The 53,651-nt window shown below is 67.9% G+C and carries 58 protein-coding genes and 1 pseudogene (2 of these 59 running past the window's edge); 27 read left to right on the plus strand and 32 right to left on the minus strand.

The window, feature by feature from the left end:
* Nucleotides 1-1,159, plus strand: the 3' portion of a protein-coding gene (locus tag GQS65_RS03530; RefSeq protein WP_158203294.1) for an FAD-binding oxidoreductase. It extends 254 nt beyond the left edge of the window; the window shows 1,159 of its 1,413 coding nt (coding positions 255-1,413); its start codon lies beyond the left edge, outside the window; its stop codon occupies nt 1,157-1,159.
* A 48-nt stretch (nt 1,160-1,207) separates the two neighbouring features.
* Here the strand turns inward: GQS65_RS03530 and GQS65_RS03535 are convergent, their stop codons facing one another.
* From GQS65_RS03535 to GQS65_RS03555, 5 genes are all read right to left on the minus strand, one after another.
* The gene (locus tag GQS65_RS03535; protein WP_233265012.1) at nt 1,208-2,524 is read right to left on the minus strand and encodes a sulfatase; all 1,317 of its coding nucleotides are present in this window, start codon (nt 2,522-2,524) and stop codon (nt 1,208-1,210) included.
* 167 nt (nt 2,525-2,691) lie between these two features.
* Nucleotides 2,692-4,398 (minus strand): thiamine pyrophosphate-binding protein, encoded by a 1,707-nt coding sequence (locus GQS65_RS03540; RefSeq protein WP_158203295.1) that lies wholly within the window; start codon nt 4,396-4,398, stop codon nt 2,692-2,694.
* A 228-nt stretch (nt 4,399-4,626) separates the two neighbouring features.
* Complete coding sequence (locus tag GQS65_RS03545) at nt 4,627-5,634, minus strand: TIGR04024 family LLM class F420-dependent oxidoreductase (RefSeq protein ID WP_158203296.1); 1,008 nt, start codon at nt 5,632-5,634, stop codon at nt 4,627-4,629.
* Nucleotides 5,631-6,416: an SDR family NAD(P)-dependent oxidoreductase gene (locus GQS65_RS03550; RefSeq protein WP_158203297.1), complete on the minus strand. Its 786-nt coding sequence runs from the start codon at nt 6,414-6,416 to the stop codon at nt 5,631-5,633. The genes GQS65_RS03545 and GQS65_RS03550 overlap by 4 nt, the downstream gene beginning before the upstream one ends.
* 100 nt (nt 6,417-6,516) lie before the next feature.
* Complete coding sequence (locus GQS65_RS03555; RefSeq protein WP_158203298.1) at nt 6,517-8,121, minus strand: hypothetical protein; 1,605 nt, start codon at nt 8,119-8,121, stop codon at nt 6,517-6,519.
* A 124-nt stretch (nt 8,122-8,245) separates the two neighbouring features.
* Here GQS65_RS03555 and GQS65_RS03560 point away from each other — a divergent pair, with 124 nt between their 5' ends.
* The 3 genes from GQS65_RS03560 (at nt 8,246) to GQS65_RS03570 (ending at nt 10,899) form a co-directional block, all read left to right on the plus strand.
* Nucleotides 8,246-9,211 carry an MBL fold metallo-hydrolase gene (locus GQS65_RS03560; protein ID WP_158203299.1) on the plus strand — a complete coding sequence of 322 codons (966 nt, stop codon included), beginning with the start codon at nt 8,246-8,248 and terminating at the stop codon, nt 9,209-9,211.
* A gap of 30 nt (nt 9,212-9,241) precedes the next feature.
* Nucleotides 9,242-10,012: an HAD family hydrolase gene (locus GQS65_RS03565; protein WP_158203300.1), complete on the plus strand. Its 771-nt coding sequence runs from the start codon at nt 9,242-9,244 to the stop codon at nt 10,010-10,012.
* Between the two features lie 110 nt (nt 10,013-10,122).
* Nucleotides 10,123-10,899 (plus strand): SDR family NAD(P)-dependent oxidoreductase, encoded by a 777-nt coding sequence (locus GQS65_RS03570; RefSeq protein WP_158203301.1) that lies wholly within the window; start codon nt 10,123-10,125, stop codon nt 10,897-10,899.
* A gap of 6 nt (nt 10,900-10,905) precedes the next feature.
* Here the strand turns inward: GQS65_RS03570 and GQS65_RS03575 are convergent, their stop codons facing one another.
* Nucleotides 10,906-11,646 (minus strand): hypothetical protein, encoded by a 741-nt coding sequence (locus GQS65_RS03575; protein WP_158203302.1) that lies wholly within the window; start codon nt 11,644-11,646, stop codon nt 10,906-10,908.
* Between the two features lie 126 nt (nt 11,647-11,772).
* Here GQS65_RS03575 and GQS65_RS03580 point away from each other — a divergent pair, with 126 nt between their 5' ends.
* Both GQS65_RS03580 and GQS65_RS03585 read left to right on the plus strand, forming a co-directional pair.
* Nucleotides 11,773-12,687, plus strand: a complete 915-nt coding sequence (locus tag GQS65_RS03580) for an EamA family transporter (protein WP_368279796.1) — start codon at nt 11,773-11,775, stop codon at nt 12,685-12,687.
* A gap of 93 nt (nt 12,688-12,780) precedes the next feature.
* A complete protein-coding gene (locus GQS65_RS03585; RefSeq protein WP_158203303.1) occupies nt 12,781-13,962 on the plus strand; it encodes an alpha-hydroxy-acid oxidizing protein in 1,182 nt (393 codons plus the stop codon).
* Between the two features lie 30 nt (nt 13,963-13,992).
* Here the strand turns inward: GQS65_RS03585 and GQS65_RS03590 are convergent, their stop codons facing one another.
* On the minus strand, nt 13,993-14,988 hold the full coding sequence (locus tag GQS65_RS03590; protein WP_158203304.1) for an LLM class flavin-dependent oxidoreductase: 996 nt from the start codon (nt 14,986-14,988) through the stop codon (nt 13,993-13,995).
* Nucleotides 14,985-16,148 carry a CaiB/BaiF CoA transferase family protein gene (locus tag GQS65_RS03595; protein ID WP_158203305.1) on the minus strand — a complete coding sequence of 388 codons (1,164 nt, stop codon included), beginning with the start codon at nt 16,146-16,148 and terminating at the stop codon, nt 14,985-14,987. The genes GQS65_RS03590 and GQS65_RS03595 overlap by 4 nt, the downstream gene beginning before the upstream one ends.
* Before the next feature lie 116 nt (nt 16,149-16,264).
* Between GQS65_RS03595 and GQS65_RS03600 the strand changes: the two genes are divergently transcribed.
* The 4 genes from GQS65_RS03600 (at nt 16,265) to GQS65_RS03615 (ending at nt 20,219) form a co-directional block, all read left to right on the plus strand.
* Entirely contained in the window at nt 16,265-17,881 is a 1,617-nt protein-coding gene (locus GQS65_RS03600) for a long-chain fatty acid--CoA ligase (RefSeq protein ID WP_368279801.1), read from the plus strand.
* 318 nt (nt 17,882-18,199) lie between these two features.
* The gene (locus GQS65_RS03605) at nt 18,200-19,423 is read left to right on the plus strand and encodes an acyl-CoA dehydrogenase family protein (RefSeq protein WP_158203307.1); all 1,224 of its coding nucleotides are present in this window, start codon (nt 18,200-18,202) and stop codon (nt 19,421-19,423) included.
* A 114-nt stretch (nt 19,424-19,537) separates the two neighbouring features.
* Nucleotides 19,538-20,020, plus strand: a complete 483-nt coding sequence (locus tag GQS65_RS03610; protein ID WP_158203308.1) for a hypothetical protein — start codon at nt 19,538-19,540, stop codon at nt 20,018-20,020.
* 46 nt (nt 20,021-20,066) lie between these two features.
* Nucleotides 20,067-20,219, plus strand: coding sequence for a hypothetical protein (locus GQS65_RS03615; RefSeq protein WP_158203309.1), 153 nt, complete (start codon nt 20,067-20,069; stop codon nt 20,217-20,219).
* A gap of 63 nt (nt 20,220-20,282) precedes the next feature.
* Here the strand turns inward: GQS65_RS03615 and GQS65_RS03620 are convergent, their stop codons facing one another.
* The gene (locus tag GQS65_RS03620; RefSeq protein ID WP_158203310.1) at nt 20,283-21,035 is read right to left on the minus strand and encodes an SDR family NAD(P)-dependent oxidoreductase; all 753 of its coding nucleotides are present in this window, start codon (nt 21,033-21,035) and stop codon (nt 20,283-20,285) included.
* A gap of 62 nt (nt 21,036-21,097) precedes the next feature.
* The gene (locus GQS65_RS03625) at nt 21,098-21,586 is read right to left on the minus strand and encodes a redoxin domain-containing protein (RefSeq protein WP_158203311.1); all 489 of its coding nucleotides are present in this window, start codon (nt 21,584-21,586) and stop codon (nt 21,098-21,100) included.
* A gap of 75 nt (nt 21,587-21,661) precedes the next feature.
* On the opposite strand from GQS65_RS03625, the gene GQS65_RS03630 reads away from it, so the two are divergent.
* Nucleotides 21,662-21,904: a glutaredoxin family protein gene (locus GQS65_RS03630; protein ID WP_158203312.1), complete on the plus strand. Its 243-nt coding sequence runs from the start codon at nt 21,662-21,664 to the stop codon at nt 21,902-21,904.
* 89 nt (nt 21,905-21,993) lie between these two features.
* Nucleotides 21,994-22,152 (plus strand): DUF7563 family protein, encoded by a 159-nt coding sequence (locus GQS65_RS21330; RefSeq protein ID WP_199268395.1) that lies wholly within the window; start codon nt 21,994-21,996, stop codon nt 22,150-22,152.
* A gap of 30 nt (nt 22,153-22,182) precedes the next feature.
* Here GQS65_RS21330 and GQS65_RS03635 read toward each other — a convergent pair whose 3' ends face one another.
* From GQS65_RS03635 to GQS65_RS03650, 4 genes are all read right to left on the minus strand, one after another.
* On the minus strand, nt 22,183-22,584 hold the full coding sequence (locus GQS65_RS03635; RefSeq protein WP_158203313.1) for a cupin domain-containing protein: 402 nt from the start codon (nt 22,582-22,584) through the stop codon (nt 22,183-22,185).
* A gap of 86 nt (nt 22,585-22,670) precedes the next feature.
* Nucleotides 22,671-23,420 carry an NAD-dependent deacylase gene (locus GQS65_RS03640; RefSeq protein WP_158203314.1) on the minus strand — a complete coding sequence of 250 codons (750 nt, stop codon included), beginning with the start codon at nt 23,418-23,420 and terminating at the stop codon, nt 22,671-22,673.
* Nucleotides 23,421-23,481: 61 nt separating this feature from the next.
* A complete protein-coding gene (locus GQS65_RS03645) occupies nt 23,482-23,697 on the minus strand; it encodes a hypothetical protein (protein ID WP_158203315.1) in 216 nt (71 codons plus the stop codon).
* 312 nt (nt 23,698-24,009) lie between these two features.
* On the minus strand, nt 24,010-25,218 hold the full coding sequence (locus GQS65_RS03650; RefSeq protein ID WP_158203316.1) for an acyl-CoA dehydrogenase family protein: 1,209 nt from the start codon (nt 25,216-25,218) through the stop codon (nt 24,010-24,012).
* A gap of 130 nt (nt 25,219-25,348) precedes the next feature.
* On the opposite strand from GQS65_RS03650, the gene GQS65_RS03655 reads away from it, so the two are divergent.
* Nucleotides 25,349-26,143, plus strand: coding sequence for an aldo/keto reductase (locus GQS65_RS03655; protein WP_158203317.1), 795 nt, complete (start codon nt 25,349-25,351; stop codon nt 26,141-26,143).
* An 85-nt stretch (nt 26,144-26,228) separates the two neighbouring features.
* Nucleotides 26,229-27,293: a phosphotransferase family protein gene (locus GQS65_RS03660; RefSeq protein ID WP_158203318.1), complete on the plus strand. Its 1,065-nt coding sequence runs from the start codon at nt 26,229-26,231 to the stop codon at nt 27,291-27,293.
* A gap of 25 nt (nt 27,294-27,318) precedes the next feature.
* Here GQS65_RS03660 and GQS65_RS03665 read toward each other — a convergent pair whose 3' ends face one another.
* On the minus strand, nt 27,319-27,549 hold the full coding sequence (locus GQS65_RS03665; RefSeq protein WP_158203319.1) for a hypothetical protein: 231 nt from the start codon (nt 27,547-27,549) through the stop codon (nt 27,319-27,321).
* Nucleotides 27,550-27,720: 171 nt separating this feature from the next.
* Between GQS65_RS03665 and GQS65_RS03670 the strand changes: the two genes are divergently transcribed.
* The 3 genes from GQS65_RS03670 to GQS65_RS03680 all read left to right on the plus strand — a co-directional run bounded on the left by GQS65_RS03670 (nt 27,721) and on the right by GQS65_RS03680 (nt 30,284).
* A complete protein-coding gene (locus GQS65_RS03670) occupies nt 27,721-27,951 on the plus strand; it encodes a hypothetical protein (RefSeq protein ID WP_158203320.1) in 231 nt (76 codons plus the stop codon).
* Nucleotides 27,952-28,020: 69 nt separating this feature from the next.
* On the plus strand, nt 28,021-29,667 hold the full coding sequence (locus GQS65_RS03675) for a rhomboid family intramembrane serine protease (protein ID WP_158203321.1): 1,647 nt from the start codon (nt 28,021-28,023) through the stop codon (nt 29,665-29,667).
* Nucleotides 29,668-29,717: 50 nt separating this feature from the next.
* Complete coding sequence (locus tag GQS65_RS03680) at nt 29,718-30,284, plus strand: NUDIX hydrolase N-terminal domain-containing protein (protein ID WP_158203322.1); 567 nt, start codon at nt 29,718-29,720, stop codon at nt 30,282-30,284.
* A gap of 18 nt (nt 30,285-30,302) precedes the next feature.
* Here the strand turns inward: GQS65_RS03680 and GQS65_RS03685 are convergent, their stop codons facing one another.
* Together GQS65_RS03685 and GQS65_RS03690 are read right to left on the minus strand one after the other, a co-directional pair.
* Nucleotides 30,303-31,157 carry an SDR family oxidoreductase gene (locus tag GQS65_RS03685; RefSeq protein ID WP_158203323.1) on the minus strand — a complete coding sequence of 285 codons (855 nt, stop codon included), beginning with the start codon at nt 31,155-31,157 and terminating at the stop codon, nt 30,303-30,305.
* Between the two features lie 57 nt (nt 31,158-31,214).
* On the minus strand, nt 31,215-31,826 hold the full coding sequence (locus GQS65_RS03690; RefSeq protein ID WP_368279798.1) for an METTL5 family protein: 612 nt from the start codon (nt 31,824-31,826) through the stop codon (nt 31,215-31,217).
* A 126-nt stretch (nt 31,827-31,952) separates the two neighbouring features.
* Here GQS65_RS03690 and GQS65_RS21335 point away from each other — a divergent pair, with 126 nt between their 5' ends.
* On the plus strand, nt 31,953-32,120 hold the full coding sequence (locus GQS65_RS21335; RefSeq protein WP_199268396.1) for a hypothetical protein: 168 nt from the start codon (nt 31,953-31,955) through the stop codon (nt 32,118-32,120).
* A gap of 14 nt (nt 32,121-32,134) precedes the next feature.
* Here GQS65_RS21335 and GQS65_RS03695 read toward each other — a convergent pair whose 3' ends face one another.
* The 3 genes from GQS65_RS03695 to GQS65_RS03705 all read right to left on the minus strand — a co-directional run bounded on the left by GQS65_RS03695 (nt 32,135) and on the right by GQS65_RS03705 (nt 35,011).
* Nucleotides 32,135-33,262 (minus strand): cell division protein FtsA, encoded by a 1,128-nt coding sequence (locus GQS65_RS03695; RefSeq protein ID WP_158203325.1) that lies wholly within the window; start codon nt 33,260-33,262, stop codon nt 32,135-32,137.
* A gap of 143 nt (nt 33,263-33,405) precedes the next feature.
* Nucleotides 33,406-34,320, minus strand: coding sequence for a DUF7139 domain-containing protein (locus GQS65_RS03700; RefSeq protein WP_158203326.1), 915 nt, complete (start codon nt 34,318-34,320; stop codon nt 33,406-33,408).
* A 61-nt stretch (nt 34,321-34,381) separates the two neighbouring features.
* Nucleotides 34,382-35,011, minus strand: a complete 630-nt coding sequence (locus GQS65_RS03705; protein WP_158203327.1) for a protein sorting system archaetidylserine decarboxylase — start codon at nt 35,009-35,011, stop codon at nt 34,382-34,384.
* A gap of 97 nt (nt 35,012-35,108) precedes the next feature.
* On the opposite strand from GQS65_RS03705, the gene GQS65_RS03710 reads away from it, so the two are divergent.
* Nucleotides 35,109-36,062: an alpha/beta hydrolase gene (locus tag GQS65_RS03710; RefSeq protein ID WP_158203328.1), complete on the plus strand. Its 954-nt coding sequence runs from the start codon at nt 35,109-35,111 to the stop codon at nt 36,060-36,062.
* Between the two features lie 41 nt (nt 36,063-36,103).
* Entirely contained in the window at nt 36,104-37,072 is a 969-nt protein-coding gene (locus GQS65_RS03715) for a hypothetical protein (protein WP_158203329.1), read from the plus strand.
* 15 nt (nt 37,073-37,087) lie between these two features.
* Here GQS65_RS03715 and dph2 read toward each other — a convergent pair whose 3' ends face one another.
* Together dph2 and GQS65_RS03725 are read right to left on the minus strand one after the other, a co-directional pair.
* A complete protein-coding gene (gene dph2 / locus GQS65_RS03720) occupies nt 37,088-38,143 on the minus strand; it encodes a diphthamide biosynthesis enzyme Dph2 (protein ID WP_158203330.1) in 1,056 nt (351 codons plus the stop codon).
* A 99-nt stretch (nt 38,144-38,242) separates the two neighbouring features.
* A complete protein-coding gene (locus GQS65_RS03725) occupies nt 38,243-38,539 on the minus strand; it encodes a DUF7130 family rubredoxin-like protein (RefSeq protein WP_158203331.1) in 297 nt (98 codons plus the stop codon).
* Nucleotides 38,540-38,803: 264 nt separating this feature from the next.
* Here GQS65_RS03725 and GQS65_RS03730 point away from each other — a divergent pair, with 264 nt between their 5' ends.
* Nucleotides 38,804-39,208 (plus strand): YlbF family regulator, encoded by a 405-nt coding sequence (locus GQS65_RS03730; protein WP_158203332.1) that lies wholly within the window; start codon nt 38,804-38,806, stop codon nt 39,206-39,208.
* Nucleotides 39,209-39,530: 322 nt separating this feature from the next.
* On the opposite strand, the gene GQS65_RS03735 is transcribed toward GQS65_RS03730, so the two are convergent.
* Nucleotides 39,531-39,950 carry a hypothetical protein gene (locus GQS65_RS03735; RefSeq protein WP_158203333.1) on the minus strand — a complete coding sequence of 140 codons (420 nt, stop codon included), beginning with the start codon at nt 39,948-39,950 and terminating at the stop codon, nt 39,531-39,533.
* A gap of 190 nt (nt 39,951-40,140) precedes the next feature.
* Here GQS65_RS03735 and GQS65_RS03740 point away from each other — a divergent pair, with 190 nt between their 5' ends.
* The 3 genes from GQS65_RS03740 (at nt 40,141) to GQS65_RS03750 (ending at nt 43,721) form a co-directional block, all read left to right on the plus strand.
* Nucleotides 40,141-40,977 carry an MBL fold metallo-hydrolase gene (locus GQS65_RS03740; protein ID WP_158203334.1) on the plus strand — a complete coding sequence of 279 codons (837 nt, stop codon included), beginning with the start codon at nt 40,141-40,143 and terminating at the stop codon, nt 40,975-40,977.
* 80 nt (nt 40,978-41,057) lie between these two features.
* Nucleotides 41,058-42,794 carry a hypothetical protein gene (locus GQS65_RS03745; protein ID WP_158203335.1) on the plus strand — a complete coding sequence of 579 codons (1,737 nt, stop codon included), beginning with the start codon at nt 41,058-41,060 and terminating at the stop codon, nt 42,792-42,794.
* A gap of 54 nt (nt 42,795-42,848) precedes the next feature.
* On the plus strand, nt 42,849-43,721 hold the full coding sequence (locus GQS65_RS03750) for a hypothetical protein (RefSeq protein ID WP_158203336.1): 873 nt from the start codon (nt 42,849-42,851) through the stop codon (nt 43,719-43,721).
* 203 nt (nt 43,722-43,924) lie between these two features.
* On the opposite strand, the gene GQS65_RS03755 is transcribed toward GQS65_RS03750, so the two are convergent.
* Nucleotides 43,925-44,791 carry a 3-hydroxyacyl-CoA dehydrogenase family protein gene (locus GQS65_RS03755; protein WP_158203337.1) on the minus strand — a complete coding sequence of 289 codons (867 nt, stop codon included), beginning with the start codon at nt 44,789-44,791 and terminating at the stop codon, nt 43,925-43,927.
* A 248-nt stretch (nt 44,792-45,039) separates the two neighbouring features.
* On the opposite strand from GQS65_RS03755, the gene GQS65_RS03760 reads away from it, so the two are divergent.
* A complete protein-coding gene (locus tag GQS65_RS03760; protein WP_158203364.1) occupies nt 45,040-46,044 on the plus strand; it encodes an alcohol dehydrogenase in 1,005 nt (334 codons plus the stop codon).
* Between the two features lie 31 nt (nt 46,045-46,075).
* Here the strand turns inward: GQS65_RS03760 and GQS65_RS21340 are convergent, their stop codons facing one another.
* The 5 genes and pseudogenes from GQS65_RS21340 to kynU form a co-directional block, all read right to left on the minus strand.
* Complete coding sequence (locus tag GQS65_RS21340) at nt 46,076-46,222, minus strand: DUF7557 family protein (RefSeq protein WP_199268397.1); 147 nt, start codon at nt 46,220-46,222, stop codon at nt 46,076-46,078.
* An 84-nt stretch (nt 46,223-46,306) separates the two neighbouring features.
* Nucleotides 46,307-46,765, minus strand: coding sequence for a hypothetical protein (locus GQS65_RS03765; RefSeq protein ID WP_158203338.1), 459 nt, complete (start codon nt 46,763-46,765; stop codon nt 46,307-46,309).
* A 386-nt stretch (nt 46,766-47,151) separates the two neighbouring features.
* Nucleotides 47,152-48,171, minus strand: coding sequence for a tyrosine-type recombinase/integrase (locus tag GQS65_RS03770; RefSeq protein WP_158203339.1), 1,020 nt, complete (start codon nt 48,169-48,171; stop codon nt 47,152-47,154).
* 562 nt (nt 48,172-48,733) lie between these two features.
* Nucleotides 48,734-49,108: pseudogene (locus GQS65_RS03775) on the minus strand (DUF5805 domain-containing protein); the annotation flags it as partial.
* Nucleotides 49,109-49,740: 632 nt separating this feature from the next.
* Nucleotides 49,741-51,045 (minus strand): kynureninase, encoded by a 1,305-nt coding sequence (kynU, locus tag GQS65_RS03780; protein WP_158203340.1) that lies wholly within the window; start codon nt 51,043-51,045, stop codon nt 49,741-49,743.
* 90 nt (nt 51,046-51,135) lie between these two features.
* Here kynU and GQS65_RS03785 point away from each other — a divergent pair, with 90 nt between their 5' ends.
* Nucleotides 51,136-52,077 carry an alpha/beta hydrolase gene (locus tag GQS65_RS03785; protein WP_158203341.1) on the plus strand — a complete coding sequence of 314 codons (942 nt, stop codon included), beginning with the start codon at nt 51,136-51,138 and terminating at the stop codon, nt 52,075-52,077.
* A gap of 48 nt (nt 52,078-52,125) precedes the next feature.
* Here GQS65_RS03785 and GQS65_RS03790 read toward each other — a convergent pair whose 3' ends face one another.
* The 3 genes from GQS65_RS03790 to GQS65_RS03800 form a co-directional block, all read right to left on the minus strand.
* Nucleotides 52,126-52,368 (minus strand): hypothetical protein, encoded by a 243-nt coding sequence (locus tag GQS65_RS03790; protein ID WP_158203342.1) that lies wholly within the window; start codon nt 52,366-52,368, stop codon nt 52,126-52,128.
* Between the two features lie 32 nt (nt 52,369-52,400).
* Nucleotides 52,401-52,988 (minus strand): thymidine kinase, encoded by a 588-nt coding sequence (locus tag GQS65_RS03795; protein WP_158203343.1) that lies wholly within the window; start codon nt 52,986-52,988, stop codon nt 52,401-52,403.
* Between the two features lie 87 nt (nt 52,989-53,075).
* Nucleotides 53,076-53,291: a hypothetical protein gene (locus GQS65_RS03800; protein ID WP_158203344.1), complete on the minus strand. Its 216-nt coding sequence runs from the start codon at nt 53,289-53,291 to the stop codon at nt 53,076-53,078.
* Nucleotides 53,292-53,432: 141 nt separating this feature from the next.
* On the opposite strand from GQS65_RS03800, the gene GQS65_RS03805 reads away from it, so the two are divergent.
* On the plus strand, nt 53,433-53,651 hold the 5' portion of the coding sequence (locus GQS65_RS03805; protein ID WP_158203345.1) for a dolichyl-phosphate hexose transferase. It continues 465 nt past the right edge of the window; only the first 219 of its 684 coding nucleotides appear in the window; its start codon is at nt 53,433-53,435; its stop codon lies off the right edge, out of view.

Below are 53,651 nucleotides of genomic sequence, written 5' to 3' on the forward strand. Positions count from 1 at the left end.
CATCAGCATGGACCTCATGGCGATGAACGAGGTTCTGGAGGTTCGCCCGGACGACTTCCAGATCGACGTGCAACCGGGCGTCATGGGCACGGCAGTGGACGACGCCGTCGCGGAGTACGGCCTGTTCTTCCCGCCGCTCCCCTCCTCGGGGAACCTCTCGACCATCGGCGGGATGATAGCGAACAGCGCCAGCGGGATGCAGACCGTCAAGTACGGCGAGGTGGGCGACTGGGTGCTCGAACTCGAAGCCGTCCTCGCCGACGGGAGCGTGGTTCGCTCGGGGAGTCGCGCCATCAAGACCTCAAGCGGCTACGACCTGAGGTCCTTGCTCGTCGGCAGCGAGGGGACGCTGGCCGTCGTCACCGAGGCGACGCTCTCGCTTCGGGGGCGACCCCAGCAGATTCGGGGTGGCCGGGCCATCTTCCCGACGCTCGACGCCGCCGCGGACGCGGTGTTCGACGCCGTCCGCTCGGGTGTCGACGTCGCCAAGATAGAACTCATCGACGAGTTGAGCGCCGAGATGGCCAACGACTACCTCGGGAGCGACCTGCCCGACGCGCCGATGACGTTCCTGGAGTTCCACGCCAACCACGGCGTCGAGGACGAGATAGCCTTCTGCGAGAGCGTCTTCGAGGAACACGGCGTCGAACGCTTCGAGATGGCCGAGGAGGAGGAGATGGCCGACCTCTGGGCCGCCCGCCGGGAACTGGCGTTCGCCGCCCGCGCGTGGGACCCCGAGCAACAACCGCTCCACCCCGGCGACATCACGGTCCCCATCAGCGAGTACCCGGAGATGATTCGGTACGCGAAAAACCTGGAGGCGGAGTACGGCCTCCCGATTCCCTGCTTCGGCCACGCCGGTGACGGCAACCTCCACTACTCCGTGCTCGTCCCGGACGACCCCGAAGTTCGGGAGGTGGGCGAACAGGTCTACCGCGACATCGTCGAACGTGCTATCGAGGTCGGTGGCACCTGCACCGGCGAACACGGTATCGGGATGGGCAAACGCGAGTACATGAATCTGGAACACGGCGAAGCGAGCGTCGACGCGATGCGCCGCATCAAGCGGGCACTCGACCCCAACGACACGCTCAATCCGGGGAAGATGTTCCCCGAGACACTGGACGGGCGACGGGTCCGTCTCGACGCCGACGACTGACGGCGGTCGGGCCGGTTCCGCCGACGAGACGGGAGTCCCTTCGGCGACTCAGCGATAGCCGAGCGCCTTCAGACGGTCGTTCACGTCGTCGGGGACCGCCCGCGGCCCGTCGTCGCCCTCCCCGCCGCCGAGGGTCGCCGCGTGCTCGGTGGCGAGTTCCTCGAATCGGGTCCGGACCTCGGTGAGCGCCGGTTCGTCCGCGAGGTCGCGCTGTTCGCCCGCGTCGGCCTCCCTGTCGTACAACTCGACGTGTCCCGACTCCGTGTGGTGGATGTAGGTGAACCGGTCGTCACGGACGCTGACGAGGAGTTCGCCGTCGTCCAGTCGCCGCGGGATGGGTTGGCTGGTCACCGAGGGGCCGCGAACGGCGACGGAGACCACCGGGGCCGCGTCGAGCGACGACTCCCCGCGAACCGTCGGCAGGACGCTCTCGCCGTCGAAACCCTCCGTCGGGAGGTCGAACGCGTCACAGACCGTCGGTGGGACGGCGTCGAGACCGACAGGGTCTTCGACCGTTCGACCGTCGCTCGCTGTCCCCTCGCCGTCCGCTCGTCCGACGACGAACGGGACGTGGACGAGTTCGCGGTAGAGTTTGGGGTAGTGCGCGAGGTGGCCGTGTTCCTGGAACTCCTCGCCGTGGTCGCCGGCGACGAGGACGGTGGCGTCGCCACGCCCGGCCTCGCGGAGCGTCTCTACGACACGTCCGATGCTCGCGTCGACCTGGTGGGCCGCGCCGTGGTACAGCGTCCGCAGGTCGTCGAGCGCCCGGTCGTCGACCTCGCGGCCGAGACCGGCGTTGACGTGTGCGCGGAGCATCGTTCCGCTGCCCGTTCCGCCGGAGACCGCCCGGACGTGGCGCGGGGCGGGGAGGTACGGCGTGTGGGTGTCCATGTAGTGGAGCCAGCAGAACAGCGGCCCGTCGGCGGACCGGATGGCGTCGGCGGCGTGGTCTTCGAGCGCCTTCAGGTGGGAGGTGTCGACGGCGATTCGGTCGTCGTCGCCTCGGAGTTTCGCTACGGCACGACGACCGGGCGCGGCGAGGAGCTGGATCCAGCCGTTGACCGTCGGGTGAGCGGCGATCCAGCGCGGACCGCCGAGGAACGTCTCGAAAGTGTCGAACCCGCGGTCGTAGCCCCAGTGTTCGGTCAGAAACCCGTTGGCGGCGTTGAGACCGACCGTCTCGATACCGACGCTCTGGAGGCGTTCGGCGAGCGTCGGGGCCGCGGAGGGGCCGACCCGAGAGCCACCGGTGAACACGGGGTCCGACCCGAGGAGACTCGGGAACGAGAACGGCGTCCAGTTGCCACGAGCGTACGCACGAGAGAACGAGGTTCCGTCGGCAGCGAGTCGTTGCAGAGTCGGCATCGCGTGTTGTGCGTCCGCTCGAAGCGAGTCCACCGTTATCAGCACGAACGTTGCTGCCACTACCTACACGGACGCGGGGCGTCTCCTTATACTTACCATGCGTGCTCGGTAGCACCACGGGGCGCTCGGGGGTCCGTAGCGACCCCCGAGCCAGCACGCTCGGCGTCTCAGTCGTGGACGAGCACGTCCAGCACGTACGGGCCGGACGTCGAGAACGCCTCCTCGATGGCCGCGTCCAGTTCGTCGGGCGTCTCGGCCTGTCCCGCGCTCGCGCCGTGTGACCGGGCGTTCGCGGGGATGTCGACCGGCGGTTCGAAGTCCATCCCGACGAAGTCGTGGTCCTCGTCGCTCCCGCCGAACAGTGTGTTCGTGTTGTCCTTCAGGATGCGGTAGTTGCGGTTGTCCGGGATGACGACAGTCATATCGAGGCCGTGACGTGCGGCGGTGTACATCGCGTTCGGGTAGTAGAGGTACGACCCGTCGCCGATGTAGCCGATGACCTGTCGGGCGTCGCCACCCTCGGCCTCGCGTTCGCGCTCGGCGAACGCCGCGCCGATGGACGCGGGAAGCCCGTAGCCCAGTCCGCCGCCCTTGTTCGAGAGCATCCCCTCGGCGTCCATCTCCCAGCGCGTCAGCAGCGGGTACTTCGCCGTGATGCCCTCGTCGACGACGAACGCGTCGGGGGCGGCCGCTTCGAGCGCGTCGACGAGGTCCGCCTTCGACGGTCGGGTCTCGCCCTCCGGGGTCTCGTCGACGCCCATCGACTCGACGGTGGCGGCGAGTGACTCCTTCATCGCCCGGACCTTCTCCAGTCGGGCGTCGCGCTCGTCGGCCGCGAGTCGGTCACCCACGCGCTCGGCGAGTTCGGCCATCACCTCGCCGGGGTCACCGAGCACGGCGGCGTCGGCGTGCTGGCGTTTCGCCAACTCGTCGGCGTCGTCGCCGACGTGGAGACAGACCGCGTCCTCGCGGACCAGCGGCGAGTCGTGGCGAAGGAGGGTCGTGTTGGTCGAACAGCCGACGAACAACAGCGTGTCGGTGTTCATCAGCATCGACGCCAGCCCCTCGTTCGGGGGGATATACGAGAGGAACTGCTCGTGGCCGGTCGGGAAGTTCACCTCGCTGGCGAGAATCTCGCCGTGGACGCGCGCACCGGTCGCTTCGGCGAGGTCCATCGCGGCCGTGACCGCCTCGTAGCCCGAGCGTGCGACGCCGTCGCCGAGGACGAACACCGGGTCGTCGGCCTCACAGAGCAGGTCGGCGACCGACTCGACCTGCGCGGGGTCGCCACGCCCCGCCGTCGGAATCGGGCCGAGCGGTTCCGGGTCGGCGTCGACTTCGCTCATCATCACGTCCTGTGGCAACCCGAGGAAGACCGGACCGGTCGGTGGCGTCAGCGCGATGCGGAACGCTCGACGGAGCAGTCCGGGCAGTGCGTCCACGTCCGTCACCTCGGCGTCGAACTTCGTGAACTGCTGGACCATCGCTTGCAGGTCGCCGGTCAGGAGCGGTTCCTCGTGACGGAAGTCGAGTTCGTGGTTCCCCGCCGTCAACACGAGCGGTGCGCCGGTCCACTTCGAGCCGTAGAGGTTCCCCAGGCCGTGTGCGAGACCGGGCGTGATGTGGAGGTTGACCACTCCGGCGGGCATCACCGAGTCGTCGTGGTGGGAGTGGTAGCGTCGTGTCTGGGCGTATCCCGCCGCCGCGCCGACCGCCACGTCCTCGTGGAGTCCCAGCACGTACTCCAGCGAGGAGTCGGCCAGCGACTCCATCACGGCCAGTTCGGTCGTCCCTGGGTTCCCGAAGAGGTGGGTGACACCGTACTGTTCGAGCGCGTCGACGAACAGATCCGCCCCCGTGTACTGTTCACTCATATCCCGGTGTGTGAGTGGTGGCGTCAAATAGCTACGTGCGACCTGCCCCACCCGCCGGGTCGGCCGCCGACCCACCGCTCGCCATCGAGTTAATGTACGGAGAAAGACAGTAATTCCCGATTCAGGACCCGAATACGACTCCGGGACCCCGACAGAGGGAACGTCCGCGTGTCAGCCTCTCGATGGTTAGCGCTCACCTTCCGGGGCCGACGAGGTCGCGTCCGGGGCTCACTCGGGGGCGAGCGCTTCGATGGTCGTGTCGATCTCCTCGACCGTCGCGGCTCGCGGGAACGACACCGACACCGCGTCGACGCCGTCCATCGCCGCGAACCCGTCGAGACGCTCGCGGGCCTCTTCGGGCGTGCCAGCGACGGCCAGTTCGTCGAGCAGGTCGTCGTCGATAGCCGCCAGCGCCTCCTCCCGGTCGCCGTCGTTCCACTCGTCGTAGACGGTGTTGGCGACCTCCTGGTAGCCCTGTCGGGCGAGGTTGTCGCGGTAGAACGTCCCCATCCCGCCGACGTAGAACGCGCTGTGCTGGCGGACGATGTCGCGTGCCCGCTCGCGGTCCTCCAGCGCCGCGCAGGTCAACGAGAGCGTCACTCGGACGTCGTCCGGGTCGCGGTCACCCAGCGCTGCACCCCGTTCGAGATCCGCGAGACGGTCCGCGAGACCCTCCTCGGTCAGCATCAGGGCGTGCCAGCCGTCGGCGAACCGCCCCGCGAGTTCGACCGACTTCGGCCCCATCCCCGCCACGTCGATGGACGGTGCGGGGTCCGGAACCGCCGACCGGAGACGGAACCCCGAGAGGTCGACGTACTCGCCGTCGTAGCTCACCTCTTCGCCGGCGAGCACCTGCCGGACGACGTCGATGGTCTCGCGCGTGCGCCGGAGCGGGTTCCCGTACTCGACGCCGTGCCAGTTCTCGATGACGATGGGGCCGGACGGGCCGAGGCCGAGGCGGAACCGGCCGTCGGAGACCTCCTGTACCGTCGCCGCACTCATGCCGATGAGAGCCGGTGACCGCGAGTAGATGGGCGTGATGGAGGTGCCCAGACCGATATCGCTCGTCCGCTCGGCGATACTCGTCAGCACCATCATCGCGTTGCGCCCCCACGACTCGGGGAGCCACGCCCGGTCGTAGCCCAGCGACTCCGCCTGCTGGGCCTGTTCGACCAGCGCGTCGACGCTCGGCTGAGCGGCGACCGGGAGGAACACGTCCCGTGCGACGTCGGTCATGACTGCGGAGTCTCCTCCATGATGTCGGGGACGCCCGCCGCCGTGAGCGTCTCACCGACGATGTACGAGGAGGCGGGGGTGGCGAGGAACTGGACGATGTCGCTGATCTCCTCGCTCAGTCCGATGTTCCGGTCGACGCTGTCGCGCTCGATGTCGCCCGCACTGACGCCCATCTGCGTCTCGACACCGGGAGTAGCGACGAACCCCGGCGCGATGCAGTTCACCCGGATGTCGTGAGCGGCGTACTCGTACGCGAGCGTCTTCGTGAGGTTGACGACGCCCGCTTTCGCCGACCCGTAGTGGCTCATGTACGGCGACCCCTTCTGGCCGGCGACGCTGGCGAAGTTGACGATGGCTCCGCCCTCGTCCTGGTCCTGCATCTGCTGGCCGGCGACCTGACAGCAGTGGTAGGTCCCGTGGAGGTTGATGTCGACGATGGTCTTCCAGCCGTTCTCCGAGATGTCGTCGAAGCCGGCCATGAACGACGCGCCGGCGTTGTTGACCATCGTGTCGAGACTCCCGAACTCCTCGACGGTGGCCTCGACGAGCGCCTCCACGGCGTCGCGTTCACGGACGTCACAGGCGACGGCGATGGCCCGGCCGGCGGGGTTCTCGTCGTTGATCGACTCGGCGACGGCGTCGACCTTCTCCTGGTCCCGCGAGGAGACGACGACGTTCGCACCCTCCTCGACGAACCGGCGTGCGGTCACCTCGCCGATACCCTGTGACGAACCGGTGACGACGACGGTCTGGTCGGCGACGCTGAACTGCTCGGTGGTCATCGAGAATCGGCTCCTGGCATGTGTAGCCGTGACAACCGACGGCAGGGACTTTACTCCGACGGTCGGCGAAACGGGGGAGAACGAGCGGTCGGTCGGTGGTTCAGCTCCAGACGATGTCCGAGGTGAGCCCGCCGAACTCCTCGCGGTACTGGACGCTGGCGTTCTGTGCGTCCGCCGGTACGGCGAAGATGAGCACGCCGGAGGCCTCCTGCCCCGCGTCGGGGTTGTTCATGCCGCTGTAGAGCGAGACGTCCGGTTGCGTCGGGTTCGGGCCGGTGTACTGCTGGTAGTTCTGGTCGCCGACCTTCGCTCGGAAGGTGTCCGGCTGCGGCGTGTTGCCGCCCGCCGCCCCCGCCGTGACCGTGACGTCGATGAACAGGAACTTCCGACCCTCCGGCGGTTCGCGCTGCTTGGTCACCTGCTGTGAGGTGCCGCCTTCGGTCGATTCGGTCGCGGTGAACCCGTAGGTCCGCATGAACCGCGGGTTGCTGACCGTGACCGTGGAGTTGTCGATGGCCGCGGTCGAGTCGCCGAACGAGAGACGCTGGGAGCCACCGGTGATGCGGCGTCGGTGCTCGCTCGCCCCGAACGGGATGACCCGCCAGACGGTCTCCTGGGTGAACGGCCACGACTGCGTGAAGCTGAACGTCTTCGTCGCCCCGGACTCCACGTCGCCGGTCGGGTACGCCGCGGGCGACCAGCCGCGACCTTTCATGTTGAACTCCGCGAGACCGGTGAACGTACCGCCGGTCTGACCGACGTTGCGGACCGTGACGGTCCCCTCCAGTCGGCCGCGCTGAGGCCGGTCGGGCATGGTGAAGTCGACGAGCGCGAACTCGGCGAGTGCACGGGGCGGGAACGACCAGACCCGGTCGGGGCGGCCACCGCCGCCGGCCTTGAGCGACCAGCCGACGCCGATGCCCTGGTTCAGAATCGTCTCGCGGGGGATGCTGGCGAGCACCCACCCGTTGACCGTCTCGCCGGACTCGATGGGCGACCCGAGGAGCGGTTGCCCGTCGAGGCCCTCGATGGTGCCCAGGGGCTTGCCGTCGATGGTCGCGTGAATCTGCCCACCGTCGACGCTGAACTTCTCGGGGAGGATGCGCGTCGGCTGGGAACCGCTGTTCTTCATCTTCGCTCTGAAGACGCCGAGGACCGAGTTCCCGCCTCCGCCCGTGAACATGTCTTTGGTGTAGCCCGACTCGGCGACGTAGCGGTAGTAGACGCCCTCGCGGAACGAGACGTCGGTGAACGTCAGCTGAAGGTTGTTCCCGACGTCGACCATCTGGCCGGGTTCGACCGCTTCGGCGGTGACGGCCACCGACGCGGCGACCCCTGCCTCTTCGAGTTCGAACCGGTACTCACCGGCACCTCGAACGGGGACGTTGACTTCGACCTCGCCGGTCTGACCGGAGGGGATGTTGCCGATACTGATGTCCTGTGCGAAGTCCGAGTCACCGTCGACCGCCACGAGTCGGTCGGTGTAGGTACCGGTCTGCCCGCCGTAGTTGCGGGCGCTGACGGTCATCGACACCTCACTGTCGATAGCCGCTTCCTGGGGGGCGTTGATGAGGATGTTGTTGAACTGCGCCGGCCCATCGACCGTCTCCTGGGAGTCCGCTGGGGGGGCGGCGGTCTGGTTGCAGCCTGCGAGCAGGCCTGCTGCTGCGGTGCCACACACTGCGAGGTACCGTCGACGTTGCATAGGAGCATCATCTTCCCTTCTGGCAATAGTTAGTCGCATACAACCGCTCGGTAGTGGGTGATTTCCACCGCGTCGGAGACCACATCCCCCGACCTTTTCGCGGTGCGATTCGAGAGGACTGACGATGCACACCGGGCGCGTCCACCGTATCGAGAGTCCCGTCGACTGGCCACCGAGACACGTCGCGGCGTACCTCGCCGAGTTCGGCGACGCCCTCGTGCTCGTCGACGCCGGGATGCCGGACGCCGAGAGCGAGCGGGCACTCTCCAGGACGCTCGACGACCGCGGCTACGACCTCACGGACGTGACGCACCTCCTGCTCACGCACCCGCACGTCGACCACGTCGGGCAGGTCGAGACGGTCGTCGACGCCGCGGCTCCGCACGTCCTCGCGCCCGCGGGCGTCAGCGAGCGGTTCGCACGCGACCCCGACGCCCTCGCCGACACCGTCCGGACCACCGCGACGGAGGCGGGACTGGACGAGCGGAGAGTCGAGCACGCCGTCGAGATGGCCGTCGGGTCGCTCCGGCGCAACGGCGACCTCCTCCCGGTCGGGCACGTCGACACGTGGCTGGACCACGGCGACCGGTTCGACGTCGGTGACACGACGCTCGAAACCGTCCACACGCCGGGCCACCAGGCCGACCACTGCTGTTACCTCGCACGCGAGGACGAGGCGCTGTTCGCGGGCGACATGGCCATCGAACCGTTCCGTCCCGTGCTCCTCCACGCCGGCCTGGACCGGGCGGTCGACGATGCGGTCGGCGCGTTCTCGACCGCCCTGGACCGTCTCGACGCCCTCGACGTCGACCGTGTCTACCCCGGCCACGGCCCGGTCCACGACGCGTTCGCGGAGACGGTCGCACGCGACCGGGCGTCGGTCGACCGGCTGCTCGACCGCAGCGTCGAGAGCGTCGTCGACGGCGCGACGACGGCCGTCACGGTCGCGGAACGGCGTTCCGGCGACCGTGCCATCGAGTACATCGTCGCGGAGGTGGTCGCGGCGCTCCGACACCTCGACGCGACCGGCCGACTGGACAGCACCCTCGTCGACGGCGTCCGGGAGTACCACCCGGCGGACCACCAGTAGAGTCAACCCGGTTCCGCCCCCCGACTCGCCATGGACGACCTGGCGTACGAGGGCGTGTTCTTCGACATCGGAGGGGTGCTCCTCGACCTCTCGTCCGTTCGTGCGGGCCACGAGCGGTTCCTCACGCGATTCGCCGAGGAGAACGGTATCGAGGCCGTCGACGAGTTCGTCGCGGACTGGCGCGCGGCGCTCGGCCACTACTTCTCCAGTCGGGACGGGACGACGTTCCGACCGGCGCTCGACGGTTACCGACGTGCTATCGCCGTCGCGGTCGCCCTTCAGGAATCAACCGCTCTCGACCGTGAACCGGTCGTCAGTGGGGGGAAAGAGGTGCCTACCACGGTCCCCGACGAGGAGTGGCGACCGCTGTTCGACGCGGCGAGCGCCGAGACGCTCCGCCCCTCCCCCGGTACGGGGTCGACGGTCCGCGCCCTCGACGAGGCGGGGTGCTACCTCGGCATCGTCTCCGACATCGACACGTGGGAGGCCGAGCGGATGCTCTCGACGTTCGACGTTCGGGACTGCTTCGACCGTGTCACGACCAGCGAGTCCGTCGGGCGGACGAAACCCGACCCCGCGATGTTCGACGCCGCACTCGACGACGCCCCGGTCGCCCCCGAACGCTCGCTGTACGTCGGCGACCGGTACGACCACGACATGCGCGGCGGGAAACGCGCCGGCTTCACGACGGTGGCCCACGGTGGCACCGCCGCTGAAAACGCGGCCGAAGACCCCGACGAAGTGGTCGATTTCGTGGTTTCCGACCTCCGGGAACTGCTCGATATCGTCGGTGTCGTCTGAAGACGAGCGGCGACCGGCGAGTGGTGACCGGTGACCGATGGCCGGCGCCCTACACCGACTGCGGTGGGGCGCGTAGCTATTTGTGACCCCCCGCCGACGTGGTGGCTGTCATGGACTTCGGACTGAGCGACAAGACGGCGCTCGTCACCGGCGGCGGCGGCCGAATCGGGAGCGAAGACTGCGAGGTACTCGGCGCGGAGGGGGCGACGGTGGTCGCTCTCGACGTGAACCTCGACGCGGCACGGACCGCCATCGACACCGTCGAGGAGCAGGGCGGCGAGGGGTTCGCCGTCGAGTGTGACCTCACCGACCGCGAGGACGTCGCGGCGACGGTCGAGGCCATCGAGGAGCGGACCGGCGGCGTCGACGTCCTGGTCAACAACGCCGGGATGGTCGACGCCCGCGCCCGGATGCAGGACTACGACGACGACATCTGGGACCGCGACGTCGCCATCAACCTCACCGGCGCGTACAACGTCACCCGACAGGTGTTTCCGGGGATGTGTGACCGTGGCTGGGGTCGGGTCATCAACATGTCCTCGATGGCCGGGTGGCAGGGCGGGTTCGGACAGGCCTCCTACGCCGCGACGAAGGCGGCGCTCATCGGCTTCGGGAAGACGCTCGCGCTGGAGGGCGCACAGAACGGCGTCACTGCGAACGTCATCGCGCCCAACATCGTCGTCGACCAGTTCGCCGACATGAGCATCGAAGAGCTAGAGGAGTTCGACGAGCACTTCGCCCGTATCGCCAAGGCGACCCCGATGCGGAAACTCGGCCGGGAGCGGGACGTGGCGAACATGGTCGCGTACCTCGCCAGCGAGCAAGCGAACTACGTCACCGGACAGGTCGTCGGCGTGACGGGCGGTATCGACCTCTTCAGTTTCTGATCGGACTCAGGCGGGGGCGGTTCCCCACACGAGTTCGCCGTCGGGTGCGACGACGACGACGCCGACCGGTCCGTCACCCTCGACACCGTCGGTGGTCGTCCAGCGCGTCGAGAGGCGCGAACTCCCGCCGGCGGTGACCGTCACGTCGTAGCGGTCGGTCGACGAGTCCAACACGAGACCGGTCGTCGCCGCACCGGACTCCCCATCGAGACGGTACTCGTACACGGTCGACGCGTTCCCGGCACCACCGTCGGCCGGTGTGACCGTCACCGCGAGCGAGCGCCGGTCGTCACCGAAGTTGTAGACGCGGAACCGACGCTCGTTGTCGCTCCCGTCGTCGTGCGTCGAGACCCGGTCGATACGCGTCTCGTCGCTGGTCGACACCCGGTAGGCCACCGTGGTGTCGACGCGTTCCGTCGAACTCCCGTGGTGGACCGTGCCGCTACACGCGACGACGGCGTACCCGTCGTCACCGGTGAACCCGACCGTCGTCGCCGCACAGGTCACCTCGACGTCGGACGCGCCGTCGGCGGTCGCTTCACTGTAGATACGGTACGTCTCCGTCTGGTTGGCGTACGCCGCGACCGACTCGCTGTTCACGCTCGACGGTCGGTCCGGTTGCGATGGCGTGTGCGCCCGCTCCGTCGTCACCTGTGTCGTCGGTTCGGAACTCTCCACTGGTGACCCGACACATCCCGCGAGGAGGAGGAGAGAGGCCACCACGAGGGTAGGGATGAGGCTGCGCATACACGACCCGAGCGCCTCCGAACGTATCGTTATGCAGTCTATTACTGTCGAGGTGACTTCGTCTGGCTCGTGAACGTCACTGTCGCTAACGCGGCTGTTTTACGTCCCCTCTGCTCACTGAGAGGCGTGTCACGTCTCCGTGCGGTCGGTCTGTTCGTCCTACTCGCCTCGCTGTGGGGGCTGTCGTTTCCCGCTATCAGTGTCGGCCTCGCTTCACTCGACCCGCTGTTGTTCGCGGCGATTCGCTACGACATCGCCGCCGTGCTGTTGCTCGTCTTCTCGATGCTGACGCTCGACACCCACCGCTGGATTCCACGGACGCGAAACGACGTGGGCGCGGTGGCCTCCGGTGGCCTGTTTCTCGTCGCCGGAAACAGTCTGCTGTTCGTCGCTCAGCAGACCATCCCGAGCGGCGTCGCCGCCATCCTCTACAGCCTCATCCCGCTGCTCACGACGGGTTTCGCCGTCGTCGTCCTCCATGAGCGCCTCTCGGCCGTCCAGTTGCTCGGCATCGCCGTCGGCTTGCTCGGCGTCGCCATCGTCGCTCGCCCGGACCCGAACGCGCTGCTCGCCGCGGACGTGGTGGCGAAGGGGCTGGTGGTGGTCGCCGCCGCGAGCGTCGCCCTCGGCGGGGTGCTCGTCCAGCGGTTCGGCCCGACGCTCGCCGACGCGGGAACGACCGGGTGGGCGATGCTGTCGGGCGCACTCGTCCTCCACGGCGCGAGTCTGGTGACCGGCGAGGGACTCCCGGCGGCCGTGCCGAGCGAGGAGGTGCTGTTCGCGGTGAGCTACCTCGGCGTGCTGGCGACGGCGCTCGCCTTCCTCGTCTACTTCACGCTGCTGGGTGACTACGGGCCACTCCAGACCAACCTCGTCTCGTATCTCGTCCCCGTCGTCGCCACCGTCGCGGGCGCGGCGTTGCTCGGCGAGGCGGTCACCGCGGCCACCCTCGTCGGGTTCGCGGTCATCTTTCTCGGCTTCCTGCTCGTCCAGTTCCGGTCGATTCGAGCGTACGCCCGCGGCGAACCGACGAGCGGGTAGTCGTCGGACGCCCCTCCGGCGGTTCCGCCCGCCCCTCGACGACGTGCGTCGTGTCCACACACCGCTTATGTGGTATCGGTTCGACCGCCCGACATGGCCCCTTCCGACCCGTACGGTGAGAACCGACAGCGAGACATCTACGCGATGGGGATGCTGGCCGACCAGCCGCCGGAACTCCCCCTGCGCTACGAGGAACTGGAACGCGTCGCGCTGAGCGAGATGGACGACGACGCGGCGAACTACCTGGCGGGCGGTGCTGGCGGCGAGCGGACGATGGGGTCGAACACGTCGGCGTTCACGGACTGGAAACTGCTCCCACGGATGCTCCGTGACGTGAGCGAACGCGACCTCTCGGTCGAGATTCTCGGGGACACCTGGGACGTGCCGTTCTGTCTCGCCCCCATCGGCATCCAGACCATCGTACACGAGGACGGCGAGGTGGCGACGGCGCGGGCCGCCGCCGACCTCGACGTCCCGATGTGTCTCAGTTCGGTCGCCTCCGTCACGATGGAGGAGGTGAGCGAGGAACTCGACGAGACGACCAAGTGGTTCCAACTGTACGCCTCCAGCGACCCGGAGATAACCGAGAGTTTCGTCGAACGCGCCGAGGACGCGGGTTTCGACGCCATCGTCCTCACCGCCGACGTCCCCATCCTCGGCTGGCGTGAGCGGGACCTCCAGGGCGGCTATCTCCCGATGCTCGACGGCGAGGGGATGGCGAACTACTTCGCCGACCCCGTGTTCCGCGAGCGACTCGACGTGCCGCCCGAGGAGAACCCCGACGTGGCGACGCAGGCGTTCCTCGACGTGTTCGGCGACCCCTCGATGGACTGGGCCGACCTCGAAGACCTCGTCGAGTCGACGGACCTCCCGGTCGTCGTCAAGGGTATCCTCCACCCCGAAGACGCAGAGGAGGCCATCCGTCGTGGCGCGGAGGGCGTCGCCGTCTCGAACCACGGCGGCCGACAGGTCGACAACTCGGTCGGGGCGCTCGAAGCCCTGCCGAGCGTCGTCGAGACGACGATGGACCGCGTCCCCGTCACCTTCGACTCGGGGATCCGCCGCGGTGCGGACGTGCTCACCGCGATGGCCCTCGGCGCGGACGCGGTGATGGTCGGCCGTCCCTACGCCTGTGGACTCGCCGTCGACGGCCGCGACGGCGTCCGCGAGGTGGTGACGAACCTCCGGGCGGACGTCGACATCACGCTCTCGAACCTCGGGCGGACGAGCGTCGCCGCTCTCGACCGCTCGGCGCTGGTTCCCGACGAGGAGTGAGTCGCGTGGTGGGGCCGGCCGCCCGACGGTTCAGGGCCGTTCGGGGGCGAGTGCCGCCAGCGTCCGGTCGGCGTGGGCCTCCGCTCCGTTCGGAATCACGACGAGCGGCCGGTCCACCACGTCCATCTCCGCGACGGTTCGAAGCTGTTCTCGCGCGTCGTCGGGCGTGCCGGCGACGCCGAGTGCCGCGACCATCTCGTCGGTGACGGCGGCGGCCGCCTCGGGCCGGTTCCCGTCGCGCCACTGCTCGGCCACCTCGTCGGCGGCGTCGGGGAACCGCTTTGCGACCGCGCGGCGGTAGCCCTCGCCGTTACCGACGTAGTACGCGACGTGTTCGCGGAGGTGCTGTCGGGCGGTGTCGGCGTCCTCGGCGACGCACGACGGGACGTACGGTGCGACGGTGATGGCTTCGGGGTCACGACCCGCCTCCTCCGCGTGCTCGGCGATGTAGTCGAACGACTCGGCGAGGGCCGGGAACGGCACGTTGTGGGGGAGCCAACCGTCACAGAGACGGGCGACGACCCGGCGGTTGGCCGGGCCGAGCGCGGCGTGGTAGATGGGAACGTCCCGTCCCAGCGCCGGGAAGTCCGCCGCGTGGTGGCTCTCACCGTCGTACTCGACGCGACCGCTCCCGGTGAGGAACTCACGGGTGAGCTCGACGGTCTCGTGGGCGCGACGGACGGGGTTGGGGTCGTCCCACGCCATGCCGTGGAGGTCCTCGACGGCCTTCTCGGTGGACGTACCGACCCCGAGGCTGAACCGACCGTCCGAGACCCGGTCGAGCGTCGCCGCCGTCATCGCCAGCACCGCGGGCGACCGGGAGTAGACGTTGAGGATGGCCGTCCCGAGGTCGATGCTGTCGGTTCGCGCGGCGATGTCGGTGAGGCGGACGACACCGGACTCCCACCACAGTTCGTTCGTCCAGACCGAGTCGTAGCCCAGGCGTTCGGCCTCGACGGCGAACTCGGTCGGGTCGGGGAGCGCCGGCGAGACGAGCACGCCGAGTCGGTCGAGCGGCTCGCTCATCGAATCGCCCCGGAGTCTCGGAGGTCGGCTATCGTCGCGTCGTCGTACCCCGCCTCGTGCAGGATTGTGTCGGTGTGCTCGCCGTGGCCCGGAACGGACTCCTCGGGGTCGGGTCGGTCCGTGACGGCCGGGAAGCCGAGTCGCGGGCGGTCGCCGTTCGCGTCGACCACGACTCGCTCGCGGACGCTCTCGTCGTCGACGGCCTCGGCGGGCGTGAGGACGGGTTCGACCGTCGTCTGCGGCCCCAACTCGGCCCACTCCTCGCGGGTCCGCTCGGCGAACAGGTCGGCCAGTTCCTCGCGGAGCGCCGCCCGTTCGGCGTCGTCGTCGGTCATGTGATAGCTTCGCAGGTCCTCGCGGTCGACCGCCTCGCAGAACGCCGCCCAGAACTGCGGTTCGAGCGCCGCGAGCGTCACGTAGCCGTCACTCGCCTCGTAGACGTCGTACCACGGGTACGCGCCGGTCAGCGGCGTCTCACCGGGACGTGGGCCGTTCTCGCCCTCGCTCCGGCCGGCCCCGAACGCTTCGGCGGCGTGGGCCTGCCCGAAGGTGAGCGCGACGTCGGCCATCGCCACGTCGACGTAGCTCCCACCGTTCCCGAACGACCGGGAGAGCAGTCCCGAGACGACGGCGAAGGCGGTGAACAGCCCACCGCTCAGGTCGCCGATCTGGTAGCCCGGTACGCGGGGGGCTTCGGCCTCGCTCTCGCGCGTCATGTCGAGCAGGCCCGCCCGGCCGACGTAGTTCAGGTCGTGGCCCGCCCGGTCTGCGAGCGGTCCGGTCTGGCCGTAGCCGGTGAGAGCGACGTAGACCAGGTCCTCGTTGTACTCGGCCAGCGTCTCGGAGTCCACGCCCAGTCGCTCGACGACGCCGGGCCGGAACGACTCGACGACGGCGTCGGCGTCCTCGACGAGCGCGTAGAACGCCTCTCGGCCCGCGTCGCTCTTCAGGTCGAGCGCGACGCTCCGCTTCCCGCGGTTGACGCCGTCGAACACCGCGCCGACGCCGTCGACCGTCGGAGGCATGTGTCGGGCGTAGTCGCCCGTGTCCGTGTCCTCGACCTTCACCACGTCCGCGCCGAGGTCCGCGAGCAGTTGGGTCGCGTACGGTCCCGGCAGCAGCCGAGTGAGGTCCAGCACCCGCACGTCGGTCAGTCGCATACGTCGGTGTCACGGGGGGTGGACATAAACGTCGGTGGGGCCCACCCGTCGAGGGCCTCCTCGCGTTCGCCAGAACGGCTATCCGTCTCGCATGCAATCTGACACTATCTGTTATGATGGACGTGCAACTGACGCTCGACCACCTGCTCGCTCGTGCCGTCGACCTGTTCCCGGACCGTGAAATCGTGACGAAGACGCCGAGCGGAGACCTGCATCGTTACACGTACGCCGAGATGGCAGCGCGGGCAGCGCAGTTGGCGGGGGCGCTCGACGACCTCGGTCTGGAGACGGGCGACCGGGTAGCGACCGTCGCCGCGAACAACTACCGGCACCTCGAACTCTACTTCGGGCCGGCGTGTTCGGGCCGCTCGATGCATATGTGCAATATGCGTCTCCCCGACGAGCACTTCCAGTTCATCGTCGAGGACGCGGGCGACCGGGTGCTGTTCGTCGACCCGGCGTTCGTCGAGAAGGTCGAGGCGAACGCCGACGAACTCGACAGCGTGGAGCAGTACGTCGTCCTCGCCGACGAGGTACCCGAGACGTCTCTGGAACCGGTGGTCGCGTACGAGGACCTCCTGGAGGGACAGCCGACAAGCTACGACTGGCCGGACCTCGACGAGGAGCGGGAGTGTGGGATGTGCTACACCTCGGGGACCACCGGGAAGCCGAAGGGCGTCGTCTACACCCACCGCGGTATCTCCCTCCACAGCCTGATGTCGGGGCACGTCGATACGAACCGTCTCGGACAGGCCGACACCGTTCTCCCCGTGGTGCCGATGTTCCACGCCAACGGCTGGGGGCTTCCCTACGCTGCGACGTTCGTCGGCGCGAAACAGGTGCTTCCGGGGGTCCACACCGACCCCGCCTCGGTGGCCGAACTCATCGACGACGAGGCGGTGACCGTCTCCGCCGCCGTCCCGACTATCTGGCTGGAGATGGCGAACTACCTCGACGACCATCCCGAGATGGATATCTCGAACGTCGACCGTCTCACCGTCGGGGGGAGCGCCCCGCCGGAGTCGCTCATCCGCCGGTACGACGAGCAGTACGACGCCCCCATCATCCAAGGCTGGGGGATGACCGAGACGTCGCCCCTCGGGACGCTGAGTACGCTCCGTGAGGAGCTTCGGGAGGCGGACCCGGAGACACGGTACCGCTACCGCGCGAAGGCCGGGATGCCCGTGCCGGGGATGCAGGTCCGCATCCGCGACGACGACGGCGAGGAGGTGCCCCGCGACGGCGAGTCGATGGGCGAGTTGCAGGTCCGTGCACCGTGGGTCGTCGACGAGTACCACCAGCGCCCGGACGCGACCCGCGAGTCGTTCACCGAGGACGGCTACCTCAGAACTGGCGATATCGCCACGATGGACGAGTACGGCTACGTCGACGTCGTGGACCGGACGAAAGACGTCATCAAGTCCGGTGGCGAGTGGATTTCGAGCGTCGAACTGGAGAACGAACTGATGGCGCACGAAGCCGTCGCGGAGGCGACGGTCATCGCCGTCGACCACGAGAAGTGGCAGGAGCGCCCGATGGCCTGCGTCGTCCTGCGCGAGGGCCACGACGCGACGACAGAGGACCTGAACGACCACCTCGGCGAGCGCTTCCCGAGCTGGTGGCTCCCGGACAGCTACGAGTTCGTTGAGGCTATCCCCCGCACGTCGACGGGGAAGTTCGACAAGATGACGCTCCGCCGGCAGTACGACGACGTCCGCCTCGGCCCCGAGTGAGGCAAGCCCGAGGACGCGGAGGAGGCGGGTCGTGAGACGGCCCAGTTCGTCGACGGCGACACCAGTGAGTGGACCATCGTCGAAGACGGGACGCACTTCTACACCCACATCGACGGCGAGCGCCTCGCTGACCGCCGGCCAGTTCGACCGACTTCCCGGTTCGACCGACTCCCCGAGTAGCGGAGCGGCACCGTCTCGCGGGGGCGATGGCCGTCAGAACGCCGGAGCAGCACGCGACGCTCCTGTGCCGCTACCGCGAGCGACTCGGCCGAACCCCCCCGACCCAGCGGTTAAGCCCCCTCGTGTCCAGGCTCCGACATGGCAACACAGGACACGGCCACCGACGGCGTCTCGTTCGTCGAACCCGAGGAGTGGCGACTCGTCCGCTCGTCGCTCGACGAGTTCGTCGAACGCGAGGTCGAACCACTCCAATCCGAACTGGGCGAGACGTGGTCGAACCCGCGACTGCGCCACGAGGCCGACGGGCGGTGGGTCGACGAGGCCATCGAGGCCGTCGAGACGGTCCGAAAGAAGAGCGCCGACGCCGGCTTCTACGCGATGAACATGTCCGAGGAGTACGGCGGCGAGGGCGTCTCCAACGTGACGTGGTACCGCGCGAAACGCCACGTCGCCAGCCACGGGACCGGTCTGGTCTCGCAGATGCTCGCCGGCCCGGAGGGACCGAAACCGCTGCTCGCCAACGCCGAGGGCGACCAGGTCGAGACGTATCTGAAGCCGGTGGTTCGCGGCGAGAAGTCGACGGGGTTCGGCCAGACCGAACCCGGTGCGGGGTCGGACTCGCCGAACATGCAGACCCGCGCGGAGAAGGAGGGTTCGGAGTGGGTGCTCAACGGCACGAAGCAGTGGATCACCAACGCTCCCTACGCCGACTTCCTCCAGGTGTTCGCACGGACGACGCCACAGGAGGAAGCGGGTCGCTACGGCGGTATCACCTGCTTCCTCGTCGAGCGTGACGAGTACGAGGTCGGGTCGTTCAACAACGCCGTCGGCTCCGTGGGGATGCAGGCGGAGGTCCACTTCGACGACGTCCGCCTCGGCGAGGACCGCGTGCTCGGTACGGTCGACGGCGCGTTCTACGAGGCGATGGACTTCCTCTCGCTCGGCCGACTGGAACTCGGCGCGGAGGCCGTCGGCCACGCCGACCACCTGCTCGAACTCGGGACGGAGTACGCGAACGACCGTGAGGCGTTCGGCCGCCCCATCGGAACGTTCCAGGGCATCTCGCACAAACTCGCCCGTGGTCGCACGAGCGTCGACGCCGCGGACGCCCTCGGTCTGCGACTCGCCTGGAAGATGGACGCCGGCGAGCAGGCTATCCAGGACGCCTCCTCGTTCAAGTACTTCGCCACGAACACCTACTTCGACGTCGCCGACGACGTGGTGCAGGTCCACGGCGGCAACGGCCTCTCGGAGGACAACCCGTTCATGGCTCACCTCCAGATGGCCCGTCTGCTCCGCATCGTCGAGGGCACCGACGAGATTCAGCTGAACACCGTCGCCAAGCAGATGGGCGTCCAGTAGCGGTAGGGACAGCCTACGTGAACTATCCACGAAGGTGTAAGTACCAAACAATGGAAAGTTATACTGTGGTGTCGGTTGTCGAACCCATATCCCCGGAGCGCTCGGGGCACATCCATGTCCATCCATCCACCGACCACCGACCGGGTTTCGACCCCGGCTTCGACCCCGAAACACTGGTACACACCGCTCGGCTACGCCGTCGGGACGACGGTGACCCTCACCGCCTTCGCCTACGTCGTGGCACTGACCGGCGGTGAGACGGCAGCGGCGGCCAGGGAGACGGGACAACTGCTGTTCGCCGTCGTCTCGCTCGTCGGACTCGCCGTCTATCCGGCGCTGTTCAAGGACGCACTCCACCTCAGCGAGCGGCCGACCGAGTGGCGACCCGCCTGGAAGGCGCACATGTCGTTCGGTCTCCTCATCCCGCTCGCCGTCTTCGTCGTCGCTAGCGTCCAGTTTCCGGCGCGGGCCGGGGAACTGGCGTTCCTCTCACACGCCGCCGCGGCTACCGTCGTCTCCTACACCTACCTCTACCGCCGCCACCGGACGGTCGGGCTTCGGTCCTCGACCGGTCGGATGGCCCACTCGAACTCCTGAGGGCGGCCGACGGCGAGTCGATTTCGCCGCCGGTGTCGTCGCACTCGTGTTCGCCCAGACCAGGCGTGCCCTGACGGCCATCGTCGGTATCAGCGTTCTCGCGACCGCCTACCGGACGCTGGCCGAAGCCGGCGCTACCGCGAAACCCCCCGGTCTCGGCCCCCCGACACCCGGAACCGGCGCGAGCGGTGGCGTCTGAACCGACGGCCCCGAGTCACACCGCCCCTACTCGGCCGCACCTCGTCGTCCACCGGTCGGTCACTCAGACGTACCGTTCGGTACCCCTCTTCACCAGCGAGGGGACGCGACGGACGAGCGCCATCCCCAGTCGCGTCTGCCAGTCGGCGTAGACGGCCGCGTCCGTCGACTCGATTCGGTCGGCCAGCCTCCGTCCGACGTACTCCGGGTCCTTCACGGCGAAGGAGGGGTACTTCAGTCGGGCCGCCGACCGCGTGTTCGTCGCCGGAGGATACAGCAGCGTACAGGCGATACCGTCGGGTTCGAGTTCGAGGCGGAGCGAGCGCGTGAACGCCTCGATGGCTCCCTTCGTCGCCGCGTAGCCCGAGAGCGAGGGGTGGCCGACCTGTCCCACCCCCGAACTCACGTTGTGGACGATACCGCCACCCTGTGCTCTCATCCGTGGGAGGACCGCTCTGATGGTCCGCAGGTAGCCGAAGACGTTGACGTCGAACTCCCGTTCGGTCGCGTCGGGCGACACCTCGTCGAACCGTCCGAGTTCGAAGACGGCCGCGTTGTTGACGAGGACGTCGATGCGCCCCCACTCGCCGACGACGGCGTCGACGGCTGACTCGACGGCGTCCGTGTCCGTCACGTCGCACTCGTAGTATCGGACCTGCTCGGGGTGGCGCTCGCGGAGCGACTGGAGGGCGCTCACGTCGACGTCGAACCCCGCGACGAGGTAGCCGTCGTCGACGAGCGACCGTAGCAGGTGGTAGCCGATTCCCTCGTTGGCACCCGTGACGACGACGACCCTTCCTAGCTCGGACGGACTCATGCTACGACGGAGAGGCGACCGTCGGCAATCAGTCTACTGACAGGATCGGGCGGTCGAGTCGCTCACCGAGTGAGCGACTCTGCCGCCTCGGCCACCTCCTCGCGGGGGGCGGGAGAGATCCAGTCGTCCGCTACCCACCGGTAGCGTACCTCACGGTCGCCGTCGACGACGAACGTCGCACGTATCGGCGTCGTGACGCCGTCCATCCCGTGGCGCTCGGTCAGCAGGTCGAACGCCTCCCCGGCGACGGCGTCCGTGTCGGCGTAGAGGCGGAACGGACTCTCGAGATAGCGCAGGAAGGCGTTCTGCGCGTAGGGGCCGTCGCGGCTGACGCCGACGACGGGGGCGTCGAACTCGGCCCACCCCGCACGCTCGTAGCGTTTCCACCAGTTCTCGGCGATGGCGGAGAACGCGAACGCCGAGAAGACGAGCACCGCGCCGCCGGTCTCGGTCTCCCGGCACACGTCGTCGAAAGACGTCACGCGGAACGTCTCGCCGTCACACAGCAGCGTCTCGAAGTCGGGGGCGCGGTCGCCCACCTCGGGTGGCATGCAGGTGGCTCGCACGCGTCGGACATTAAACCCGGTGTGCAGGGGTTTTTGCCGGCGTGGCCCGTGAGAGGAGATATGAGCCTCACGCTGTATCGGCTGGAAGGCTGTCCGTACTGTGAACTGGTCGTCGACCGCATGGAGGAACTGGACCTCGACTTCGAGAGTGTCTGGGTGGAGGGCCTGCACTCCAAGCGCGACGAGGTCAAGCGCGTCTCGGGTCAGCGTGGCGTCCCGGTCCTGGTCGACGACTCACGAGGACTGACGATGGCCGAGTCCGAGCGCATCGTGGAGTACGTCGACACCTCCTACGCGAACTGAGCGGCCGGCCTGACACCGTCGAGCCGACGCCGATGTAATTTCGTTCCGAGTGACACAGGTATATACGTCGGGATTGGCAAGGGTAGGGCATGGCTACCTGCCAAAACTGCAGCTCGTTCGTCACGGAGGCGTACGTTCGGGTGTTCGCGCCGGACGAGATGGAGACCGTCCGCGTCTGCCCGAACTGTGAAGACAAGCTTCGTGACGGTGCCGAGATACGCGAGGCACGGTCGTCGCGCGGTAACTGACTACGGCTCTCGTGGTTCGCGGGTCGTCGCTCACTCGTCGAGCGCGTGCGGGTTGAGACCGGGGTCGTCGACGGCGGGCGCACCGAGCGCGAGGACGACCCCCTGTTCGTCGCCGACGTTCCGGTGGCCGTGCCCGATGCGCGGCCCCGCTCGGTAGAAGGTTCCGGGACCGATTTCGCGGTACTCCTCCTCGCCGGACTTCCCCACCTTCACCGAGAACGTCCCCGCCATGACGTAGAACAGTTCCTCCTGCTGGTCGTGAGCGTGGTACTGAATCTCCTCGCCGGGGTCGATGTACCAGAGTTTCACCTTCATCTCCTCGGCCCCGAGCGCCTCGTCGATGGGACGCATGTCGTGGTCCGGCGGAATCTCCTCGACGGTCGAGAGGTCCACGACGTCTACCTCGTCGGTCTGGACGATGCTGTAGTCCATGTGGCCCGTCCACGTCCCTCACACTAATAGCTTGACTGGCGATCGGTCACCCGGTCGACCTGTCGGGCCGTCGGTGGCCTGACTCCTCAGACGACCCGGTCGGCGAGTCGCGGGAGCACGTCGGTGACGTCGTCGCGGACGTCGAACGCGGCACGGTCCGACAGCGGCGTCTCGTCGAGATTGACGATGGCGAGCGTCGCGCCATGGGCGGCCGCCGTCCGTGGGAGGCCCGCTGCGGGTTCGACCGAGAGCGACGACCCGACGGCGAGGAACACGTCCGCCCCCCGTGCGAGCGACTGCGCTCGCTGCATCGCCCCGACGGGCAACTGCTCGCCGAACAGCACCACGTCGGGTTTCAGCAGGCCGCCACAGTCACAGCGTGGGGGTCGTTCGCCGTCTCGGACGCGTTCGCGGACCGCCTCGGCGTCGGAGCGGTCGCCACAGTCCAGACAGACGACCCGCGAGCGGTCGCCGTGGAGTTCGATCACGTCCTCGCTCCCGGCCGCCCGGTGGAGGCCGTCGACGTTCTGCGTGACGACGGCGTCGAGGTGGCCGGCAGCTTCGAGACGGGCGAGCGCCTCGTGTGCGGGGTTCGGGCCGACGTCCGCGGCTAGCTCCTCGGCGAGGTCGAGGCGGTCGACCCAGAACCCGGCCGGGTCCGCTCGCAGTCGGCGGACGTGGAAGTCGTTCGTATCGTAGCGGTTCCAGAGGCCGTCCTCGCCCCGGAAGTCGGGGATACCCGAGGCCGTCGAGACGCCCGCGCCCGTGAACGCCACGACGGACTCGGCGGCCCGGACGGTGTCGGCGAGCGCCTCGATAGTCGCGTCGTCGGTCATGTCTCCCCGTCGGGACCGCGTCCACAAGAGCACGTCCCCGCCGTCGAGGCCTCGTGGTCGGTCAGGCGTCCCGCACGACCCAGTTGTCCGCCGACTCGCCGACGACGAGCGTGAACCGCTCGGTCTCGCCGGTCCGGACGAGTTTCACCGACACCTCGTGGTCGCCCTCGGTCGGGCCACCCGGGTCGATGGACTCGACGGAGTGTCGCTCCGCGAACCGTCGGGATGCCCACTGTCCGACCGCTTCCTCGACCGTCTCGCCGGTACCGGATGCCATACCGTTCAGCGTGTCACGCGAACGAAAAACGCTGTCGGCCGGTCGAGGGGGGTTCGCGTCTTCACACCCGACCGGACTGCCCGCGAGCGGGCCGACGACTGAACGGCGGCGCACAGCGCCGAAGTGAGGGAGGAGTGCTTTTGCCGCCAGAGTCGGAGATCTCTGGCTGCTAACCGAACGCCTCCGGCTTTCGGTGATGCGGTCAGAGCGCGGTGCGCTCTGACTGTCCGCAGATTCGCGGCGCGAATCTGCGATGCTCCAGCGTTTACCCTGTGGGGGTGAACGAGCGCAGCGAGTGCCCCCCACTCGTGGCTAAAAGGTGGGTGTGTTGTCGATACTCGGGTCCGAGACCTCCTCGAAGGCGTCGCGGGCGATGACGCGCTTGTGGACCTCGTCCGCGCCGTCGACGATGCGGAACGCACGGACCGCCTCGTAGAAGTCCGCCAGCGGCAGGTCGCGGCCGATGCCGTTGCCACCGCAGGCCTGGACGGCGAAGTCGATGGTCTCCTGGGTGGTGTTGGCGGCGAACACCTTGCACATCGAGACGGGGACGCGGGCCTCCTCGCCGGCGGTGATCTGTGCGGCGGCGTGGCGCACCATCGTCCGGACGGCGTGGAGTTCGGTCTCGTACTCGGCCACGTTGAACCGCTGGGACTGCTTGTCGGCGAGCGAGGAGTCGAACGCCTCGCGCTCGCTCATGTACGCCTTGGCGACGGTCAGTGCCCGCGTCGCCATGCCCGTAAAGCGCATACAGTGGGTGAGGCGGGCGGGGCCGAGACGCTGTTGGGCGTGGGCGAACCCCTCGTTCTCCACGCCGAGCAGTGCGGATTCGGGGACGCGCACGTCGTCGTAGGTGATCTCGGCGTGCGTGGCGTGGACGAGCGACGGGCCGAGGTGGGGGATGTCACGCTCGACGGTGACGCCGTCTGCGTCGGCGTCGACGAGGAAGAGCGAACAGCCGGCGTAGGGGTGGGCCTCCTGGTCGGTCTTCGCCATCACGATGAAGACGTCGGCCTCGCTGCCCTGCGTCGTCCACCACTTGTGGCCGTTTATGACCCACTCGTCGCCCTCCTTCTCGGCGGTGGTCTTGAGCATCTTCGGGTCCGAGCCTGCGCCGTCGCGCGGTTCGGTCATCGAGAACGCGGAGTTGATGTCGCCGGCGACGAGCGGTTTCAGGTACTCCCCTTTCTGCTCGTCGGTGCCGACGAGTTCGATGGTGTGCATGTTGCCCTCGTCGGGGGCGTCGACCCGCATCGCGGACGCGCCCAGCAGGGAGCGGCCGGCCTCCTCGAACAGCGGGAGGACGTCGCGGAACTCGTAGCCACCGCCACCCCACTCCTCGTGAATCTGCGGGCAGAACACGTCGCGTTCGCGGGCCTCCGCGCGAAGGTCCTCGATGACCGACGACGGGACCGGGCCGTCCCCGAGGTACTCGCGTTCGGTGGGGATGACCTCTTCGTCCATGAACTCGCGTGCTCGGTCACGGAGGTCACGGGCCGTCTGTGAGTCGTCGTACTCCATACCCACCACACCGACCGGACCACCGTAAAGGTGCGCGCCGGTAGCACGTCCCGTCGGCGGCCGTTCGTCGAAACCGGCCGACGGTGCCTGCATGGACTGGCTTTTTGCATCCACCACGAGTGGGACGGCTATGGACGACCTGCCATCACCGGGGCTCGGCACGTCCGGCTACGATGGGCACGACGAGTGTGCCGACAGCGTTCGGACCGCCCTCGACCTCGGCTATCGTCACGTCGACACCGCCCAGATGTACGACACCGAGGAGGCGGTCGGCGAGGCGCTGGCCGACAGCGACGTGGACCGCGAGGCGGTGTTCGTCGCCACGAAAATCCTCCCCGAGAACCTCGCACACGACGACGTACTGGAGACGGGCCGTGCGTCGGCCGACCGACTCGGCGTCGACACCATCGACCTGCTGTACGTCCACTGGCCGACCGACGCCTACGACGCCGAGGACACCCTGCCGGCGTTCGACCGACTCGTCGACGAGGGCCTCGTCGACCACGTCGGCCTCTCGAACTTCACCCCCGAGTTGCTGGACGAGGCCCGCGACGTACTCGACGCCCCCGTCTTCGCCCACCAGGTCGAGTGCCACCCGCTGCTCCCACAGGACGACCTCCGGGAGTACGCCCGCGAGGACGACCACCACCTCGTCGCGTACGGCCCGTTCGCTCGCGGCGCGGTCACCGACGACGAGACGGTCACGAGCGTCGCCGAGGAGCAGGGACTCTCCGTACAGGAGGTCCTGCTGGCGTGGCAGTTCTCGAAGGGGAACGTCCCCATCCCGAAGGCGACGGGCGAGGACCACCTCCGGTCGAACCTCGACGCACGCGACGTCGACCTCCCGCGAGAGGCCATCGACCGTCTCGACGCCATCGAGGAGCGGACCCGCCGGTTCGACCCCGACCACGCGCCCTGGAACTGAACAGAGTTCTCTCACGCTCCGCTCGCGCTGGGTCGAACGCCGTCCGCCGGAAGCTATTCGTCGTTCGGTTCCGACTCATGTGCCAATGAGCGACGGGGAGTACTTCGACCGAATCGTCGACGTGGACCGCCTCGCCGAGTTCCTCGAATCGGAACTCGGCCCCGCCGAGGAGTACCACGTCGAACACCACCAGGAGGGTCACTCCAACGAGACGCTGTTCGTCACGTGGGGGGCCCGTGAACTGGTCATCCGCCGCCCGCCTCCCGGCGAAATCGCCGAGAGCGCCCACGACGTGCTCCGGGAGTACCAGGTGATGGACGCGTTGCAGGACACGGACGTCCCGCTTCCGACCACCGTCGCCGCCTCGGAGGACCACGACGTCATCGGCAGTGACTTCTACGTCATGGACCGCGTCGCTGGCGACGTGCTCCGTGAGGGCATCCCCGAGCGCTTCGAGACGCCCGACGCTCGTGAGGCCATCGGGCGGGAACTCGTCGACGGCCTCGCCGAGATTCACGCGGTGGACTACGAGACGGTCGGGTTGGAGGAGTTCGGCTACCCGCCGGAGTTCACCCAGCGACAGGTCGACCGCTGGACCAAGCAGTTGATGTGGGCGTTCGAGGTCACTGCCGAGGAACGGGAGGTGCCGAAGCTCTACGACGTGATGGAGTGGCTCAGCGAGAACGTCCCCGAGGAGCCACCGAACACGCTCGTCCACGGCGACTACAAACTGGACAACGTGATGTACGGGCCGGCAGACGACCCGGACCTCGTCGCCGTCTTCGACTGGGAGATGAGCACGCTCGGGGACCCCTTCACGGACCTCGGCTGGATGCTGTCGTACTGGCGCGACGCGAAAGACCCCGACCCCGCGGTCCCGGAACTGACGGCGCAGTTCATGGAGGGCGAGGAGTTCCTCACGCGTGAGGAACTGGTCGAACGCTACGAGGCACACACCGGCTTCGAGTTCGAACACGAGCGGTTCTACCGGACGCTCGCCGTCTACAAACTCGCCGGTCTCGGCGAGATGTTCTTCCGGCGCTATCTGGAGGGGAACTCCGACGACCCGATGTACCCGACGATGCGCGAACGCGTCCCGGCGCTCGCCGACCGCGCGACGCGCATCGTCGAGGGCGACGAACCGCTCTGACCAGCGGTTCTGCACAGCTATCGACTCAGCGCACGAGGCCGCCGACCGTGAGCATCGCGCCGACGAGTGCGAGGACGATGCCCATCGCTCTGTTTCCACGGACCTTCCATCGAGCGGGTTCGACAGGGCCAGTTCGGACGCTCCCGATGGCGTCCCACTGCTCTTCGAGACGGGCGACGGTTTCGGCACGGGTCACGAGGACCACACCGCCGAGTCCGACGAGGAGGCCGACGGCGACGGTGGAGGGTTCGACCATACCGCCCGTTCGACGGGAGAAGTGTAAGCGTTCTGTCCGGCGGTCACGGCCGCGAACCCGACGAGCGACGGGCCTGTCCAGTCGAACCCGTTCGATGCGTGTCGTGAGTGTCGCGCGACTCGGAACGAGGGTTTATTCTTCCCGTGTGCCACCATCGACATATCTACGTGTATGGCCCGGTCCCAGTTCCTCCCGACCCGGATCCTGCTCCTCTCACTGCTGCTGGTCGTTCTTCCGACGTACGGCCTGTACGAGGGGACTGAAAGCGGTGTGTCGTTCGCAACGACGTCCCTGATACTTGGCGCAGTTCTCTTCGTCTGGAAGTGGCGTTGGTGGTGGACACCGATTCGGGAGTACGTTCGAACCGATGGAAACGCGACACACACAAAAGAGCACGACTAGCCACGCACCCTGCCGACCGAAACCGACGGCGGCGACGCCGACCACGCCACTGAAGGCGCTCGGATGCTGATGGCGGGCATGGTCGCGGGCCTCGGGATGGAGTCGCTGCACACGCTGGGTCTGGTCGGCGCGGTCGTCGTCTCGCTGGTCGTCGTCGTTCGTCTCTCGAACGACGGGGTCGGGTCGACGCTCCGCCGCCGACTCCTGCTGGGTGTCCCGTGGGGGACGCTCCTCGTCTCGGGGGTCGTCCTCACCGTCTACCTCGTCGTCCAGGGTGGCTGGGAGCGGCCGAACGCCCCGATGGTCATCCCGTTTCGCGCGTGGTCGTACTTCTACCCGCAGGGCATCCTCGCCGCGCCGTTCTCCCACGCCGGTCTGGGTCACCTGACGGGCAACCTCTTCGCCACACTGACTCTCGCCTCCATCGCCGAGTACGCGTGGGGTCACTACCCCCGAGAACGGGGTGTCCAGACGTTCTCCTCCGTCCTGACGAACCCGTTCGGCCGAATCGGGGCGTTCGTCGTCGGGACGCTCGCCGTCGGCGTCGTGACCGGCGTCTTCTCGCTCGGTCCCGCCATCGGGTTCTCGGGCGTCGTCTTCGCGTTCGCCGGGTTCGCGCTGGTGCGCTACCCGCTGGCGACGGTGGTCGGCGTCTCGGCGAGTAGCGTCATCTCGCTGCTCTTCTCGGCGGTTCGGAACCCCATCCTCCAGCAGGGTGGGCGGTCGGTGTTCATCACACCGTGGTGGGCCAGCATCGCCATCCAGGGCCACGCGCTCGGCCTCTTTCTGGGTGCTGTGCTCGGCGTCCTCTGGGTCCGGCGGGTCGACGAGCGGCCGTCGGCCCTCCGACTGTTTCTCGGTGCGCTCCTGTTCGCCGTCGTGCAGAACGTCTGGGCGGTGTACGCCCCGCTCGACGGCGGCCGCTACGAACTGTACCGTGCCGGCGGGACGGCGCTCGTGTTCCTCGTCGCCGTGCTGTTCGTGTGGGCCGTCCGTGCCACCGATCGGACGCTCGTGGGCCGACTCGACCTCCACGCCTCCGAGGCCGCCATCGGCGTCGTCCTCGCGGTGACGCTCGCACTCGCCGTCGTCGCCGTCCCGTTCAACTTCTTCACCGTCGCCGACCCGGACGCGGGCGTCACCGACGCCAACAGCATCGAGGTGGAGGACTACACCGTCTTCTACGCCCACGACGTGCCCAACCAGTACATCTCGTCGGTACCCATCGAGTCGGCGACGGTGAGTTCCAACGTCAACGCCAGCGGCGTCATCGTCGTCAGCGAGGACCGCGAGATATGGTGGGAGGTCACGTCGACGGGCCGCCTCGCCAACGACGGTCGGTCGCTGGTCCGGGTCGGCGGCGTCGGCTGGCGCGAGTCGGTCACCGCCGACTTCGTCTCGTGGTCGCCGGTCGGCAACCGCTCGGCGTACGTCGTCTACCTCTATCACGACCAGGCGTCCCGCCTCGCGTACGTCTCCGACCCGTCACGGGCCGACCCGACCATCACCGGTCGGAACGTCAGCGTCGTCCCCGGCCGGGAGTTCACCCTCCGGGTCACCCGTGGTGGCGAGACGCTCGGCGAGACGACCATCCCCGTCGGCAACAACACCACGAGCGCCGGCGGCCTGACGTTCGTCCGCGAGGACCGCCGCGTGCTGGCGACCACCGAGGACGGGACGCGCGTGACGGTGGCGGTCCGGCCACGGGACGACTGACCGACCGCACCACCCGTAGACTCTTCTCGGTCGCCGGTGACGACGGGACGATGGACGCCGCGCCCCTCCTCGACGAACTCCGGACGCTCGCACAGAACGGTCTACGCTACGCCGACGACCCGTGGGAGGAGCGACGCTGGGAGCGCGTCCTCGAACTCGCCAGCGAGTACTACGGCGAGCACCTCGGCGTCCCGTCGGAGGTCGTCCGCGAGCGGTTCGCCGCCGAGGTCGGTCACGTCACGACGAAGGTGGGTGCGGGGGCCGTCGTCACCGACGACGAGGGCCGCCTCCTGCTCCAGCACCGCGCGGACGACGAGACGTGGGGCATCCCCGGCGGGTGGGTCGAACCGGGCGAGTCACCCGACGAGACCGTCAGGCGTGAGACCCGCGAGGAGACGGGTCTCGACGTCGAGGTCGGTGCCCTGCTCGGGGTGTTTACCCGGAGACCGGGCGCACACGGTCCACACGGCCAGCTGCAGCTACCCTACCGGTGTCGGGTGGTCGGCGGGGACGTCGAACCCTCCCACGAGTCGCTCGCCGTCGCGTATCGTCGTCCCGAGGCGGTCGAGGCGTGGCACGCCGACCACGCCGAGTTCCTCGGCGAGGTGCTCGACTGAGTCGAACCGTCGAGCGGGCTACTCGCGCCAGGACTTCGCCTTCGCCGCCACCGGCAACAGCCGTTTGCCGAGTCCGAACAGGCCGTCTCTGACCCGGTCGGGGAGGTGGCCGATAGCCGCCGAGACGTACGCCGCGGTCCCGACGTAGTAGCGCGACTTCGGGTCGTCGACGCTCGCCGCGTCCAGAATCACCGCCGCCACCTCCTCGGGTGAACTGGACGCCGACCCGCCGCCCCAGACGGCGAGGTTGTCGTCGTACATCCGGTAGAGCCAGTCGTACGCGCCCGACCGGTCGAGGTTCTCGAACTCGGCCGTATACCGGTCGTCGAAGCCGGTCTCGACCGCCTCCGGTTCGACGACGACCACCGCGATACCCTCGTCTGCGACCTCCACCCGGAGCGCGTCGTGCATCGCCTCCAGCGCGGCTTTCGACGCACAGTGGACGCCACCACCGGGAGCCGCGACGAGTCCGGTCGTCCCCGACACCGTGACGATTCGACCCGACCCGCGTTCGCGCATGTGCGGGAGCACTGCTCGAATCAGTCGATGCGGGCCGTGGACGTTCACGTCGTACTGTGCTCTCGACTGCTCGACGGGGATGTCCTCCAGCGCTCCGAACTGGGCGTAGCCCGCACAGTTGACGAGACAGTCTATCTGCCCCGTCTCGTCGTCGATTCGTGCGACGACCCGAGCGACCGCGTCGTCGTCGGTCACGTCGAGGGAGTCGGTCTCACAGCCTGCGTCGTGGAGCGTGTCGAGGTCGGCCGCCTCTCGGGCCGTCGCGTACACCGTCCAGCCGTCGTCCGCGAACGCCAGCGCGGTCGCTCGGCCGACACCCGACGAACAGCCCGTCACGAGCACCGTTCGTGTCATGGTTGCTCGCTCGCTCCCAGCAGGGATACCGCTGTGGGCGGCCTGAGAAGGGACCGGTCACCACTCGATGCGGAACACCTCCGTCTCGATGGTCCGCCGGTCGTCGGTGTGGAAGTCGAACTGTCGGTCCACGTCGAACGCGGCGGCGAAGGCGTGGGTCACCTCGCCGGCGTGGTCCGCCGCGAACGAGTCGACGAACGCACGTGACCCCGCGTTGTGTATCGTGTACGAGACGTCGGCGACGGCGGCAGCGGTCCGCAGAAACGCGCGGTCGGCGTGTTCGTTCCCTCGCTGTGCGCCGAACGGCGGGTTCGAGAACACCGTCACACCGTCGAGGCGGAGCGGGAGGCGGGTCGCGTCGCCTCGGACCCACGCCGGAGCCGTCGGCGTGTCGAGTCGCCTCGTGTTCTCTCGGGCGGTGGTGAGCGCGTCCGCGTCCAGTTCGACGCCGACGACGGCGGGTGCCCCCGCCAGCGCCGCCCCGAGTGCGAGCAGGCCCGTCCCGCTCCCGAGGTCCACGACCGGCCGCGAGAGGTCGCCCTGCACGGCCGCGAGGTGGACGACGTGCGCCGCGATGTCCGCCGGCGTCGGGTACTGCTCGAACGCGACCTGCGGGTCGGCGAACCCGTCGAGTTCCTGCAGGTGCCGTTCGAGCGTTCGCCGGTTCACGCTGCTGGGTCCGTCACCGACCCGCGAAAGGATTGCGGGACGGCGACGCGACGGCCGCTCGGCCCCGCGAGACCTACCGGTTCGACGATAAGTTAGATTCATCACCCCACACTCGAACGGGCGCGTATGGACTGTCCGCGCTGTGAGACCACGCTCGAATCCTACACCCTGTACGGGAAGGAGGCGGTGGCGTGTGAGAGCTGTGGCTACCTGGGGGTCACCGTGGAGCATCGGAGCGAGCCGAAAGAAATCGAGTCGTGGCAAGCGGCACTCGACCGGTTCAACACCGGGTAGCCGCTCGAAATCGCTTACTGGCTCTGCTTCTTCGAGGACTGCTTCGAGGATTTGCCTTTCGAGGTCTTCCCCTTCGAGGAGTTCCCGTTCGAACTCGCCTGCTTCGACCCCTTGCCGTTGGAGTTCGAGGACTTCACGGGCTTGCTCTTCTGGGGCTTGTCGCGGTCCTCCTCGGAGCGGGCGGCGACGAGCGACCCACGGGCGACGCTGTAGAGCGGTTCGTCGGCGCGCGTGACGCCGCTGACCGAGAACGGCAGGCTGGACTCGTCGAGGTGGTCCTCGAAGAGTTTCTCGAAGCCGTCGGGCGAGGACGTCCCACCGGTGACGACGACGGGGACGTCGAGACCTTCCTCGACGTCCTCCTCGTCGACCTCGCGGGCGATGTTCTCGATGACGTAGTCGAGCAGGTTCTCGTAGTAGATGGCGAGCGCACCCTCCACACCGCCGACGTCCGTCTTGAAGTCCAGTTCGAAGTCGTCCTCCTTGATGGAGGTGACCTTGTCGACGGGCTTGCCCGTCGCGCGGGCGGCCTGCTCGTCGACCCAGTCCCCACCGCGGGCGATGGAGAACGTCATGACCGGCACCGCGTAGTACGCGAGACAGATGTTCGTCATCCCCGCACCGAAGCTCACGCCGAGACCGGTGAAGTTGTTGTCAGCGAGTTCGCTGTAGATGACGGCCATCCCCTCGTTGATGGGTTCGGGCTCGTAGCCCATGTCAGCGAGGAACGACTCGCACGTCTTCTGGTGGTAGAGCGTCGAGAGGTCCGAGTCGATGGGGTCCGCGGGCGTCGAGAAGTGGATCTTCTCGCCGGGGTAGTCCGGCTCGCCGGCGACCTGCTCGATGATGAGTTTGATCATCGGGATGGCGCTCTTCTCGTCGTTCGAGAGGATACCGCGCTGCATCGGGCGGCGCGTCTCCTGTTTGAAGATGTTCGCGAAGTTGAGCGCGTCGTCACCGACGACGTACACCTTGTCGTCCTTCCGGATGTGGAGGACGTCCGACCGCGAGAGCATCTGCTCCGCCATGTCGCTGTGTTCTATCTCCACGAAGGAGTTGCGCTGCTGGACGAACACCGTGTCGTTGTCGTCCTGTTTTCCCGAGATGATGTTCATCGTGCCGACGTCTAGGCCTTTCGCCATATCCGGTCGTTCGAGCAAACCATAATAAAGTTTCTCTCTACTCGTATAGATTCGGATTGAAGAAAATCGTCAGCAGTTGCTCGTCGGCGTGACAGAACCGTAGCCCACAGAATCGTGGTCCGGAGTCGGCCGGAGTGGCCCGACTACCCGAGATTCAGCATCGACTTCAACCGGCCGACGATACCGCCGCTGTTGAGGTCGGCCATCTTCTCCTCGCGTTCGGCGTCCTTGCGCTGTTCCTCCTGAAGTCGTGCCAGCGCCGCGGCCTGGTCGTCGGTCCCCGACCCACGGGACGTCTCGCGGGCCGGTTCGCCACCGCGCATCCCCTGGAGGCCGGCGACGGCCGCGTCGACGCTACCCCCCGCCGAGCGGTGGGACTTCGCTTCGACGCCCTCGAACCCGGAGGTGTCGAGTCCCGTGGAGTCGTCGTTGACGGTGATACGCCGGGTGTTGTCCTTCGGGACGCCGCCCCAGGTCATCTCGGTGTTCGCCATCGCCTCGTCGATGTCGCGGCGCACGTCCTCGTCGGTCACCTCGGGGCCGGTGTCCTCCTCGGTCGCTTCGGCGACGACCTTGTCGGGGCTGGCACGCTCGACGTGGTAGCTGACGAGTGCGGCGAACGTCGCGGCGACGACGGTGACGACACCCAGTGCGTAGAGACCGACGCCCTGCACGCTGTAGTCGACGCCCGAGTTCACGTTCCACTGCCACGGGTGCGCCCAGACGAACAGCGCGATGGCCGCGAGACTGAACCCCTCGCCGACGAGCGCACCGATGCGTGCCCGCTTGTCCAGCGGCAACAGCACCGTCACGCCGAGGAACAGCGTCGGCAGTCCGGCCGCGCCGACCGCGAACGCGATTTCACGGAGCCAGAACGTCTTCCCCGGACCGAACGCGACCTGTTCGAGGACGAACAGTATCAGTCCGACCAGTGCCAGGGCCAACCCACCGAAGAACAGCGCGAACCCCGCGTAGACGTCGATCTGACGCTCCGGTTCGCCGATGAAGCGTCGATACCACTCGACCAGTGTCGCCTCGATACTGCCATCGTCGCTCATTACAGGCCCTTACGAATTGGAGTATATGACTGTTGGGCCTATGGAGATTACCCGACCGCCGTCACGACGACGGCTCGACGGCCTCGTGACGGTCCGTCTCGGTGTACGCGAGGGCCGTCTGCCCGGCGTAGACGCGGTCACCCTCCTCGACGGTGAGGTCGTCGCGCGTGACCTCGGGGGGCAACACCACGTCGGCGCGACTTCCGAACGAGATGTGCCCGATTCGCTCGCCCCGCTGGACGGTGTCTCCGACGGCGACCGACGGGTGGATGCGCCGGGCGAACCACCCGGCGATGAGGACGACGCTGTGGTCCTCGAAGACGAGTTCGACCTGTTCGTTCTCGTCGGAGTCCTTCGAGAACGCCGGCTTGTACGCGCCGGGGCGACGGGTCACCTCCCGGACGGTCCCACCGAGTGGAGCACGGTTGACGTGGACGTCGGTCGCACTCATGTAGACGCCCACGCGGAGTCGGTCGCCCGCTTCACGAATCACCGAAACGCGGCCGTCGGCCGGCGAGACGGCACCCGTCGGAGCGACCCGGCGCTCCGGGTCGCGGTAGAACTGGAGGACGAACCCCGAGACGAGCAGTCCGGCCGCCGCGGCGAACGGTGAGCGGACGGCCGCGAGCACCCCCGCGACGAAGGCGACCAGCGCGTACCTCACTCCCTGTGGGACGAATCGTCGAACCATGACGGTAGTCGGTCGTCGTTCTCCCTTCACGCCGAACTAGCTTTCCATCCGTGCCGGCCCACCGGGAGTTAAGCGGTCGGCCACTCTGACTGTGGCTATGGCTGACGAACCACATCCGCAGGCACGGACCGTCCTCGACATCGTCGACACCAGAGCACGGCCACCGACGTACGCGCTCTCCGTCGAGAGCGCCCGCGCGGCGCTGAAGTCCTTCTTCGTCGACACCGACCCGGACCCCGTCGGTGGCGAGGTGAGCGACTTCTCCATCGAGGGGCCGGAGTCCGACATCCCCGTTCGACTCTACACCCCTGGCGGCGAGAGACCGCACCCCGCACTCGTCTACCTCCACGGCGGGGGGTTCGTCCTCGGTGACCTCGACACGGTGGACAACGTCTGTCGCGCGGTCTGTCGCCGCGCGGAGTGTGCCGTCCTCAGCGTCGACTACCGCCGTGCGCCCGAACACGTCTTCCCGGCGGCACTGGAGGACAGTTACGCCGCCGTCTCGTGGCTCGCGGACCACGGCGACCACGTCGGCGTCGACACCGACCGAATCGCCGTGGGCGGGGACAGCGCTGGTGCGAACCTCACCGCTGGAGTGACCCTGATGGCCCGTGACGACCGGTCGATGGGACAGGACGCCCCAGACATCGCCCGGCAGGTGCTCGTCTACCCGGTCGTCTCCTCGGCCGTCCACGGCGAGTTCGACTCCTACGAGGAGAACGGCGAGGGCTACTTCCTCGAACGCGACAGCATGCACTGGTTCCACGAGAAGTACCTGCCCGACCCGACGATGCGGCGTAACGAGTACGCCGCGCCGCTCCTCGCGGGTGACCTCTCGGGACTCCCCCCGGCGACGGTCGTCACCGCCGGGTTCGACCCGTTGCGTGACGAGGGCCAGGAGTACGCCGACAGACTGGAGTCGGACGGCGTCGACGTCTCGCGCCACCACTACGAGGGGATGATCCACGGGTTCGTCTCGATGCTGGACTACGTCGACCCGGCCCACGACGCTCTCGACGACGTGGTCGCGGACCTCTCCGTGACCTTTTGAGCCACGGGAAAGCACTTATCTCCCCGACAGGTCGTGACGGTATGCGACGCCGACAGGTCCTCGCGCTCGCGGCGGTCGGTCTGGCGGGGTGTCTCTCCGATCCCTCGCCCAGCCCCAACGGCACCGACGACGGGACGACGACGCCAGCGACGACGGTGACGACCGAGACCCCCGAATCTCCCGACGTCGGGGCGTACCCCGGTGACTGCCCGAGGTATGGCGATAGCACCCTCGTCTGTGCCGACGCTGCACCGGACGACGTGCCGTTGCGGATGACCGCGTCACGGTCGTCGGTCGAACTGCCCGGGACGGTCGAGTTCACGCTCTCGAACGACACCGAGGTACGCTTCGAGACGAACCACTACGGCGCACTGCTCCACAAGCGAGTCGACGGCGAGTGGTTCCGCATCGCGCCGACCATCGTCGAAGAGCCACTGATGTACATCGTCCCCGGCGACAGTCACACGTGGTCGGTTACGCTCGAACACGCCCCCGACGAACAGGCACGTGGTGGTGGCGACGACGAACGACGAGTCGCCGGACTCGGCGGCGGGCGCTACGCGTTCGGCAACGACGGCTGGTTCTCCACAGGGAACTACGAGGAGTCGGTCGCACTCGCCACGACGTTCGAGGTCGACGCGCCACCGGCAGCGTTGACGACGACCGGCGACGTGAGCGAGGTCTCTGTCGAGGACGACACGGTCACCGCACGGTGGAGCGGTGGCTACGACGGTGAGGGCTCCTCGGAAGGGACGTTCGTCCTGCGTGTGGTCGATGGGACCGCGGAGCACCGACTCGTCACGGAGCAGGTGCTCCAGCCAGGTGGCTTCGGTCGGTCACGCCCACTCCGCGACGCGCTCGCGTTGCTACTCGACCGGAACGTCCAAACGGCTCGACTATCCGGGTCGACAGGGACGACCCCTGCGTTCGGCGTTCGAGAACCAACTCGGTTCGAGTACGACGGGCAGAGCTACGAGATGAGTGCCGAGAAAGCAGGAGAGGCGAGGTAGGAGAGAACGGCTCGCTTACCAGGTGCCGTGGAAGGTGTCGAACGACAGCGAATCCAGTGGCTCTTCGCCGACGGCGATCTGGTACTCGCCGGGAGTGAGCATCGGCTGTTTGAACTGCGGGCCGTCGTCGGTGGTGATGCGTGGACAGCCGGTGTTGACGTAGGCGTCGAAGCCGAACTGCGTCAGGCGGTCGGGCGTGACCTCGTCCATCGTCAGCAGGTAGGCGTTCTCGTTGTTCTCGACGATGTCGTTGGCGACCTCCCAGCGGCCCTGTCCGATCTTCGTGCAGAAGACGACGCCCCACGTCTCGGCGTCCATCGCGCGGTGGACCGCGCCGTAGCGCTGTTTGAGGAACTTCTCGGTGTCCGCGACGGTGACGACGTTGTTGACGGGGTCGGCGATGACGACGGTCTTCTCGGGGTGTTCCATCGCCAGGCCGAGCGGGTGGAACTTCCCGCCGCCGACGTAGAGCACCTGGTCGGCGTCGATGTCCGCCGACGCGTAGTTACAGCCGAGCACCTGCCCCTCGTGGGTGAGTCGGTCGTCGCCACGACGGGTGTGGACCTCGTAGCCCCGGTCGCCGAGCCACGCCTTCATCTCCTCGAACTTGTTCATGTGCTGGGCCGTCGTCACGAGGCCGACGTGGGGGTCCTCCTCGGGGTCCGACAGCTCCGCGAGCGACTCCTGCATGATGGGTTCGACCTCGACGTTCGAGAACAGCGGGACGTAGATGATCTTGTCCGACTCCTTCATCGGGGAGTGGCCGAAGTGGACGAACACGTCGGTCCGGCGCATCATGTAGGTGTCGAGGTCACACGCGCCGTAACAGGGCTGCCCGGAGATGAGGACGCGCGTGCCCTCGGGGAGGAGTTCGCGCAGGTCGTCGGCGACGTGCGGGGCACGGCGTTTCAGCCCCTCGGGGAACTGGAGGCCGACCTTCTCCGCGCCGCGCTCCTCGACGGCCTCGACGATGCGGTCGAGTTCGTAGTCCCACGTGCGCTCGTGCTTGAGGGCCATCCCGGTCTTTCGTAGGTCGCCCTCGGAGTAGTCGCTCCGCGATTCCTGACTCATTACCAGTGCCAGCGGTTGGACGCGGTTAACGTGTACGGTCCGGAGTGACCGTGCGGCTGTGGCTCACGCCCGCACGCCCGTCTCTCCCGTAGCCGCCGGTCAGTCCTCCAGCCACGCGTAGAGGTGACGCTTCGGCGTCCCGCAGTTCGGGCACTCCTCGGGGTAGCCGCTCTCGAGGCGACCCATCTCCCCGCACTCCGAACAGCGCCACATCAGGTAGCCCTCACCGAACTCGTGGCCGGGGTCGGTCTCCAGGTCGATGTGCTCGACCGACTCGCCGGCCCGCACCTGGAACCCCTCCTCGGTGAGCCCACGGATGAGTCCCAGCTCGTTCCCCTCGTCGTCGTAGACGGTCTGTCCGGGTTTCACCGTCGTCCGAATGCCATCGCTCGCCATACGTAGTGACAGCGTGTCAACGAGCATGAAACTGCTGGCGCGGACGGTCGGAGCCGCCGCCGACGCGGAGTGTCCGGGACCGGAGACGGTTCGCCCCACCGAGTCGAGCCAGCGTCGCCAGAGCGAGACCGTGACGGTGCCACCGACACCGCAGGGAGCGACGAGTACACTGGACAGGACGAGACGACGACGCTCGCGGCGGCTGTCGCGGCCGCCCGTCCGGAGCTTCGGCAGACCTAAACCCGCCGAGTCCCAAGCCGAACCATGAGCATCGAGACCACGCCGGAGTCCGACGAGATGGCCGCGGCCGCCCGTGCCACCGAACTCGCAGGCGACCTCGGGACCGCCATCGCCGACCTTCCCGCCTACCGGGAGTTCGCCGAGGCCAAGCAGGCCGTCGAGGACAGCGAGGAGGCCCAGGAGAAGATTCAGGTCTTCGAGCAGAAACGCGAGGAGTTCATGCTCGCCCGCCAGACCGGCAACGCCTCGAACGAGGACCTCCGCGAACTGCAGGAGGCCCAAGAGGAACTCCACGACATCCCGGTCATGAGCGAGTACCTCCGCGCGCAGTCCGACCTCGAACTCCAGTTGCAGGAGCTCAACGAGATGATTTCGGCACCGCTGTCGGTCGACTTCGGGGAGAAAGCCGGCGGCTGCTGTCAGGACTGAACACGACTTTTTTATCCACGCGCCGGAGTCGCGGAGCGACTCCGGCAGTGTAAACGCTCGAACAAAAGGATTCCTCGCAGACTTCGCGCTCTTCGAGCGCTCCGTCTGCTCGTCATCACCAGAAGCCACCGGCTTCTGGTTAGCCCACGAGGCGCAACGCGTCTCGTGACACCCCGCTCACTCGCGTTGCCCGTTCACGGCGAACCGCGCTCGTTGTACTCGCGCGGATGCTGTGAGTGTTTGTTCCAACGAAACTCAGCTGATTCAACTGTTAGACAGAGAGCGTGAGTGTATCAGTTTGCCAGTCTCGATTCGACGACGGTCAACAGCACGGGTCCACGTCACTCTCCGGTAGGGGTGCTGTACCGCTGCCGTAGACCTCATCGGCCATTCGGACCCCGAGGGCGTAGTGATTGGTGTTATAGACGAGATACGTTTCTTCTCCCTTCATCCGGTTAGAAAACGACCGCATGGCGCTGGTCTTCTCGTCATCATCGTCCAAGCACGCCCGAACGACACCGTCCTCGACTGCCGTCTGAAGAATCGACTGCTCAGCGTCAGGCAACTCGGAGAATTGGATAATCGTCGCTTGTTCAGGTACCGTATCGGTACGCTCGACCGCGATTTCTCCGTCATGTGGCATCGAGGTGCCGAAGAACCCCTGACTACAACTCCCCGAACAGCCAGCAAGCATCGAAGCGGGGGCGAGACTGAGGGAGGCGAGGAGGGACCGGCGGTTCATGTGTCCGAATTCGATGATGATTCGCTAAGTATCTTCTGTTGAAACGAAAGATGGTGTGTTAGACTCGCGGCACACGTCTAACAAAACCAGCAAGCTGTGCAGTGGCGTCGCGTGCCGACTCGAACGACGAACGAACGGGGTCGTGGAGGGAAGGTGGTGGATTTAGGAGGCTCCCGTGGGTGCGACCGATATGGACGACGTCCACTCCGACTGGGGCGACTGGTTGCTCAGAGCCGTCGAGCAGAGCGACCCCGAGGGACTGGCGGTCTGGTATCTCGGCTGTAACGGCTTCGTCGTGAAGGCGAGCGACGGAACGACGCTGTTCGTCGACCCGTACCTCGGAACGGGCGACCCGCCGCGAACGGTTCGGATGATTCCCGTGCCGTTCGACGCGGCGGACGTGCGCGAAGCCGACGCGGTGTTCGCAACCCACGAGCACACCGACCACACCCACGGGCCGAGTCAGGGCCCCATCCTCGCCACCACCGACGCACCGTTCTTCGGCACGGACGCTTCACACGACGTCGTCGCCGAAGAAGGCTGGCGCGAGGCGTGGGACCTCGGCGACGACCGCTTCGTCGAGGTCTCGGAGGGCGACACCGTCGACGTGGGCGAGGTGACGGTCCACGTCGAACCGGCCCACGACCCCGACGCCGAGCATCCCGTCTCGTACGTCTTCGAGCACGCCGGTCGGACGTTCTTCCACGGCGGCGACGCCCGGCCGAGCGACCGCTTCGCGGACGTCGGCGAGCGCTACGACATCGACCTCGGGGCGCTCGCGTTCGGCAGTGCCGGCCGTATCCCGGACAAGGAGACCGGCGACCCGGTCGACACGCAGTGGTACTCGGGGGAGAACGACGTCACCGAGGCCGCCCGCCAACTCCGACTCGACCGGTTCCTCCCGACCCACTGGGACATGTGGAAGGGGCTGACCGCGGACCCGACCGCGCTGGGACCGCACGTCCGCGGGTTCGAGTACCCCCGCCGTCTCGAGCTGCTCGAAATCGGCGACAGCACCACCGTCTGAGGGTTTTCTCCCGTGCGAGGTCGTCGGGGGCTATACAGTTCACGGACACCTTTATTATCGGAAAGAAGAACAGTCACACAATGAGTGAACTGGCTACCGGTGTCGTCGAGTCGGGCGACGTCACCGTCGAGAAGTCGTTCGAACCGGACGAGTTCCCAGTCCCCGCTATCGCGTTCGTCGTCCGGTCGGCGCGCGACGAGCGTGTGGCCGTCCGCGTGACCGACGAACTCCCGGAGGGAATCAAGGCCGACGACGTCGGGTTCCACCCCGAGTTCGGCGAGGAGTGCTGGTCCGTCGACGACGGTGCGCTCGTCTTCGAGCGTGACCTCGGTGCGGGCGAAGAGGTGACGACGGTGTACGCACTGCGCGACCAGGACGTGGACGCGGTCGAGGAGTTCCTCGACGACCCGGTTCTGGAGGTCGACGACGCCGCGGCCGACGTCCTCGGGACGAACAGCGGTGACGTCGTACGCGACGTCATCGCGGGCGACGCGGACAGCGTTCCGGGACTCGAAGAGGAGGCGGAGGCCGTCGACATCACGGCCGAGGAGGACGCCGAGAGAGCGGACGAGGAGGACGAGGAGGTCGAACCCATCGAGTTGAGCGACCCGAGCGACGGGAGCGACGGGAGCGACGACGCGCCCGACGCGACACCCGAACCGACGCCCGCGACGTCGTCGAGCGACGCCGTCGACACGGCCCCTGCTGCGAGCGGCGTCGCCGCGGCCCTCGCCCGCGAGTTGCGCGACGGCAGCGTCGACCCCACCGTCGAGGACGCGCTTCGGAACGCGCTCGGTGCGGACGGTCCGTCGGGGAGCGAGACCGCGCAGTTGGCGACCATCCGCGAGGACGTGACGAAGCTTCGGGCTTACGTGAACGCACTGGAGGCGTTCCTCGACGAGAACGGCGACGCGCAGACGCTGTTGCGTGACCTCCGTGGCGAACTCGGCTCGCTGGAGTCACGGCTCGACAGCCACGAACAGCGACTCGGCACCGTCGACGACGGCGTCGAACGGGTCGACGGCCGTGTGGACGAGGTCGAGGAACGAACCGACGGCCTCGACGAGCGACTCGACGAGACCAGCGCGTCGGTCGAGGCGCGTTTCGAGGAGACGACGGACACCCTCGACGAACTCGGAGAGGCGGTCGAAGTCGTCGACGACCGCGTGGCGGCGGTCGCGGCCGACGTCGAGAGCGTCGACGAACGGGCCGACGCGGTCGACGCCGACGTCGAGGAACTGTTCGAACACGCCGACGAGACCGACGAACGGTTCGACGCCGTCACCGACCGAATCGAGGACGCCACCGGTCGGACCGAGACGGTCGGCCAGGAACTCGACGCGGTCCGCGAGGAGGTCGACGACCTCTACGAGCGGACGGACGAGGCGGCGACGGCCATCGAGACCCTCGACGGGTCGACCGACGACCTGGAGGACGGGTTGGTCGACGTCGAGGGACACGTCGAGGCCGTCCGCGACGATCTCGCGGCGGTCGAGGACCACCTCGATACGTTCCGTGGCGAGGCGGCGACCACCGACGACGTGGACGCGCTGAGCGGCCGACTCGACGAGACGGCGGAGGGACTCACCGAGACGGTCGACCACGTTAAGGCCGCCGAGGGCCGTATCGACGACCTCGAAGAGAGCCTCGACGAGGCCGGCGACGTCACGGAGCGCTTCGACGCGCTGGAGACGGAACTGGAGCGTGTCGAAGCGCTCTCGACGCGCCTCGACGACGCGGAAGCGGAACTCGACGAGTTCGACTCGTTCAGGACGCGGATGGCCGGTGTCTTCGGTGGCGACGCGCCCGGCGAGTAGCCGCCGGTCGCCCGAATCGGTCGCGTTTTATCGCCGGAACGAGTGTCTCGGACAATGGCAGACATCAGCGTCGCCGTTCCACGGAAGGGTCGCCCGCTCGAAGCCGTCCTCGAACGGCTGGCGACCCATACGGGGACGACGGACCTCGCCGACGAGGTCATCTCGACGCTACGGTACGAGAAGGCGGTCACGAAGGGACAACAGGCGGCCGACCGGTCGGTCTACGACCGTCTCGCGGCGTACAGCGAGGGGAACGCCGAGTACACGCTCTGCCGCGACGGTCGGGAGGGGTTCCCCCGGCGCATCGTCTTCGACTCGGTGACGTGGCGACTCGACGATCACGAGGTTCGGCTGATCGGCCGGGAAGAGCCGTTTCGGGCGCTCCGGAAACACGAGTTCGCACTCGGGTTCGACAGCGCGGACCTCGTCCTCGAAGAGGTGGTCGGCCTCGCGCCGACCCCCCTCCGGGACATCGCCGACGTCAACGACCGCATCGACCCGCTCGACACCGACGTTCGGGTCGTCACCGGCCTCGGGGATACGGTCTACCACACGCTGCTGGCGACCCCCGCCGTCGCCGACGGTGACCTGGACCGTTCGTTCGTCGAGGAGTACGTCGGCCCGGTCTGTATCTCGCCGCGATACGAGCGACTCGTCGAGGCCGTCGTCGGGACCGACGCGCTCGACGGTATCGAGTTCTGCTACCCGAGCGAGGGGGTCGAGGAGGAGGCAGCCATCGCGGAGGCCGGTCTGGGTGTCTACGTCACCGTGACGGGGTCGACCGCACGGGACCACGGTCTCGTCCTCGGCGAACCGCTCTTTCCCTCCGAGACCGTCCTGCTGGAGAACGAATCCGAGTCCCGACCGGTCGACGAACGCCTCAAGCAGGTCCTCGAACCGGTCGAGACCGAACTCGCGGTTCGCTGACCGCCCCGACCATCGACCCCTCCCCGCTACAGCCTGAAGAGTGCGCCGAGGAGTCGAGGGCGGTCTGCGATGCGAGCCGAGAGGTAGTGCCTGCTACGACGGGTTCTCGTTCCTCATTCGGTGACGAAACGAGAGCGCTGTCCGGGGAGATACTGCGACTCGGCCGACTGTCCGAACGGTGGTCCTGACACACCCGTCACGGCTCACTCGGTGTCGACGCGTCCGCCGTCCTCCCAGCGGTAGAACCCTTCCCCGGACTTGACGCCGAGTTTCCCGGCGCGGACCTTCCGTTTGAGGAGGGCTGGCGGTCGGAACCGTTCGCCCAGTTCCTCCCGGAGGTACTGGAGGATGTGGAGTCGGACGTCGAGGCCGACTCTGTCCGTGAGTTCGAGCGGTCCGACCGGGAAGTTGTACCCCTCGACCATCGCCCGGTCGATGGCGGCGGGGTCGGCGACCCCCTGTTCGACCATCCGGATGGCCTCCGCGCCGATGGCGACGCCGAGACGCGAGGTGGCGAACCCGGGGAAGTCCTCGACGACGACACAGGTCTTGCCCGCGTCCTCCAGCATCTCGACGAGTCGCGTTTCGGTCTCGTCGGCGGTCTGTTCGGCCCGAATCACCTCGACGAGGTCCATCAGGTGAGGTGGGTTGAAGAAGTGCGCACCGACGAACCGCTCGGGGTTCGACACCGAACTCGCCAGTTCAGTCACCGAGAGCGAGGAGGTGTTGGTCGCCAGCAGGCAGTCGCCGGGAGCGGCGGCGTCGACCTCCTCGAACACCGACTGCTTGAGGTCCATCGACTCCGGAACCGCCTCGACGACGAGTCCGGCGTCACCGACCGCGGCGTCGAGATCGGTCTCCCCGGTCAGTCGGCCGAGCGTCGCGTCCCGCTCGGCCTCGCTCACCTTCCCGAGTTCGACGCCCTTCTGCAGGTTCGACCGGACGGTGTCGACACCGTCCGCCACCCGTTCGTCGTCCACGTCGCGCATCGTCACGTCGTGACCGGCCATCGCCAGCACCTGTGCGATGCCGTGGCCCATGCTCCCCGCACCGAGGACGGCAGTCTGCATACTCCGGCGTGTGAGGCCCGGAGCAAAAGTCCTCCTCTCGGGCGCCGTCGCCACCCGCGTGCGCGAGATATTTCATCCGAACCTACCGGTAGTCGTGGCCAGCGGTGAACGGGAGGACAGTCTCGACGCCGCGACCGGGACGTGATTCGCCACCGGTGACTCACACGAACCGAACCGTCACGTACGCACTGGATGACGGCTATGTCGTCCCCGCGTGTAGCGAATCCCGTATGAGCGACGACGCGACGATGCGAGCAGCCCAGGTTCCCGAAGCGGGCGGCGACTTCGAGGTGGTCGAGAAGCCGATTCCCGACCCCGGCCCCGACGAGGTGCGGGTCGCCGTCGACGCCTGCGGAGTCTGTTTCAGCGACCACTACACGAAAGACGGCGTCTACCCCGGCATCGACTATCCACGCACGCCCGGTCACGAGGTGGCGGGTCACGTCGACGCCGTCGGCGAGGACGTGACGACGTGGGAGGAGAGTCAGCGCGTCGGCGTCGGCTGGCACGGCAGTCACTGCTTCACCTGCGACCCGTGTCGCCGCGGCGACTTCATCAACTGCGAGGAGGCGTCGGTGACCGGCATCCACTTCGACGGCGGCTACGCCGAGTACCTGACCGCACCACAGGAGGCGCTGGCGGCGATTCCCGACGACCTCGACGCCGTCGACGCCGCGCCGCTGCTCTGTGCGGGCGTGACGACGTACAACGCCATCCGGAACACCGGTGCACGACCCGGTGACCTCGTCGCCATCCAGGGTATCGGCGGCCTGGGCCACCTCGGCCTCCAGTACGCCCACCGGGCGGGCTTCGAGACGGTCGCGCTCTCGCGGGGCACCGACAAGCGTGACCTGGCGTTCGACCTCGGCGCGGACCACTTCGTCGACACCGACGCCGAGGACCCGGCCGACGCGCTCGGCGAGATGGGTGGGGCACGCGTGATTCTCGGCACCGCACCGTCGAGCGACGCCATCGAGTCCGTCGTCGGCGGTCTCGGGCCGAACGGGCAGTTGGTCGTCGTCGGGGTGCCCGGTGACGGCGTCGAGGTGTCGATTCAGGCGCTCGTCGGCGGGCGCAACACCGTCGAAGGGTGGGCCTCGGGAACGGCGCGTGACTCACAGGACGCCCTGGAGTTCAGCGCGCTTCGGGACGTGACGCCGATGGTCGAGGAGTTCTCGCTGGACGAGGCCGCCGACGCCTACGCGGCGATGCTCGACGGCGAGGTCCGGTTCCGGTCGGTTGTCGTCCCGTAGTCGGTGGCCGGCAGGCACGGTCGCTCGCCGATCACTCCGAGTAGCCCTCCTGGACGAACCGGGTGCTCTCGTAGATGTTGAGCAGTTCCTCGATGAGTTCCACTCGTGTCTCGTCGTTTTCGAGATGCGTATCCAGTCGGTCGACGAGTTCGTCCGGGAGTTCGATGGTCGTTACCATGTCGCGTGGCACTATGCACTCGTCCCTGATGAACGGGTGGATTCTCAGGGGTTCGTGTACGAGGTGGGGCGTCGGCCCGAGGGCTCACGTCGCCGGTTCTTCGACCGTCGCCGGACGGTCGGTCTCCCCCGAGTCGTGGCCGGGGGTCGCCGTTCCCGACGCTCGGCCCTCGTCGAGGACGCTGGCCAGACGGATCTCCAGTTCCCGCTCGTCGATTCGGTCGCCGACGTACTCGTCTTTCACCACGTCGAGCGGGTTCGGGACGGCGTCGGCCGCCCTGACGGCCGCCTCGACGCGACGGGCACCGTACCGAAGTCCGAAGGCCCCCACCGTGACGGCCAGCACGACCAGTCCCGACAGCCCCAGGAGTGTCAGCAGGTTCACGTCGCCGGCAGTCACCACGGCGAGCCCACCGAGGACGGCGATGACGCCGATGGCTGCCAGTCCGGAGAGCGCCACTAGCAAGACGAGCGTCCCGGCGAGCAGGTAGAGGCCCGCGCGGAACACCGCGAACGCTCGGGGATGGCGCACGTCTCCCGTCATGCCCACCCGTTACCCGGCGACGCTCAAAGCGTTGTCGTGGGGACCCGAGTGACTCACGAGACGGTGGCCGCCGCGTGGGTGACGGTGACGACACTGACCGCCGACGCCTCTCTCCGGACCACGCGCGTTCGCACATCGCCCCCGCCGAACCTTCGGGTCACACACTGTGCGCCCGGTGATTCCTGCCGACCCGCTTTCGCCGTCACCGATACCGTCGGAGCGGGCCGCTGATTGCAGAATTCGGCGGTTGTCGAGGGAGAGTCGTCTACCGCCGCGTCCCGAATTTGATATAACGACATACGATTTACGAGTCGCTGGCGCGACGCCACTTCTGTTGGAAGAAGCACAACAGTAACTGGTGACTGCATCGAGACGGGGCCACAGCGCTACCGAAGCGAGTAGACGTTCGCCTCGTACACCTCGCGGACGCGGTTGCCCCAGTCGTGGGTGTAGGTGTCGATGATGTCGGTGGCGACGTCCCCTCGGAGGTACTTCACGACGCCGCGGTCACCCGTCCGGTCTCGGAGGTGAGTGGTGAAGAAGTGTCTGAAGTAGTGCGGTGTGACGTTCTCGCTGGCACCCCCACCCTCGCGGTGCCAGCCGTGCGCTTCCGCGTGGCGTCGAACGACGGTTCGCACCTGTCCCGTCGTCAGCCGTCGACCCCACGACTCGCCCGTATCGAGGAACAACGGCTCCGCAGGCGACCGCGAGTTGGGTCGAATCGCTAGCCAGCGCTCCAGTTCGTGCCGGAGTTCGTCGTCGACGGGAATCACCGTCGCCCGCTTGCGTTTGTTCGACGCCTCGCGCTGCTCGCCGTCGACGACGCTCCCCCGCGTGACCTCGCTGTCGACGTAGAGCGAGTTCGGTCGTGTGTCGAGCTGTGGGCGCGGTTCGACGCGGTATCCCGCCCGAAGCTCACCGTCGAGCGAGAGGTCACGCAGGTCGAGGTTGACCAGTTCGCCGACACGCATGCCGGTCTTGAGCAGTGTGACGACGAGCGCCCGTTCGAGTGGGTGGTCGAGAGCGGCGACGAACTCGCGCATCCCGGCGACGCTCACCTCCCGACGGGTGGGGTCGGTGTCGATGGATTCGTCCATCTCGGCCATCACCAGCGCCATCGGGTTGCCGTCGAACGTCTCCGTCTGGAGCATGTAGTCGTAGAACCGGTGGACGTACGTCGCGTAGGTCGCCACCGTACTCGGGGCGTACTGCTCGCGCAGGTCGTGGACGAACGCGAGACAGTGGCGCTGGGTCGCCGTCGCGGGCGTCGCGCTCTCGGTGGCGACGAACCGCTCGAACTGCCGAAGGACACGCTCGTACGCCGTCCGCGTCCGTTCCGAGCGGCCGTGGTACTCGATGTCCTGGAGGAAGTACGCGACCGGGTCCTCGACGGCGTCAGTACTCATCGGTTCGCCTCTCGTCGGTCACGCTCTCCTCTCGTTTCCCCTGACGCCGCTCGGACCTACCGTCCCGACGAGTGTCCTCCCCGTCGAGCGACTCGCGGGCCGCACGCAGTGCCTCGACCGGCGGGCGGTCATCGGGTGGGGGCGATGGCCGGCCGTCGCTCCGTGGCCGACGACGGTCCCTCCGCCCGTCACGACGGCCCGACGGGGCGGGGTCCCGTCCGCCGGGGCGCTCCCGGTTCCCCGACGCTCGCCGGTCGTCGTCCCGCCCCCGATACTCGCGGACGTCCTCGCGTCGTCGTCCCTCCGGCGATTCCTCTCGCCGGACGTCTCGTCGTTCGTCTCGCCGATCGACCACTCCGTCGGTGACCCACCGGTCCGTCTCGCGGGGCCGTTCGCTCCGGTCCCGGCCTCCGGTCTCCCGCTCGCCGGCCGACTCGCCGTGGGGCCTCGGACGGGCGTCGTCCGCCCGGCCGTCGCGTCGACGGTGTCCACCGTCGTCGACCTGCCGGCCTCGCCCGTCGTATCGGTCCCCGTCGTCGGCAGGTCCGCGTTCGCCCCCGGACTCGCTCGTGAGTCGGTAACCACCGTCGCGGCCGCTGTAGCGAACCTCGCCACGGTCCTGGAGTCGGCCGAGCGCGTCGTCGACGGCACGCTCGACGTCCCCGGAGACGCGAGCGACGACGCCGTCCCAGCCCAGGACCCCCGACTCGGCGAGCGCCGAACGGACCTGCTCTTCGAGGTCCTCACCCCCAGGGGTCGCGTCCCCAGAACGGCTCTCCTCCGGAGCCGGGTCGAACCCTCGCCGCCCGGCCTGTACCATCGTCCGGAGGAACTCGCTCTGGCTCATGTCCAGCGACTCGGCGTGTTCGACCCACGTCTCCTTCTGCGAGCGAGGGACGTACGTCTTCACGACAGTCCGCTCGTCCTCGTCGGTCATACAGTTCGCTGTGACGGTGTGAACTTAGGTGTTGTCCCACGGCGTGGGATAATGCACTTTATCTCCTCAGACGGAGCTACTATTTCAGCTCGTGCGGCGCATAATCTTCTTTGATGGCACTATAGATTTCGGCTCGTGAGCCTACCAGCGTCGATAATAAACTGTCCGCCGGACCGGATGCGTTCTGCGGTCGGTCGTCGTTCGAGTGCTCGAGACGAGCCCTCTCGACTCGTTTCGCGCTGGCTACAGGCACCGGGCCGTCGTTGGCGACGGGTGTCGAACACTCGGGGGAGTCGTGGCGACGGCGAGTGATTCGTTGCAGCTTTTGCCGCTAGCTCCGAGAAGGCTCGTAGAGCGTCGCTCGTGGGTTTTTCTTGCTGCGCGATGAATCCCCTTGCGGTCTCGGATACTCTCGCATCTCGTGGCGTTCTGCGCCTCGGTTTCTCACCAGATTCGGACAGGTTCCGTCGTGGTGAGCGACGGTGTTCCACTCGGCACTACGGGACCGGCGCAGAGTGAGAGGGCGTCTCACACTCGGCGTCGTTCGGCCGACCCGTATATCCTCTGTCGCTATACGCTCGGCCGGCCGCGTGGACTCCGAAAGCTGCCGGGAGATCGGACGGTGGCGGTAGTCACGTCACACCGTCGCCCCGCGGGTCGAACCGCTCGTAGGTTCGCTCGGTCAGCACCGACTCCAGGTGTTCGCCGACCTGCCACGTCTCCTCGAAGGAGGTGTACAGCGGGGCGGGACAGACACGGACGACGTTCGGCGGGCGGAAATCGACGACGACCCCCCGAGATTTGAGCGCCTGGCTGATACGGTAGGCTTCCTCGTGTTCGACGGCGACGTGCCCACCGCGACGCTCGTGTGCCCGCGGAGTCCCGACGGCGTACTCGTCGAGACCGGACACGAGGTCGACGAGCAGGTCGGTCAGCGCGAGGGACTTCTCTCGAATCGCGTCGATACCCGCGTCCTCGACCACGTCGAGTGCCCCTTCCAGCGGCGCGACGGCGAGCAGCGGCGGTGTCCCGACCTGCCACGCTCCGGCGGTGTCGGCGGGGGTGAACTCGTGGTTCATCTCGAACTGGGTGGCCTTGTCGTGGCCCCACCACCCCGCGAGCGCGGGGGCCGTCCCGAAGTGCTCGCGGTTCACGTACAGGCCCGCAGCGGCCCCCGGCCCGGCGTTGAGATACTTGTAGTGACACCAGACGGCGAAGTCGACGCCGTACGCCGACAGGTCGTGTGGGACGACACCGACGGAGTGTGCGAGGTCGAACCCCGCGAGCGCGTCGTGGTCGTGGGCCATCTCCGTGATACGCTCGACGTCGAGCAACTGCCCGGAGCGATAGAGCACGCTCGGCATGAACACGATATCGACGTCGTGGGCGTCGAGCGCGGTCTCGATGTCGGCCTCGTCGACGGTCCGGCCGTCCTGAGACTCGACCGCTATCAGGTGCTCGTCGGGGTCGAGTCCACGCTGGCGTAACTGTGTCCGAATCGCGTAGTGGTCGGTCGGGAAGTCGAGGTCGTTGACCAGCACCGCGCCGGGGTCGGCGCTCGGGTCCGGACCGGCGGGCGTGCCGGGGCGGGTGTCGAGGAACGTCCCGAGCAGGGTGTGGATGTTGACGGTGGTGGAGTTGGCGACGACCACCTCGCCATCGCGTGCGCCCACGAGCGACGCGAGGCGGTCACCGAGGTGCTCGCAGTAGCCGAACCACGGCGGGTCGCCGTCCGTCCAGCCCTCGATGCCCTGCTCTCGCCACTCCTCGACGACACGGTCGAGCGTCCGCTCGGCGTCCGTCGAGACCGGCCCCAGCGAGTTGCCGTCCATGTAGAGGTCGTCGGAACACTGGAACCGGTCACGCAGGTCCGCGAGCGGGTCCTGCCGGTCGCGTGCGCGTGCGTCGGCCAGCGAGTCGACGCCGGTGTCGTCCATACGACGGCGTCGGCGGCCCGCGGATTGAGCGTTCCGGGAGCGTCCCGTCGAACGGGAGCGTTGAGGTACCCCGCGTGCGAGCACTCGCCCATGCGCGAGGAACTCGACCCCGAGGTCCGGGCGGTCATCGACGACATCGAACGGCAGGGAGTCCCGGAGTGGCACGCGATGGGCGTCGAGAGCGCCCGACGCGTCGAAGACGAGGTGTTCGGCGGCGGTGGCGGCCCCGAGATGGCGCTGGTCCGTAACCTGACGTTCGACGGCCCCGCCTGCGAGGTTCCGGTTCGGGTCTACCGTCCCGAGACGACGGACGACGACCCGCTCCCGGTGCTCGTCTACTACCACGGCGGTGGCTGGGTGCTCGGGACGCTCGACTCCATCGACGGTGCGTGTCGAGAGTTGGCCGAGCGCGTGGGCTGTGTCGTCGTCAGCGTCGACTACCGCCTCGCCCCCGAGCATCCGTTCCCGTCGGCCGTCGACGACGCCTACGCCGCCGTCAGGTGGGTCGCGTCGACCGCGGACGCCTTCGGCGGTGACCCCTCCCGCCTCGGTGTCGCCGGAACGAGTGCGGGGGCCACCCTCGCCGCTGTAACCGCCCTCAGACTCCGCGAGGAACCCATCGCGGACCTCGACCTCTCGGTACAGCTCCTGCTGTACCCCATCACGAACCACGCGTTCGACACCGACTCCTACGAGGAGAACGCCGAGGGCTACCTGCTGACGCGTGCGGACATGGGGTGGTTCTGGACGCAGTACCTCCGGAGTTCGGTCGACGGCGCGAACCCCTACGCCTCGCCGCTTCGCGCACGGGAGCTCTCGGGACTCCCGCCGGCGTGTGTCGTCACGGCGGGGTACGACCCGCTCCGCGACGAGGGAGTCGCGTACGCCGAGCGACTCGCCGAGGCGGGTATCGGGGTGGCTCACGAGCACTACCCCTCGATGTGTCACGGCTTCCTGAGCCTGACCGACGAGGTGGACGTCGCCGACGAGGCGATGGACACCGTCGCCACACGCGTCCGAGAGCACCTCTGAATCCGGTCTGCGAGCACCACTTACCGAAAGCAGACCGGCTGCGGTGGGTTAGAGCGGTTCGTCGCAGTAGTGACAGCTCTCACGGGCGGCGGCGTTCCGGGCACCGCAACTCGGACAGTTACCCTTCGGGCCGTCCTCTCGTTCGGACTGTTCCTCGCTCGACCCGCTGCTCGCCAGCCCTGCGACGAGCAACACGAGGCCGACGACGACGGGACCGAACGCACCGAAGAAGAACAGCGAGACGCCCGTCAGCGAGACGACGACGCCCGCGAAGAACAGGGACTCGTCCATGGGTACACGCTCGGGTCGACTGAGAAAAACCTTCAGGCCGAGCGGAGCGTGTGGCAGTTCCGACAGCGTGCCTCGTAGGACTCCTCCGCGCCGACGACGATGGTCGGGTCGTCGGCGTGGGCGGGGTCGCCGTCGACGAGACGCTGGTTCCGGGTCGCGGGTTCGCCACAGACGGTGCAGATGGCCTGGAGTTTGTCGACGTACTCCGCGAGCGCGACGAGCTGGGGGACCGGGTCGAACGGTTCGGCGCGGAACGTCTGGTCGAGGCCGGAGACGATGACCCGGCGGCCGTCGTCGGCGAGGTGTTCACAGACGTCGGTGAGGGTGTCGTCGAAGAAGTTCGCCTCGTCGACGGCGACCACTTCCTCACCGTTGAGTTCCTCCGCGATGGTCCAGACCGACTCACCTTCGTTCTCGACGACGTGTGCCTCCCACCGGTGCCCGCTGTGAGAGCCGATGGTCGTCTTCCCGTAGCGGTCGTCGAGCGCGGGGGTGAACACGGCGACGGACTGGTCGGCTATCTCCGCGCGGCGAAGCCGACGCAGGAGTTCTTCGGTCTTCCCGGAGAACATGCACCCGGTGATGACCTCGACCCACCCGCTCCGCGTGATGGCGTGCATACCGAGTGGGGCAAGCGTCGAGGAAAAAGCGTTCCCACTCGGAGACGGTCGTCTCCGCGGTGGGTCACCGGAGAACGAAGCGGCCGCTCAGTTGCGCCCGGAGAGGTCTTCGACCTCGGGGAGGATCTCCTCCACGCCACGGGTCGACTCCTCGGCGTAGGAGGTGTCGACCGGTCGAACTGCGAGCCGTCGCGGTTTGCGAGTGGGCCGGCGGTCCGTCCCACCGTCGGTGCGTGCACGCGACCGCGTCGGTAGTTCGGGAACGAGCGGCGCGTCGTCGGAGAGACTGGTTTCGTCTTTCATAGCTGTGTGGCAGCGGTCGCCTGTCGACCGTCTGCGTACACGACACTGAACATCGCTATCTATAATAAATGTTCATGTTAGAACAGCGTTTGCCGCGCTGTTTTTGGCAAGCCTAAAGTAACGCCTCGCGAGAGTCGGGACATGGACGAGTACACGTTCGACGACCTGAGCGTCGTCATGGGCACGTACAACGAGGAAGCGGCCATCGCTACCGTCCTCGAGGACGTCGAGCGAGTCACGGACGGCCGCGCCGAAGTCGTCTGCGTCGACGGGTCCAGCGACCGAACGCCCGACATCGCCCGCGAGCACGGTGCGCGGGTCATCGAGCAGGAACCTCAGGGCTACGGCGTCGCCGTCGAG

The sequence above is a fragment of the Halomarina oriensis genome (assembly GCF_009791395.1).
Classification (GTDB): domain Archaea; phylum Halobacteriota; class Halobacteria; order Halobacteriales; family Haloarculaceae; genus Halomarina; species Halomarina oriensis.

Excerpts from the sequence above, each read along its gene's own strand:
- GQS65_RS03790 (WP_158203342.1), bottom strand. The coding sequence starts at position 52,368 with ATGGACGAGTCCCTGTTCTTCGCGGGCGTCGTCGTCTCGCTGACGGGC.
- GQS65_RS03685 (WP_158203323.1), bottom strand. The coding sequence starts at position 31,157 with ATGACACGAACGGTGCTCGTGACGGGCTGTTCGTCGGGTGTCGGCCGA.
- GQS65_RS03755 (WP_158203337.1), bottom strand. The coding sequence starts at position 44,791 with ATGCAGACTGCCGTCCTCGGTGCGGGGAGCATGGGCCACGGCATCGCA.
- GQS65_RS03575 (WP_158203302.1), bottom strand. The coding sequence starts at position 11,646 with ATGCGCAGCCTCATCCCTACCCTCGTGGTGGCCTCTCTCCTCCTCCTC.
- dph2 (WP_158203330.1), bottom strand. The coding sequence starts at position 38,143 with ATGAGTCAGGAATCGCGGAGCGACTACTCCGAGGGCGACCTACGAAAG.
- GQS65_RS03760 (WP_158203364.1), top strand. The coding sequence starts at position 45,040 with ATGCGAGCAGCCCAGGTTCCCGAAGCGGGCGGCGACTTCGAGGTGGTC.
- GQS65_RS03650 (WP_158203316.1), bottom strand. The coding sequence starts at position 25,218 with ATGGAGTACGACGACTCACAGACGGCCCGTGACCTCCGTGACCGAGCA.
- GQS65_RS03545 (WP_158203296.1), bottom strand. The coding sequence starts at position 5,634 with ATGACCGACGTCGCACGGGACGTGTTCCTCCCGGTCGCCGCTCAGCCG.
- GQS65_RS03620 (WP_158203310.1), bottom strand. The coding sequence starts at position 21,035 with ATGAGTCCGTCCGAGCTAGGAAGGGTCGTCGTCGTCACGGGTGCCAAC.
- GQS65_RS03740 (WP_158203334.1), top strand. The coding sequence starts at position 40,141 with ATGGACGACGTCCACTCCGACTGGGGCGACTGGTTGCTCAGAGCCGTC.
- GQS65_RS03555 (WP_158203298.1), bottom strand. The coding sequence starts at position 8,121 with ATGCAACGTCGACGGTACCTCGCAGTGTGTGGCACCGCAGCAGCAGGC.
- GQS65_RS03590 (WP_158203304.1), bottom strand. The coding sequence starts at position 14,988 with ATGAGCGAGCCGCTCGACCGACTCGGCGTGCTCGTCTCGCCGGCGCTC.
- GQS65_RS03585 (WP_158203303.1), top strand. The coding sequence starts at position 12,781 with ATGGCCCCTTCCGACCCGTACGGTGAGAACCGACAGCGAGACATCTAC.
- GQS65_RS03605 (WP_158203307.1), top strand. The coding sequence starts at position 18,200 with ATGGCAACACAGGACACGGCCACCGACGGCGTCTCGTTCGTCGAACCC.
- GQS65_RS03635 (WP_158203313.1), bottom strand. The coding sequence starts at position 22,584 with ATGGACTACAGCATCGTCCAGACCGACGAGGTAGACGTCGTGGACCTC.
- GQS65_RS03750 (WP_158203336.1), top strand. The coding sequence starts at position 42,849 with ATGGCAGACATCAGCGTCGCCGTTCCACGGAAGGGTCGCCCGCTCGAA.
- GQS65_RS03710 (WP_158203328.1), top strand. The coding sequence starts at position 35,109 with ATGGCTGACGAACCACATCCGCAGGCACGGACCGTCCTCGACATCGTC.
- GQS65_RS03700 (WP_158203326.1), bottom strand. The coding sequence starts at position 34,320 with ATGAGCGACGATGGCAGTATCGAGGCGACACTGGTCGAGTGGTATCGA.
- GQS65_RS21335 (WP_199268396.1), top strand. The coding sequence starts at position 31,953 with ATGGACTGTCCGCGCTGTGAGACCACGCTCGAATCCTACACCCTGTAC.
- GQS65_RS03765 (WP_158203338.1), bottom strand. The coding sequence starts at position 46,765 with ATGACGGGAGACGTGCGCCATCCCCGAGCGTTCGCGGTGTTCCGCGCG.
- GQS65_RS03595 (WP_158203305.1), bottom strand. The coding sequence starts at position 16,148 with ATGCGACTGACCGACGTGCGGGTGCTGGACCTCACTCGGCTGCTGCCG.
- GQS65_RS03715 (WP_158203329.1), top strand. The coding sequence starts at position 36,104 with ATGCGACGCCGACAGGTCCTCGCGCTCGCGGCGGTCGGTCTGGCGGGG.
- GQS65_RS03565 (WP_158203300.1), top strand. The coding sequence starts at position 9,242 with ATGGACGACCTGGCGTACGAGGGCGTGTTCTTCGACATCGGAGGGGTG.
- GQS65_RS03560 (WP_158203299.1), top strand. The coding sequence starts at position 8,246 with ATGCACACCGGGCGCGTCCACCGTATCGAGAGTCCCGTCGACTGGCCA.
- GQS65_RS21330 (WP_199268395.1), top strand. The coding sequence starts at position 21,994 with ATGGCTACCTGCCAAAACTGCAGCTCGTTCGTCACGGAGGCGTACGTT.
- GQS65_RS03550 (WP_158203297.1), bottom strand. The coding sequence starts at position 6,416 with ATGACCACCGAGCAGTTCAGCGTCGCCGACCAGACCGTCGTCGTCACC.
- GQS65_RS03745 (WP_158203335.1), top strand. The coding sequence starts at position 41,058 with ATGAGTGAACTGGCTACCGGTGTCGTCGAGTCGGGCGACGTCACCGTC.
- GQS65_RS03670 (WP_158203320.1), top strand. The coding sequence starts at position 27,721 with ATGGCCCGGTCCCAGTTCCTCCCGACCCGGATCCTGCTCCTCTCACTG.
- GQS65_RS03730 (WP_158203332.1), top strand. The coding sequence starts at position 38,804 with ATGAGCATCGAGACCACGCCGGAGTCCGACGAGATGGCCGCGGCCGCC.
- GQS65_RS03610 (WP_158203308.1), top strand. The coding sequence starts at position 19,538 with ATGTCCATCCATCCACCGACCACCGACCGGGTTTCGACCCCGGCTTCG.
- GQS65_RS03770 (WP_158203339.1), bottom strand. The coding sequence starts at position 48,171 with ATGAGTACTGACGCCGTCGAGGACCCGGTCGCGTACTTCCTCCAGGAC.
- GQS65_RS03680 (WP_158203322.1), top strand. The coding sequence starts at position 29,718 with ATGGACGCCGCGCCCCTCCTCGACGAACTCCGGACGCTCGCACAGAAC.
- GQS65_RS03785 (WP_158203341.1), top strand. The coding sequence starts at position 51,136 with ATGCGCGAGGAACTCGACCCCGAGGTCCGGGCGGTCATCGACGACATC.
- kynU (WP_158203340.1), bottom strand. The coding sequence starts at position 51,045 with ATGGACGACACCGGCGTCGACTCGCTGGCCGACGCACGCGCACGCGAC.
- GQS65_RS03795 (WP_158203343.1), bottom strand. The coding sequence starts at position 52,988 with ATGCACGCCATCACGCGGAGCGGGTGGGTCGAGGTCATCACCGGGTGC.
- GQS65_RS03570 (WP_158203301.1), top strand. The coding sequence starts at position 10,123 with ATGGACTTCGGACTGAGCGACAAGACGGCGCTCGTCACCGGCGGCGGC.
- GQS65_RS03600 (WP_368279801.1), top strand. The coding sequence starts at position 16,265 with ATGGACGTGCAACTGACGCTCGACCACCTGCTCGCTCGTGCCGTCGAC.
- GQS65_RS03540 (WP_158203295.1), bottom strand. The coding sequence starts at position 4,398 with ATGAGTGAACAGTACACGGGGGCGGATCTGTTCGTCGACGCGCTCGAA.
- GQS65_RS21340 (WP_199268397.1), bottom strand. The coding sequence starts at position 46,222 with ATGGTAACGACCATCGAACTCCCGGACGAACTCGTCGACCGACTGGAT.
- GQS65_RS03535 (WP_233265012.1), bottom strand. The coding sequence starts at position 2,524 with ATGCCGACTCTGCAACGACTCGCTGCCGACGGAACCTCGTTCTCTCGT.
- GQS65_RS03625 (WP_158203311.1), bottom strand. The coding sequence starts at position 21,586 with ATGCCACCCGAGGTGGGCGACCGCGCCCCCGACTTCGAGACGCTGCTG.
- GQS65_RS03800 (WP_158203344.1), bottom strand. The coding sequence starts at position 53,291 with ATGAAAGACGAAACCAGTCTCTCCGACGACGCGCCGCTCGTTCCCGAA.
- GQS65_RS03675 (WP_158203321.1), top strand. The coding sequence starts at position 28,021 with ATGGCGGGCATGGTCGCGGGCCTCGGGATGGAGTCGCTGCACACGCTG.
- GQS65_RS03630 (WP_158203312.1), top strand. The coding sequence starts at position 21,662 with ATGAGCCTCACGCTGTATCGGCTGGAAGGCTGTCCGTACTGTGAACTG.
- GQS65_RS03655 (WP_158203317.1), top strand. The coding sequence starts at position 25,349 with ATGGACGACCTGCCATCACCGGGGCTCGGCACGTCCGGCTACGATGGG.
- GQS65_RS03735 (WP_158203333.1), bottom strand. The coding sequence starts at position 39,950 with ATGAACCGCCGGTCCCTCCTCGCCTCCCTCAGTCTCGCCCCCGCTTCG.
- GQS65_RS03645 (WP_158203315.1), bottom strand. The coding sequence starts at position 23,697 with ATGGCATCCGGTACCGGCGAGACGGTCGAGGAAGCGGTCGGACAGTGG.
- GQS65_RS03640 (WP_158203314.1), bottom strand. The coding sequence starts at position 23,420 with ATGACCGACGACGCGACTATCGAGGCGCTCGCCGACACCGTCCGGGCC.
- GQS65_RS03695 (WP_158203325.1), bottom strand. The coding sequence starts at position 33,262 with ATGGCGAAAGGCCTAGACGTCGGCACGATGAACATCATCTCGGGAAAA.
- GQS65_RS03705 (WP_158203327.1), bottom strand. The coding sequence starts at position 35,011 with ATGGTTCGACGATTCGTCCCACAGGGAGTGAGGTACGCGCTGGTCGCC.
- GQS65_RS03725 (WP_158203331.1), bottom strand. The coding sequence starts at position 38,539 with ATGGCGAGCGATGGCATTCGGACGACGGTGAAACCCGGACAGACCGTC.
- GQS65_RS03665 (WP_158203319.1), bottom strand. The coding sequence starts at position 27,549 with ATGGTCGAACCCTCCACCGTCGCCGTCGGCCTCCTCGTCGGACTCGGC.
- GQS65_RS03660 (WP_158203318.1), top strand. The coding sequence starts at position 26,229 with ATGAGCGACGGGGAGTACTTCGACCGAATCGTCGACGTGGACCGCCTC.